The 56,211-nt window shown below is 62.4% G+C and carries 57 protein-coding genes and 3 pseudogenes (2 of these 60 running past the window's edge); 21 read left to right on the forward strand and 39 right to left on the reverse strand.

Annotated features, from left to right (window positions below; translation table 11 throughout):
• The 4 genes from NE850_RS00545 to NE850_RS00560 all read right to left on the reverse strand — a co-directional run.
• Positions 1-23 carry the start of a copper-binding protein gene (locus NE850_RS00545; protein WP_310698400.1) on the reverse strand. It extends 328 nt beyond the left edge of the window, so 23 of the gene's 351 nt are visible here — the first part of the coding sequence; it begins with the start codon at positions 21-23; its stop codon lies beyond the left edge, outside the window.
• Positions 24-86: 63 nt separating this feature from the next.
• Complete coding sequence (locus tag NE850_RS00550) at positions 87-1,382, reverse strand: copper oxidase (RefSeq protein ID WP_310698237.1); 1,296 nt, start codon at positions 1,380-1,382, stop codon at positions 87-89.
• A gap of 1 nt (position 1,383) precedes the next feature.
• Entirely contained in the window at positions 1,384-2,817 is a 1,434-nt protein-coding gene (locus NE850_RS00555; protein ID WP_310698238.1) for a TolC family protein, read from the reverse strand.
• Positions 2,814-3,113 (reverse strand): hypothetical protein, encoded by a 300-nt coding sequence (locus NE850_RS00560; RefSeq protein WP_310698239.1) that lies wholly within the window; start codon positions 3,111-3,113, stop codon positions 2,814-2,816. The genes NE850_RS00555 and NE850_RS00560 overlap by 4 nt, the downstream gene beginning before the upstream one ends.
• Positions 3,114-3,826: 713 nt before the next feature.
• Here NE850_RS00560 and NE850_RS00565 point away from each other — a divergent pair.
• From NE850_RS00565 to NE850_RS00575, 3 genes are all read left to right on the forward strand, one after another.
• Complete coding sequence (locus NE850_RS00565; RefSeq protein ID WP_310698240.1) at positions 3,827-4,084, forward strand: ATP-binding protein; 258 nt, start codon at positions 3,827-3,829, stop codon at positions 4,082-4,084.
• A gap of 309 nt (positions 4,085-4,393) precedes the next feature.
• Complete coding sequence (locus NE850_RS00570) at positions 4,394-4,810, forward strand: hypothetical protein (RefSeq protein WP_310698241.1); 417 nt, start codon at positions 4,394-4,396, stop codon at positions 4,808-4,810.
• 89 nt (positions 4,811-4,899) lie between these two features.
• Positions 4,900-6,480 carry a multicopper oxidase family protein gene (locus tag NE850_RS00575; RefSeq protein ID WP_310698243.1) on the forward strand — a complete coding sequence of 527 codons (1,581 nt, stop codon included), beginning with the start codon at positions 4,900-4,902 and terminating at the stop codon, positions 6,478-6,480.
• A 209-nt stretch (positions 6,481-6,689) separates the two neighbouring features.
• Here the strand turns inward: NE850_RS00575 and NE850_RS00580 are convergent, their stop codons facing one another.
• The 11 genes and pseudogenes from NE850_RS00580 to NE850_RS00630 form a co-directional block, all read right to left on the reverse strand.
• Complete coding sequence (locus NE850_RS00580) at positions 6,690-7,862, reverse strand: YncE family protein (RefSeq protein ID WP_310698244.1); 1,173 nt, start codon at positions 7,860-7,862, stop codon at positions 6,690-6,692.
• A 57-nt stretch (positions 7,863-7,919) separates the two neighbouring features.
• Positions 7,920-8,735, reverse strand: a complete 816-nt coding sequence (locus NE850_RS00585) for a creatininase family protein (RefSeq protein ID WP_310698245.1) — start codon at positions 8,733-8,735, stop codon at positions 7,920-7,922.
• Between the two features lie 400 nt (positions 8,736-9,135).
• Positions 9,136-11,553, reverse strand: coding sequence for a heavy metal translocating P-type ATPase (locus NE850_RS00590; protein WP_310698246.1), 2,418 nt, complete (start codon positions 11,551-11,553; stop codon positions 9,136-9,138).
• Positions 11,554-11,969: 416 nt separating this feature from the next.
• The gene (locus NE850_RS00595; RefSeq protein WP_310698247.1) at positions 11,970-12,158 is read right to left on the reverse strand and encodes a YHS domain-containing protein; all 189 of its coding nucleotides are present in this window, start codon (positions 12,156-12,158) and stop codon (positions 11,970-11,972) included.
• A 68-nt stretch (positions 12,159-12,226) separates the two neighbouring features.
• A complete protein-coding gene (locus tag NE850_RS00600; protein WP_310698248.1) occupies positions 12,227-13,552 on the reverse strand; it encodes an MFS transporter in 1,326 nt (441 codons plus the stop codon).
• 342 nt (positions 13,553-13,894) lie between these two features.
• A pseudogene (gene ftsH, locus NE850_RS00605) lies at positions 13,895-15,801 on the reverse strand (ATP-dependent zinc metalloprotease FtsH).
• Between the two features lie 12 nt (positions 15,802-15,813).
• Positions 15,814-16,488 carry an isoprenylcysteine carboxylmethyltransferase family protein gene (locus tag NE850_RS00610; protein ID WP_310698249.1) on the reverse strand — a complete coding sequence of 225 codons (675 nt, stop codon included), beginning with the start codon at positions 16,486-16,488 and terminating at the stop codon, positions 15,814-15,816.
• A 26-nt stretch (positions 16,489-16,514) separates the two neighbouring features.
• Complete coding sequence (locus tag NE850_RS39375) at positions 16,515-16,664, reverse strand: DUF2933 domain-containing protein (RefSeq protein ID WP_405044786.1); 150 nt, start codon at positions 16,662-16,664, stop codon at positions 16,515-16,517.
• Positions 16,665-17,126: 462 nt separating this feature from the next.
• A complete protein-coding gene (locus tag NE850_RS00620) occupies positions 17,127-17,624 on the reverse strand; it encodes a TPM domain-containing protein (protein WP_310698251.1) in 498 nt (165 codons plus the stop codon).
• A gap of 1 nt (position 17,625) precedes the next feature.
• The gene (locus NE850_RS00625; RefSeq protein WP_310698252.1) at positions 17,626-18,486 is read right to left on the reverse strand and encodes a YgcG family protein; all 861 of its coding nucleotides are present in this window, start codon (positions 18,484-18,486) and stop codon (positions 17,626-17,628) included.
• Positions 18,483-19,112, reverse strand: coding sequence for a LemA family protein (locus NE850_RS00630; protein WP_310698253.1), 630 nt, complete (start codon positions 19,110-19,112; stop codon positions 18,483-18,485). The genes NE850_RS00625 and NE850_RS00630 overlap by 4 nt, the downstream gene beginning before the upstream one ends.
• Positions 19,113-19,846: 734 nt before the next feature.
• Between NE850_RS00630 and tnpA the strand changes: the two genes are divergently transcribed.
• From tnpA to NE850_RS00655, 5 genes and pseudogenes are all read left to right on the forward strand, one after another.
• Complete coding sequence (gene tnpA, locus NE850_RS00635) at positions 19,847-20,254, forward strand: IS66-like element accessory protein TnpA (protein WP_310698254.1); 408 nt, start codon at positions 19,847-19,849, stop codon at positions 20,252-20,254.
• Complete coding sequence (gene tnpB / locus NE850_RS00640; protein WP_310698255.1) at positions 20,251-20,598, forward strand: IS66 family insertion sequence element accessory protein TnpB; 348 nt, start codon at positions 20,251-20,253, stop codon at positions 20,596-20,598. Before tnpA ends, tnpB begins: the two co-directional genes overlap by 4 nt.
• Positions 20,599-20,649: 51 nt before the next feature.
• Complete coding sequence (tnpC, locus tag NE850_RS00645; protein WP_310698256.1) at positions 20,650-22,239, forward strand: IS66 family transposase; 1,590 nt, start codon at positions 20,650-20,652, stop codon at positions 22,237-22,239.
• 89 nt (positions 22,240-22,328) lie between these two features.
• Entirely contained in the window at positions 22,329-22,640 is a 312-nt protein-coding gene (locus tag NE850_RS00650; RefSeq protein WP_310698257.1) for a YHS domain-containing protein, read from the forward strand.
• A 162-nt stretch (positions 22,641-22,802) separates the two neighbouring features.
• Positions 22,803-22,946, forward strand: a pseudogene (locus NE850_RS00655) (polyphosphate kinase 2); the annotation flags it as partial.
• A gap of 174 nt (positions 22,947-23,120) precedes the next feature.
• Here NE850_RS00655 and NE850_RS00660 read toward each other — a convergent pair.
• A complete protein-coding gene (locus NE850_RS00660) occupies positions 23,121-23,519 on the reverse strand; it encodes a DUF305 domain-containing protein (RefSeq protein WP_310698258.1) in 399 nt (132 codons plus the stop codon).
• A gap of 38 nt (positions 23,520-23,557) precedes the next feature.
• Here NE850_RS00660 and NE850_RS00665 point away from each other — a divergent pair, with 38 nt between their 5' ends.
• Complete coding sequence (locus NE850_RS00665) at positions 23,558-23,848, forward strand: hypothetical protein (RefSeq protein WP_310698259.1); 291 nt, start codon at positions 23,558-23,560, stop codon at positions 23,846-23,848.
• On the opposite strand, the gene NE850_RS00670 is transcribed toward NE850_RS00665, so the two are convergent.
• A complete protein-coding gene (locus NE850_RS00670; protein WP_310698260.1) occupies positions 23,808-24,005 on the reverse strand; it encodes a heavy-metal-associated domain-containing protein in 198 nt (65 codons plus the stop codon). The two genes, NE850_RS00665 and NE850_RS00670, sit on opposite strands and share 41 nt — an antisense overlap.
• Before the next feature lie 538 nt (positions 24,006-24,543).
• Here NE850_RS00670 and NE850_RS00675 point away from each other — a divergent pair.
• The 5 genes and pseudogenes from NE850_RS00675 (at position 24,544) to NE850_RS00695 (ending at position 28,636) form a co-directional block, all read left to right on the forward strand.
• A complete protein-coding gene (locus NE850_RS00675; protein WP_310698261.1) occupies positions 24,544-25,635 on the forward strand; it encodes an alpha/beta fold hydrolase in 1,092 nt (363 codons plus the stop codon).
• Positions 25,636-25,800: 165 nt separating this feature from the next.
• Positions 25,801-26,811, forward strand: a complete 1,011-nt coding sequence (locus NE850_RS00680; RefSeq protein ID WP_405044787.1) for an alpha/beta hydrolase — start codon at positions 25,801-25,803, stop codon at positions 26,809-26,811.
• Positions 26,812-26,863: 52 nt separating this feature from the next.
• Complete coding sequence (locus NE850_RS00685; protein ID WP_310698263.1) at positions 26,864-27,694, forward strand: SDR family oxidoreductase; 831 nt, start codon at positions 26,864-26,866, stop codon at positions 27,692-27,694.
• A gap of 195 nt (positions 27,695-27,889) precedes the next feature.
• Positions 27,890-28,147 (forward strand): annotated as a pseudogene (locus tag NE850_RS00690) (carboxymuconolactone decarboxylase family protein); the annotation flags it as partial.
• An 81-nt stretch (positions 28,148-28,228) separates the two neighbouring features.
• A complete protein-coding gene (locus NE850_RS00695; RefSeq protein ID WP_310698401.1) occupies positions 28,229-28,636 on the forward strand; it encodes a cupin domain-containing protein in 408 nt (135 codons plus the stop codon).
• Here the strand turns inward: NE850_RS00695 and NE850_RS00700 are convergent.
• Entirely contained in the window at positions 28,624-29,517 is an 894-nt protein-coding gene (locus NE850_RS00700) for a LysR family transcriptional regulator (protein ID WP_310698264.1), read from the reverse strand. The two genes, NE850_RS00695 and NE850_RS00700, sit on opposite strands and share 13 nt — an antisense overlap.
• Positions 29,518-29,606: 89 nt before the next feature.
• On the opposite strand from NE850_RS00700, the gene NE850_RS00705 reads away from it, so the two are divergent.
• From NE850_RS00705 to NE850_RS00725, 5 genes are all read left to right on the forward strand, one after another.
• Positions 29,607-30,596: an aldo/keto reductase gene (locus NE850_RS00705; protein ID WP_310698265.1), complete on the forward strand. Its 990-nt coding sequence runs from the start codon at positions 29,607-29,609 to the stop codon at positions 30,594-30,596.
• 16 nt (positions 30,597-30,612) lie between these two features.
• Positions 30,613-31,221, forward strand: coding sequence for a flavodoxin (locus NE850_RS00710; protein ID WP_310698266.1), 609 nt, complete (start codon positions 30,613-30,615; stop codon positions 31,219-31,221).
• 47 nt (positions 31,222-31,268) lie between these two features.
• Positions 31,269-32,120: an aldo/keto reductase gene (locus tag NE850_RS00715; protein ID WP_310698267.1), complete on the forward strand. Its 852-nt coding sequence runs from the start codon at positions 31,269-31,271 to the stop codon at positions 32,118-32,120.
• A gap of 504 nt (positions 32,121-32,624) precedes the next feature.
• Positions 32,625-32,960 carry a hypothetical protein gene (locus tag NE850_RS00720; RefSeq protein ID WP_310698268.1) on the forward strand — a complete coding sequence of 112 codons (336 nt, stop codon included), beginning with the start codon at positions 32,625-32,627 and terminating at the stop codon, positions 32,958-32,960.
• Between the two features lie 194 nt (positions 32,961-33,154).
• Positions 33,155-33,583: a hypothetical protein gene (locus tag NE850_RS00725; RefSeq protein WP_310698269.1), complete on the forward strand. Its 429-nt coding sequence runs from the start codon at positions 33,155-33,157 to the stop codon at positions 33,581-33,583.
• Between the two features lie 81 nt (positions 33,584-33,664).
• Here the strand turns inward: NE850_RS00725 and NE850_RS00730 are convergent, their stop codons facing one another.
• The 19 genes from NE850_RS00730 to NE850_RS00820 all read right to left on the reverse strand — a co-directional run bounded on the left by NE850_RS00730 (position 33,665) and on the right by NE850_RS00820 (position 52,497).
• On the reverse strand, positions 33,665-34,456 hold the full coding sequence (locus NE850_RS00730; protein WP_310698270.1) for a DNA adenine methylase: 792 nt from the start codon (positions 34,454-34,456) through the stop codon (positions 33,665-33,667).
• Between the two features lie 14 nt (positions 34,457-34,470).
• Positions 34,471-35,499, reverse strand: a complete 1,029-nt coding sequence (locus NE850_RS00735) for a relaxase/mobilization nuclease domain-containing protein (RefSeq protein WP_310698271.1) — start codon at positions 35,497-35,499, stop codon at positions 34,471-34,473.
• 1 nt (position 35,500) lies between these two features.
• Positions 35,501-35,761 carry a hypothetical protein gene (locus NE850_RS00740; protein ID WP_310698272.1) on the reverse strand — a complete coding sequence of 87 codons (261 nt, stop codon included), beginning with the start codon at positions 35,759-35,761 and terminating at the stop codon, positions 35,501-35,503.
• Positions 35,762-36,032: 271 nt separating this feature from the next.
• On the reverse strand, positions 36,033-37,610 hold the full coding sequence (locus tag NE850_RS00745) for an LPD7 domain-containing protein (protein ID WP_310698273.1): 1,578 nt from the start codon (positions 37,608-37,610) through the stop codon (positions 36,033-36,035).
• A gap of 48 nt (positions 37,611-37,658) precedes the next feature.
• Positions 37,659-39,554, reverse strand: coding sequence for a PriCT-2 domain-containing protein (locus tag NE850_RS00750; RefSeq protein WP_310698274.1), 1,896 nt, complete (start codon positions 39,552-39,554; stop codon positions 37,659-37,661).
• The gene (locus NE850_RS00755; RefSeq protein WP_310698275.1) at positions 39,551-41,332 is read right to left on the reverse strand and encodes a type IV secretory system conjugative DNA transfer family protein; all 1,782 of its coding nucleotides are present in this window, start codon (positions 41,330-41,332) and stop codon (positions 39,551-39,553) included. Before NE850_RS00755 ends, NE850_RS00750 begins: the two co-directional genes overlap by 4 nt.
• Positions 41,329-41,730 carry a hypothetical protein gene (locus NE850_RS00760; RefSeq protein WP_310698276.1) on the reverse strand — a complete coding sequence of 134 codons (402 nt, stop codon included), beginning with the start codon at positions 41,728-41,730 and terminating at the stop codon, positions 41,329-41,331. Before NE850_RS00760 ends, NE850_RS00755 begins: the two co-directional genes overlap by 4 nt.
• Positions 41,731-41,744: 14 nt before the next feature.
• Entirely contained in the window at positions 41,745-42,872 is a 1,128-nt protein-coding gene (virB11, locus tag NE850_RS00765) for a P-type DNA transfer ATPase VirB11 (protein ID WP_405044783.1), read from the reverse strand.
• Positions 42,869-44,068: a type IV secretion system protein VirB10 gene (virB10, locus tag NE850_RS00770; protein WP_310698277.1), complete on the reverse strand. Its 1,200-nt coding sequence runs from the start codon at positions 44,066-44,068 to the stop codon at positions 42,869-42,871. The genes virB11 and virB10 overlap by 4 nt, the downstream gene beginning before the upstream one ends.
• Positions 44,061-44,897, reverse strand: coding sequence for a TrbG/VirB9 family P-type conjugative transfer protein (locus tag NE850_RS00775; RefSeq protein WP_310698278.1), 837 nt, complete (start codon positions 44,895-44,897; stop codon positions 44,061-44,063). Before NE850_RS00775 ends, virB10 begins: the two co-directional genes overlap by 8 nt.
• Positions 44,894-45,628, reverse strand: coding sequence for a type IV secretion system protein (locus tag NE850_RS00780; RefSeq protein ID WP_310698279.1), 735 nt, complete (start codon positions 45,626-45,628; stop codon positions 44,894-44,896). Before NE850_RS00780 ends, NE850_RS00775 begins: the two co-directional genes overlap by 4 nt.
• A 178-nt stretch (positions 45,629-45,806) precedes the next feature.
• Positions 45,807-46,517 (reverse strand): P-type DNA transfer protein VirB5, encoded by a 711-nt coding sequence (virB5, locus tag NE850_RS00785; protein ID WP_310698280.1) that lies wholly within the window; start codon positions 46,515-46,517, stop codon positions 45,807-45,809.
• Entirely contained in the window at positions 46,514-47,698 is a 1,185-nt protein-coding gene (locus NE850_RS00790) for a type IV secretion system protein (RefSeq protein WP_310698281.1), read from the reverse strand. The genes virB5 and NE850_RS00790 overlap by 4 nt, the downstream gene beginning before the upstream one ends.
• Positions 47,695-50,166: a VirB4 family type IV secretion/conjugal transfer ATPase gene (locus NE850_RS00795; protein WP_310698282.1), complete on the reverse strand. Its 2,472-nt coding sequence runs from the start codon at positions 50,164-50,166 to the stop codon at positions 47,695-47,697. Before NE850_RS00795 ends, NE850_RS00790 begins: the two co-directional genes overlap by 4 nt.
• 1 nt (position 50,167) lies before the next feature.
• The gene (locus tag NE850_RS00800; protein WP_310698283.1) at positions 50,168-50,500 is read right to left on the reverse strand and encodes a VirB3 family type IV secretion system protein; all 333 of its coding nucleotides are present in this window, start codon (positions 50,498-50,500) and stop codon (positions 50,168-50,170) included.
• A 13-nt stretch (positions 50,501-50,513) separates the two neighbouring features.
• Complete coding sequence (locus tag NE850_RS00805; RefSeq protein WP_310698284.1) at positions 50,514-50,795, reverse strand: TrbC/VirB2 family protein; 282 nt, start codon at positions 50,793-50,795, stop codon at positions 50,514-50,516.
• A 97-nt stretch (positions 50,796-50,892) separates the two neighbouring features.
• The gene (locus NE850_RS00810) at positions 50,893-51,564 is read right to left on the reverse strand and encodes a lytic transglycosylase domain-containing protein (protein WP_310698285.1); all 672 of its coding nucleotides are present in this window, start codon (positions 51,562-51,564) and stop codon (positions 50,893-50,895) included.
• Positions 51,561-52,151 carry a hypothetical protein gene (locus tag NE850_RS00815; RefSeq protein WP_405044784.1) on the reverse strand — a complete coding sequence of 197 codons (591 nt, stop codon included), beginning with the start codon at positions 52,149-52,151 and terminating at the stop codon, positions 51,561-51,563. The genes NE850_RS00810 and NE850_RS00815 overlap by 4 nt, the downstream gene beginning before the upstream one ends.
• Positions 52,144-52,497, reverse strand: coding sequence for a hypothetical protein (locus NE850_RS00820; RefSeq protein ID WP_310698286.1), 354 nt, complete (start codon positions 52,495-52,497; stop codon positions 52,144-52,146). The genes NE850_RS00815 and NE850_RS00820 overlap by 8 nt, the downstream gene beginning before the upstream one ends.
• An 842-nt stretch (positions 52,498-53,339) precedes the next feature.
• On the opposite strand from NE850_RS00820, the gene NE850_RS00825 reads away from it, so the two are divergent.
• Both NE850_RS00825 and NE850_RS00830 read left to right on the forward strand, forming a co-directional pair.
• Positions 53,340-53,612 carry an antitoxin gene (locus tag NE850_RS00825; protein WP_310698287.1) on the forward strand — a complete coding sequence of 91 codons (273 nt, stop codon included), beginning with the start codon at positions 53,340-53,342 and terminating at the stop codon, positions 53,610-53,612.
• Positions 53,609-54,013 carry a type II toxin-antitoxin system VapC family toxin gene (locus tag NE850_RS00830; protein ID WP_105777509.1) on the forward strand — a complete coding sequence of 135 codons (405 nt, stop codon included), beginning with the start codon at positions 53,609-53,611 and terminating at the stop codon, positions 54,011-54,013. The genes NE850_RS00825 and NE850_RS00830 overlap by 4 nt, the downstream gene beginning before the upstream one ends.
• Positions 54,014-54,586: 573 nt before the next feature.
• Here NE850_RS00830 and NE850_RS00835 read toward each other — a convergent pair.
• Positions 54,587-54,829 carry an AlpA family phage regulatory protein gene (locus NE850_RS00835; RefSeq protein ID WP_310698288.1) on the reverse strand — a complete coding sequence of 81 codons (243 nt, stop codon included), beginning with the start codon at positions 54,827-54,829 and terminating at the stop codon, positions 54,587-54,589.
• A gap of 619 nt (positions 54,830-55,448) precedes the next feature.
• Positions 55,449-56,211: the 3' portion of a porin gene (locus tag NE850_RS00840; RefSeq protein WP_310698289.1), read on the reverse strand. Its footprint extends 233 nt past the window's final position; 763 of the gene's 996 nt are visible here — the last part of the coding sequence; its start codon lies off the right edge, out of view — the gene reads right to left on this strand; the stop codon is at positions 55,449-55,451.

The raw sequence follows: 56,211 nt of genomic DNA on the forward strand, positions 1-56,211 counted from the left end.
ATCGATGCAATTACATTCTTCATCATGCTTTCTCCAGTGTTTAAAGGATAAAAACGAGCCGGGCACCGTGTCCGGCGCAACCAAAACTAGCTGTCCGGCAACTCGCCGGTGTATTCGTAGGCAACCGTCCCTTTGGGGTGTTTGAACCAACCCGGGTCGCGGTAGTCCTTGCGTCCCAGTCCCTCGCGAACCTTCACAACGGTGAACATGCCGCCCATTTCCAGTGGACCGAATGGGCCGGCCCCAGTCATCATCGGTAGCGTGTTATCGGGCAGTGGCATTTCCATCTCGTCCATCGCACCGCCCGTGCTGCCCATTGCCATGTAGTCCGGCACCAGCCTGTTGATGCGTTTGGCAAGGTCCTTCTGCGGCACACCGATCAGATTTGGGACCTGGTGCCCCATCGCATTCATCGTGTGATGAGACTTGTGGCAGTGGAATGCCCAGTCGCCGGGCCGGTTCGCCGTGAATTCGATGGCGCGCATCTGACCCACCGCCACATCCGCCGTGACTTCTGGCCAGCGCGCGGCCGGAGGAATCCAGCCGCCGTCCGTGCCTGCGACCTCGAAGTGATAACCGTGCAGATGGATGGGGTGATTGGTCATCGTCAGATTGCCGAACCGGATACGCACGCGGTCCCCGGCACGTACCGGCAACGGGTCAATGCCCGGAAAGACACGCGAATTCCACGTCCACATGTTGAAGTCAGTCATCTCATTGACGCGTGGCGTGAAACTGCCCGGGTCGATGTCGTACGCGGACATGATGAACACGAAGTCACGGTCGACCTGCATGACACCGGGGTCTTTCGGATGGACGATGAATGTCCCCATCATCCCCATTGCCATCTGCACCATCTCGTCCGCGTGCGGGTGATACATGAAGGTACCGTGCTTCTCGAGCTCGAACTCGTAGACGAACGTCTTGCCCGGCGGAATGTGCGGCTGCGTGAGGCCACCCACACCGTCCATGCCTGACGGCAACAGCATTCCGTGCCAGTGAACGGTGGTGTGCTCCGGCAGCTTGTTGGTGACGAAGATGCGGACCTTGTCGCCTTCCACAGCCTCGATTGTTGGGCCTGGGGCCTGTCCGTTGTAGCCCCACAGGTTCGCGTTCATACCCGACGCCATTTCCCGCACGACAGGCTCGGCAATCAGATGGAATTCTTTCCAGCCGCTCTTCATGCGCCACGGCAGCGACCAGCCGTTCAGCGTGGCAACGGGCGCGTACGGACGGCCATTGGGAGGCGTGAGGGGCGGTTGCATGGTGGCTTTGGCCATCGTGGGCGCCTCAGGCAACGACGCGGCACCAGCCTTGCTCACCAATGCTGCTCCGAGCAGCGCGGCCCCCGAGCCGCCGAGAAATTTTCGACGTGACACCATTTCATTTACCTTCGGATTCTGTGGGCGACGCAGGTTGCGTCGCGGGTGCGGATGGCGTCGATGCCGTTGCGAGCGGCGGCAGACGGCCACCGACCGCCTGCTGAAGGTCGGTCTCCGCAAGCCAGTAGTCCTTCAGCGCGTCGATATAGCTGTTCACCGCGCCGACCTGCTCGCGTGAATCCGACAGCAGTTCGAACACGCTTGCGAGCATGCCGTTGTAGCGAAGCAGCAGTTCGTCGGAAATGGTTTTCCGGATTGGCACAACTTCATCGCGGTAGTGCTTCGCGACGTCATAGTCGGTTACATAGGCCGAGTAAGACTCCCGGACTTCAGAGCGTGCGTTAATCGCGGCTTCGGCGACACGGTTGACCGACTGCATGTAAATCGCTTCGGCGCGCGCAACCTTCGAGCCACCCCAGTCGAAGACAGGAATCTCGACGCTGATTTCGTAGCCCTGCTCATGGCCATCGGAGGTCGTGAAATTGTTCTGATATCCGACGTCAAGCGCGTTGATAAAGCGCGTCGCCTTGATGAGCCCCAACGAAGACGCAACACTCTGCGTCTGCAGCTTCGCCGCCTGGATGTCCAGCCGGTTCTGCATCGCGAAGCTCTCGAGATCGCTCAGCTCAGGCCGGGTCCTGGGAAGGTCAGGCAGGCGGTCAGAAAGCGTGTACTGCGTCCCGGCACCCCACAGGCCCATCGTCCGCGTAAGCTTTTCCCGCGCGGACACAGACTGCTGCCGCGTTTTCGCCAGTTGAGCGACTGCGTCTGCATAGAAAGCCTGCTCACGCGCGTAGTCGAGCTTGCTGAAGTTGCCGGCCTGTTGCATCCGCAACGCCAGTTCGGCACCGGCCTCCGCCGAATCCTTCACCTGCGCGGCATATGCCGCAGCCTGCCCGGCGGCCACCGCGTTGACATAGGCCCGTCGTGCGTCAGCGGCCACCCTGAGCATCGCATCCGCCGCCAGGAGCTTGGTCTGCTCGAAACGGCGGCTCTCGATGCGGGTCGCCAGCGGCAGTGTGAGCACGTTCAACAATCCGAGCGTGAATGTGCGGTCGATGCTCAGGTCGTTGCCCCCATGGGTACGACTAAAACTGAAGCCGGGATTCGGGAGCCGTCCGGCCTGAACCAGGTCCGCCTCGGAAATGCCGAGCTCGCCGTACGAGGCCTGCAGGCCCCGGTTGTTCAGCAGTGCAATCTGGACTGCGTCATCCATGCTCAAAGGCTTGGAAAGCAATTGCTGCGTTCGCTTTGCGACAGCGTCCCGGTCTTCGTCGGTCTTCACCAGTACGGCGTCTTTCCCGAGACGCCCGGAAGCGGTGGTCGAAACGGTATTGAAACCGCCGTCCTTCGAAAAGGTCGTGCAGCCGGCGAGAAACACCAGCGCGCTGGCAACAGCAACGATGCGGCCGCCCGAAAAGAAATGCGAAGTCATTTCGCCGGTCCCCCGTGTTTTGATCTGTGTTCGTTGTTTTTAGCGTCGGTGCTGTCAGCCGGCATCGCGCCGTGGCTCATCCCTTTCCTTCCCGATGAGCTCGTCACGGCCCGATTGAGCTCCTGCCAGGTGGGCGCCTTCTGGTCCCGGTATGGCTGGTAGTCCGCGAAGGCGGACGGCACGCTGATCGCCGGAACCGATGCGGCGGCGTCGGCCGGGTCAGGAAGTGTGGTGGCGTGCACGAGCGCCGGCAGCAATGCCGCCGCGCCCAGCAGCGCCGCGATAGACATTCGCATGGATTCTTCTCGTCGTCAGTCACCTGGATGGCCGACACGCGGCCATCCAGGCAAAATTGTGCATCGCAGCCGGAGGCCGCGACAAAGGGCTAGACGAGAGAAGTTTTAGGGGGGCGCTCGATGCCACCCGTCAGAAACGATGTGACATTGACCGGGGGTGGGAGCGGAATCGCAAAGTGAGCCATGCCGGCAGGCGTTGCCACCGTAGGGATTGCAGGCAATGCTACGCCGAAGCAACAGGACGCACACGTCGCGCAGGAGTGCGCATGATGCGCGTCTCCATGCTGATGGGTATGGTGAGAAACGTCAGCAGTCACCATACCGCGCATATCACGACCACTAATCGGTTCAGGCTCACGTACGTACTGCGTGGACGTCACTTCGCCCATGAAATGCGAGGACTCGCATTTCATGGAGACGGCCGCGAACGACTGAACCGGAAGGCTCAATATCAGCAGCACGATGACGAGAAGTTTGCGCCAGTACGACATGGTTACGAAGTCTAACACGCAGATTAAGCAGCCTGTAAGGTCCGGAATATATCACGGCATAATGCATGCTCTCCAGGGACGCAGCGGCTCGCCGAATACAAGCTCAAAGGTACAAAAGCGGATTCCGGTACTGCTGCTGACGGCCGGAGATTTGATATCGAATGCGCTTGAGCATGCAGTCCCTGGATTTTCCGTTGTACTTTCCCCGATTGAATCACCCGGATGCACGTTATCAACGTGACCAATCAGGGAACGACGATCGCCCCTGAACATATCGACAGAATTGTTGAGCGATTCAATCGGGTGGATACCTCGCGACACGGCTCTGCCAGGAATACCGGGCCCGGCCTTGCTATCGTGAAATCTATCATCGACCTACACCGGGTACGGTTGAGGTCGAGAGCTTCGGTGAGTCGACGACCTTCACCCTGTTGTTTTCCACGTCCGGCCGCTGTCCAGGCAATTTTGGCGTATCGATAGCAGGCTCGTGACCTCCCCCTGAGCTTCCAGCACTTTCCGTTCGCACAGACCGCCGGCGACCAGACTTGCAGGATCGCCCCACTCTGGGACAAAGTTCGTCGCGTCCAATCGTCGCAGCCGCTGCAACGGCATGCTGCGGTGTTAGCATCTTGACCAACTAGCCGCCATTGCGCGCGCAGCGCCCGGAGTCCGAAAACGCAACAGCAGACGCTGCCGATACACCGATGCTTCTTCTGGGATCGACCGGGAATTTGCATCGCACTGTCGTCGATAAAAAATTCGCCTTTAACCTTGCCCATCAAGATAGTCATGCCTCGCTGGCACGCGCTTTTTCTCGTCCTGCTGATGATTGTGAGTCTGCCGATTCAGTCGACAGCGGCAACGCAAATGCCTTGCGAATTCCAGTCGGGCATGAGTGCGTCGCTGTCCACGCGTGATATGCGCTTCGCAGATCTTCAGTACGGCGACGCCTCGCGCTATCTTCCAGACGTGATGGGCGAGCGTCAGCCACAGTATCACCACGACGGCTCAATGCATGGCGGCCACGGAGTCAGGCAGTGCGGCATGTCCGCTCCATGCTGCGTCAGTGCGGTTGCGTTGGCATCTTCCCCAACCATGCCCGGTCGTGAAATTGCCATCCTGCATGTCGGGTATCCAGCTTCCGACGCCGCCACCCGCTTCCTGACGGGCGGCATTGAGCGGCCGCCGCGACTTTTCCTCGCATAAGTGATCCGACCGTACCACCGGTACGGTCCAGACACATCCTGGCAGCCTCATTGGGGCCGCCTGGTCAAACCTATGTTGAGGAAATCAAGATGAAAAACTTCATTGATGCACCTTTTGCAGCGCTATCAAGCACCTGGACGACAAGTCGCCGCGGATTTCTCAAAAGCGCCCTTTCGGGTGCCGCCGCGATGGCGCTGCGGCCTGTGCTGGTCGAGCCCGCTCGGGCTGGGGAGTTATCTGCCGCGGGCCTCGCACCTGCGCAACTCGCCGTCGTACGACGGACCATCGAAGTGAATGGTCGTGCGGCCAGCGTATATGGTATTCAGCAGCAAGACGGTACACCGGGTCTCACGCTGCGCGCGGGCGACTCGTTCAACGTCGTCCTGCGTAATGAAACCGCAGAACCCACCAGTGTGCACTGGCATGGTTTGACACCCCCATGGCCGAGTGACGGTGTCCCCGATGCCCCGCTGCCGCCCATTGCCGCTGGCAGCCAACGCGCATTCAACTTTCCGGTCGATGATCCGGGTACCTACTGGATGCATGCGCACACGCTACAGGAACAGCAGCTCCTGGCTGCGCCGCTCATTGTGGCCGACGCGGACCAGGCGAAGCGCGACGAGCAGGAGATCGTTGTTCTTCTGCATGACTTCTCCTTCACCACCCCTCAGGAGCTACTGGCGCGGCTGACGCAGAACCGCTCCACCACGGCTTCGGCACACGCCATGAGTAGACCGGTTGCCCGCTCAGCCGGCCAGATGAGTCACGACGTTATGACCATGGACGACGCCAGTATGTCCGGCATGGAGATGCCGGAATCCGGAACCGGGCAGGGCTCGGCGGACGGAATGCAGATGCGAGGTTCTGCGATGCCGATGGATCTGAACGACATCGATTACGACGCTTACCTTGCCAATGATCGCACGCTCAACGATCCGGAGATCGTGCAGGTAGAGAGCAGCGGGCGGCTCCGCGTGCGCGTAATTAACGGCGCGACTGCTACGGCCTTCACCGTCGATTTCGGTGAACTCGAAGGTACGCTGATCGCGGTTGACGGTCAGCCTGTCCAGCCTGTAAAGGGCCGGCGATTCCCGTTGAGCATGGGCCAACGCATTGATGTCCGCCTGCAGTTGCCCCGCGAGCCACGTGCGTTTCCGATTCTGGCGCTACGCGAAGGTGGCAGGGAGCGCGCTGGCATCGTCCTTCAGGCCAAAGGCGCGCGGGTCGCCAGGCTCGCCACCACGGGGAGCACGCGCGGACCGGTTCTCGATCTTGCCATCGAAACACAGCTGCGGGCAGCCAGGCCGCTCGTATCGAGGCGCCCCAACAAGTCGTTCGACATGGCGCTCACCGGTGACATGACCGCCTACCGATGGGGCCTCGAAGCGAGTCCGCGCATCGCCGTCGATCGTGGAGACCGGGCCGAGGTGACACTGCGCAACACGAGCATGATGGCTCACCCGATGCATCTGCACGGGCATCATTTCCAGGTCGTCGCGATCGATGGCCGGCGTTTCCCAGGCGCAATCCGGGACACCGTGCTGGTGCCGCCAGGGCGCTCGGTCACCATCGCCGTTGATGCAAACAACCCCGGACAGTGGGCATTTCACTGTCATCACCTGTACCACATGGCGACGGGCATGATGGCAACCTTCGCGTATAACGCCTGAGCGCAGCGAAGCCGCCAGCCCCCGCTGGCGGCAACCCCTGATCTTGACGTGGCCTGCAATTGCGCTGACGACGCCAGATTGGTATCGCAATGCCACCTCGCATGATTGATTGTCCTGGGTAATTCGCGCTCGCGACCGAACGCTTTGAAAGCGCGCCTTTGCAGCGCGCCTGTCGGACAAACTACGACTGAGTGCAGTCCTGATGCAGGCTAACGCATATTGCCTGTGTGGCCCAGCGAATAACGCCCCGGCTGCGGCCAGACGGTGAGGCCGTGGGGTTCCGCGCCAACAGGAATGGACCTGACCGCGCCGGTGGTCGTGTCGATCGCGTAGACCATGTCATCGAACCGGCCGGACAGCCATAACGTCTTGCCATCCGCGCTGACATTGCCCATATCGGGACTGCCACCGCCTGGAATGGGCCAGTTTGCGACGACCTTGCGCGTAGCGAAGTCGATTACCGACACACTTCCCTTGCCGCGGCGCGGTCCGTGGATCAGATTGGAGCCGCGATTGGCCACATAGAGTTTCGTGCCGTCGCGGCTCGGATACAGGCCGTGCGTGCCGACCCCTGTGTTGATGAAGCCAGTCTTCGTGAAGCTGTCGCCGTCAACCACGTAGACGCCATTGGCCATCATGTCGGCAACGTAAAATACCTTGCCGTCCGGGGACACGCGAATGTCCTGTGGCATACCCTTCCTGTCGAGTTCGAGGTAGCCGACTACCTTGCGGTCAACAAGATCAATCTTGGCAAGCTTTCCGCCGAATTCACAGGTGAACAGGGCGTACTTGCCGTCAATCGAAAAATCCGCGTGATTGATTCCCTTGCACTGCGGCACCTCGAGGCTCGATTTCAGCGCCATGGTGTGCGGATCGCGAAAGTCCAGCCGCGCGTGCGCTTCTGCCACCACGATCGCTTCCTTGCCGTCCGGAGTGAAGTACATGTTGTAGGGATCATCGACCATCACTGCCTTTCCAGGCTTTCCGGTCTTCGGATCGATCGGCGTCAGGCTGCCATCGGGTCGACCTTCCGCATTGTTGGCCACCCACAACGTCTGCAGATCCCACGACGGGACGACGTGCTGCGGGCTGTAGCCGACACGAAACCTGTCGACCACCTTGAACGTTGCCGGATCGATCACATAGACGTCGTTCGAGCGTAGATTCGGCACATACACGCGAGGCAAGGCCCCAGCCACCGCCGGGCTGAGATGGGCAGCGCCCGCCTCGCTGTAGAGATTGCTGGCATTCACCACGGGCGGCATGCCAGCTACCGTGGCAACTGCCGGTGCGGCGCACACAGCACCGGCCAGACATAAGCCGGCCAAAGCGGCACTGATTGACGGGGCAAAGCGTGACAAACGACGGGAATACAGATGCATGTCGACTTCCGTTATCGAGACAGTGATCATTAAAAATGAATGAACGTCAGCCCCCCCTTAGCGACCAGCGGTCTCTTTCCTGACGGCGGCGATTGTCTGCGACACGATCGCATCGATGCCCAACTGGCCGATCTCTGCGCTTGAGCGACGCGGGTCGCCACCGTAGACGCCATCGGCAGGCCCAGGTTTCGGACCACTTCGCAGATGTTCGAGCCGCACCATCTGGGGCGCGACCGCCAGCAGCAGCGACGTATCCGCGAGTCCTGCGTGGGTACCGATCTCGCTGTCGCGATACCCGTGCTGCCGCAAAATCTGCGCGTAGCCGTCCGAACTCACGCCGTAGTACTCGGGCGGCACAAATGCCCGCGCATTAGACCCTGCCCATGCCTTGTTGAGCTGGACGACCACCCGCCTGACGTCGTTCTGATAGCCCCCATGATCGCCAAGAAAGACGATGTCCCTGAAACCGTGAACCTTGAAGCTGTTGGCGGCAGCTTCCAGTGTTTTTTCGAATACGTCGTCAGGCACGGTAATCGTGCCGGGAAAGCGCATATGCGAGGTAGGTGGTGCGTAGCCTCCCTCGGGTACATAGGCAATGACGGGCGCAACGAGCGCGTTGCCCAGGCCTTCGGCAATGCGCTGGGAGAGAATCTTCACCCGCACGTTGTGCTTGCCGAGCGCGACGTACGGCCCACTTTGTTCAGTGCCCCCGATCGGGATGATGATGGTCGTCTTGCCCGCGTGAATCTGATCGCGCAACTCGGTCCAGGTGAGATCCTCCAGCTGAACGGTTTTCGGTGTCTGAGCAGGAACGGCCTGGGTAACAACAAACAGAAAGACGGAAGCGAAAGCTCGCCGTAGGGTGAGGCGCATCCTGAATCCTCAAAGAAAGGGTAGCGGTACGACGGGCCAGTTTACGGGACTCCGGATGACAACGGAATGCCTCTTTCGTAATCAGGCGCTATTCGCCCGCTGATGACCGGATTGCCTGAATTGGTGTGCAAGGATGCGCGACAGGTGGTGCGTGCGCGAAAGACAATCGCACCCGATGGTCGAGCACTACCGAACTAAGCCTGACGACAGATGACGCGGTGACCGCAACCCGAGCGATCAGCCTGTTTCCGGCCGGCGGCGCAGGATCACGCGACTGGCTTCTACCCGGGGGGAACGGGCTCTGCCGTTCCGCAAGCAGTAAGCGGGTCCGTCGACCATGAAACTGCTGTTTCTATCGCGAGGCTCACATGGCAAACTGCATGCACTCGACTTGAGATACCTAGACTTTCGCCGCCCTCAACCGTAGCGCATTCCCGATCACCGAAACGGAACTCAATGCCATCGCTGCGCTCGCGATAATGGGGCTGAGAAGGATACCCAGCCACGGGTAAAGTACACCGGCCGCGATCGGGATGCCGATCACGTTGTAGGCGAACGCGAAGAACAGGTTCTGCCGGATATTTTTCATCGTACCCACACTCAGCGCACGCGCCTTCGCTATGCCGCGCAGGTCGCCCTTCACGAGCACCACGCGCGCGCTGCTCATTGCGACATCCGTCCCGGTTCCCATCGCAATCCCGACATTGGCTTGCGCAAGGGCAGGTGCATCGTTGACGCCATCGCCTGCCATTGCGACGATGCGCCCCTGACTCTGCAGTTCCTGAACGTGCCTGTATTTGTCCTGCGGCAACACGCCCGCTTCGACGCCGTCGAGAGCGAGTGCCTTTGCGACCGCATTGGCAGTTACCGGATTATCACCGGTGAGCATGATGATTTTCACGCCGGATTCGCGCAGCAGCCGGATCGCTTCGGGCGTTGTGCTCTTGACCGAATCGGCAACCCCGATGCAGCCTGCCAGCTTTCCGTCGATCGACAGGTACATTACGGTCTGCCCTTGCTCGCGCAGCTTTTCCGCCCGTTCGTTCAGCGCCGCCAGGTCGACGTGGTTATCCTCCATCAGACGGGCATTCCCAAGCAACACTGCATGACCGTCGAGGGTGCCCGCGACACCTTTGCCGGGTACTGCGCCGAAATCCTTCACTTCCTGGATCGCCGCATCGGTGGCCTTCGCCCGGGCGATAATCGCCTGTGCAAGCGGATGCTCGCTCAGCCCTTCGAGACTCGCCGAGTAAGACAGCACATCGGCCTCCGATATGCCGCCAAGCACTTCGACAGCCTGCACCTGCGGTTTGCCTTCGGTCAACGTGCCAGTCTTGTCGACCACCAGTGTGTCGATTTTTTCCATCATTTCGAGCGCCTCCGCATCCTTGATCAGCACGCCCTCCTTCGCGCCCCGGCCGACACCAACGATGATCGAAACGGGTGTCGCCAGCCCAAGCGCACAGGGACACGCGATAATCAGCACGCTGATCGCGACCACCAGTGCATGCGCAAGCGCCGGCGCCGGCCCAACAAGTCCCCATACCGCGAATGACAACGCAGCGATTCCCAGGACAGCGAGCACGAACCATCCGGATACCTTATCGGCCAGCTTCTGGATCGGGGCGCGCGAGCGGCCCGCATCGGCGACCATCTGGACGATCCGCGCGAGCAGCGTTTCGCTGCCAACCTTTTCCGCGCGCATCAGGAATGCTCCAGTCTGGTTCACGGTGGCACCAGTGACCTTGCTACCGGCCCCCTTCTCGGCAGGTATCGACTCACCGGTAATCATCGACTCGTCGATGATCGATTGCCCTTCGATGACCACGCCGTCAACCGGCACCTTCGATCCGGGTTTCACGCGCAGCACATCGCCGACCACCACGACATCAAGTCCCACTTCCTCTTCGGTGCCGTCCGCCTTGACCCGGAATGCCGTGTTCGGTGCAAGACTGATCAGATCGCGGATCGCGCTCGAAGTCCGTGACCGCGCGCGTAACTCGAGCACCTGACCAAGCAGAATCAGCGTGACGATCACCGACGCCGCTTCGAAATAGAGCGGAAGGTCGTTTCCCTGCCGGAAAGCCTGCGGCAATTGCGCAGGAAAGAATAAGGCGAAGAGACTGAAAACATAGGCAACCGCGACACCCAACCCGATCAGGCTGAACATGTTGAGTTGCCAGGTGACGAACGAGCGCCAGCCGCGTTCCAGAAACGGCCAGCCCGCCCATAGCACAACGGGCGTCGCCAGCAACGCCTGGGCACACTCCGACCACGTCACCGACATCAGATGCGGCCACGCCAGATTGGCACCAAGGCGATTGATAAGTGCGCCAAGGTCAAGCGAGGGCAGCATTGCCCCCGTAGTGATCCACAGAAGCGGGATCGACAGCACCAGCGCGACCCAGAACCGGTGGGTCATCGATTCCAGTTCGGGATTGCGCTCCTCCGTCGCCGCCGGCATGACGGGTTCGAGCGTCATCCCGCAGATCGGGCAGTTACCCGGTGCCGGTTGGCGCACCTGCGGGTGCATCGGACAGGTATAAACGACACCGGCTTTCCTTTCGATCGCCGACTGAACCACCGGTTGGCGATGATCCGACACATGGACATATTTCGCCGGCTCCGCCCTGAAGGCATCGCTGCACTTTGTACTGCAAAAATAGTAGGTCGTCCCGTCGAATTCGGTAGAACGCGCGGTGGCTGAATTAATGCGCATTCCGCAAACAGGGTCCCGGACATCGCCCTTCGCAGCATCTGCAGCGTCTCCGGCAAGTGTTTCCGGGTGGGAGTGATGGACAATGTGTTCGTCTTGCATGGGAACTCCACTCAAAGGTCACTGCGCGTGCATCACAGGCTACCTCAACCGGGCTGGCGGGCGGCCGGATGCAGCGTGCCCCTCTCTCCCAACCTGGCCATGCTTGCCCGAACTGTGCCCTGCCATGGCGGCAGGCGACACCCCCCAAGAGCAACGTTGGCATGCGCTGAATCCAGGTGCTGCGATCAATGTGCAAGACACGCTTATGCATTGTCGGCCCCAATTACCCCTTCAGCTTGACTCACATCAAGCCATATCCCGGTGCCCATGAAACCGGCAGCAACCCGCTCTTCGCGAGCCGGCCCTACAAGTTTTCAATAGCCTGAGGTGCCAACGTCCGGACAGGTCAATCGGGTGTTCATACCGGCGTTCGACGGGCCTCCCCCTTGTGCGGCACAGTGGATCAAGCGGATGGGTCAGCGTCGGCTCGACCCGGCCGGCGGCCCTCCGTCGCTGGTCTTGCCTGCGTATTGACCGGGCGCGGCCCGGAATTTGCCGTGGCAGGAAGCGGAGCAAAAATAATACGTGCGGCCCTGCCATGTCTCGTTCGCCGCAGCGTCGCCGCTTTCCAGCGGCATGCCGCAAACCGGGTCGGTGACTTGCATATCGATATCCTCCTGTTCAGTAGAAAACGATGTCCGCTGCCGCAGACACATGAGTTACGCCGCGATGCCTACTCCACCTGCTTCCTGTCCTTTACGCGTGGCGCGTGAGACAGTACACCTTTCGCAAACGGTGCGTTATCCGCTTTGCCCCGACTTCTGAACATTTCCGGCGCAAGAAGACGTGGCACGCGTGCGCTTGCGAAAAGGCCAGCGAGAACGACTACGGCGGTCAGCGTGAAAGACGCGTTGGGGATGAAGGCAACGCTGAACAGGATCCCTGCGATCGCCGAGCCAACCGACTGGCCGAGACTCGCAGCCGAAGTCTGCCAGCCCAGCGCGGTACCCTGCCTCTCGCCGGCGCTTAGTGAGATCCAGTACGTGGCGATAGGGGAAATGATCCCGGCGCTGCCTGCAACAAGCGCGACGACGACTGCCATGGCAACGCCGCTGGCTGCATAGGGGACGGCTGCCAGACTCGCGGCGAGGATGATCAGCGCCGGCGTGAGGAACCAGCGTGTGGCCTCAGGCTTGACGAGCGGGGAAAATACCAGCGATTGGGCAATCAACATGACGAGACTGCACTCGGTAAACATCAGGCCAATCGAGGCCGTTGTCATGCCGAGAATTTGCGTATCGCGCAATGACAGGCCGACTTCGAACGCTCCGACTGCCGCGGCTGTCACCAGAGAAATGGCGAGAAGCCGGATTAGGGGAGTGTAGCCCTTCGCGGGACCGTCCGTTACGTGCAGATCGCCCTCGCGCCGGTTCACGCCCGGCACAAACGCCCAGACGGCCAGCGCGACGGCGACGGCGAGGCCGGAGGTCACAAGAAACGGGGGCCAGTAAGCGTCGGTCGCGCCCACACGCGGCAAGAGGCGGCGCGCGGCATGCATCGTCAGGCTGCCCAGCATTGGACCGACCACGAACCCCGTCGCGCTGGCGATGTTGAGAAGCGCGAAGCGGTGAGCACGCCATTCTTTGGATGGAGCGTGGTCGCCCACAAGTGCGTAGGTGGCCGGCGCGACCGACGATGCAAACAGGCCGCCCAGCGCGCGTTCAGCGTAAAGCAGGGGAAGACTACGAACGACAGCAAACAGGGCAAGTGTGGCGGCAAACCCCACCAGCCCCAGCAAGATCGCTGGACGTCGCCCCCGTCGGTCTGCAAACTGCCCCCACAGCGGCGCAAACAGAAAGAGAGCCAGTGCGTAGGTTCCGGTCAGCAAGCCCGTGTGCCTGGAGAAAGCGGCCGGATCTGTCGTTGGGAGGATCGGCGCAAGCATGCGGGGCAGAATCGGCAACAGAAAGCCATACCCAACGGCGATCGCGAACATGGCCAGCAGTAACGGGCAAAACCGACGCCACGACAGCGGTTGGATGACAGCTTGCAGACTCACGATGCGCCCCTTGTCCGACGCCGGGTTGTAACACTCCGGATTCCACACGGGGGTGCACTTCCGATGAATCGCGAATGATTCACGGCTTGAGCGATAACTGCCACCACGACTAACTGTCCGGACGTCGCTGGGGCGGCGAACTGCGCGCTCAACAGGAGAGACAATGCGCCCACTCGCGGGCATGCCATTACGTCGTGTACCTTCCGTTTGGCTGCATCGACCAGCGACATGGTGTTGCCCCCTCCCGTCATGCGGTCAGTCAGATGAGCTGGGCTCCATTACCAGACATGCACTCGTGCTTCACAGCCGCAATACGGCTCGATTCCTGTCCCCGGCTCCCGCTCAGCGGCTTGCCGCGACAGGTGATGCTGCCGGCATGTCGCGAAGTCCGGTCGCAGTCACGCCATCGCTGGCGATTCGCCTTGCGACTGCCTGTAAATCCTCTCCGGACATCGTTTCCTTCACCAGCAAATTGCCCGCAGCCTGGATGAGCAACGTGCGGTTTGCCGTCAGAATTGAACAGGCCTTCTCTGGAACGCCGCGTCAATCAGTTCACGCACCGCCGCGTCGATGGCGGTCGCCGTCGCTTCGCCGTATTGCCGCGGGCGCCAATCGGCGCCGGCTGGCATGCCCAATGTGGAGACGCTTTCCGGCTCATAGGCGACCTGCCCGAGCCTTGAGTCCATGCCGAAGCGCACGACCATGCTGCGGGCAATGTCGCTGGCTTTGGCCAGATCATCGGCCGCGCCTGTGGACACTTCTTCGAAGATGAGGCGTTCGGCCGCACGACCGCCAAGCAGTACCGCCATCCGGTTCATCAACTCCCCCTGGTCCATCAGGAAGCGGTCTTCGATGGGGCGTTGAATCGTGTAGCCAAGGGCGGCGATACCCCGGGGAATGATCGATATTTTCTGCACGGGGTCGACGCCTGGTAGCGCCATCGCCACCAGCGCATGCCCCATCTCATGATGGGCCACGACCTCCCGCTCATGCGGATTGAGCAGACGGTTGCGCTTCTCGAGCCCGGCCACGATCCGCTCGATTGCCTGCGTGAAATCGTCCAGTGTGACGTCCTCTGCATTGCGGCGCGTTGCAAGCAGCGCGGCCTCGTTGACCAGGTTCGCCAGATCCGCGCCGGAAAAACCGGGGGTTAGCGCCGCGATGTCCGCAACCGGAACGCCAGAAGCCAGCCTGATTTTCTTCAGGTGGACCTCGAGGATTTCACAACGTCCTCTCTTGTCCGGCCGGTCCACCAGCACCTGCCGGTCGAAGCGTCCCGCCCGCAGCAGCGCCGGGTCGAGAATCTCGGGACGGTTGGTCGCGGCAAGGAGCACCACGCCGATCGAGGTATCAAAGCCGTCGAGCTCACTCAACAACTGGTTGAGCGTTTGTTCTTTCTCGTCATGACCGCCGCCACCGGGCAGAGCACTGCCCCGCGCCCGGCCGAGTGAGTCCAGCTCGTCGATGAACACGATGGCTGGTGCGTGCTGGCGTGCCTGCTCAAAGAGATCGCGCACGCGCGCGGCACCGACGCCGACGAACATCTCGACAAATTCCGAGCCCGAGATCGAAAAGAACGCCACACCCGCCTCGCCGGCGACGGCCCGGGCCAATAACGTCTTGCCTGTACCGGGCGGCCCGACCAGCAGAACCCCCTTCGGCACGTGCGCGCCGAGCCTGCCGTAACTGCGTGGATCCTTCAGGAAGGACACCACTTCCTTCAGCTCATCCTTGGCTTCATCAACCCCCGCCACGTCGGCAAACGTGACCTTGGTGTCCTTCTCGACATAGATCTTCGCCTTGCTCTTGCCGATCGCCATCATGCCGCCCGCCCCGCCTCCCATGGCCATCGGACGGATCAGGAACATCCAGACAAGAGCAAAACCGATAGCTGGCATCAGCCAGCCCAGGATCGTCGGAAGCAAGCCGGGCGAGGGTTCGCCTGAAAACGCCAGATTCGCCCTGGCGAGCTCCTGCGCAAGCCCCGGTTCGACCCGAAGCGTCGAAAAATGCTGCGGCTTGCCCGCCTCCACGTCCTTCGCCGTCACGTCCTTGTAGGTGCCGGTAATCTGAGTCGGCCCAATCACGAGATCCGTGACCTTGCCCTGGCTCACCAGCTGCTGGAATTCGCTGTAGGCAATCGTCTTGATGTGATCCGGTTTGGTGAAAAGGCTTTGAATCATCAATACCGTCAGGAACGCGGCGACGATATACAGGACGTTGATCTGATGCTCGCGCTTGATTTCCATGACCCGCCCTGATCAGTGCCGTCCCGCCGGGCCATGCGTCGAGCCGCCGCGAAGCGCGCCGAGGCGCGGCATAAACGCCGGCACATCGCCCATGTACTGGTGATACGCCGGCCCGAACTCCGCCATCGATTCCCGTTCCTCGATGCGTGCAAGTCGTGTGTACATGAAGACGAGCACGGGAAACATCGCCAGGGTCAGCAGCGTCGGCCATTGCAGCAGGAAACCAAACATGACCAGCACGAAGCCGTCATATTGCGGATGACGCACATATGCATAGACGCCGGTCGTTGCGAGCGCGTGGCGACGCTGCGCGGCGTAAAGGACCTGCCAGCCCGCAGAAATAAGCCAGAAGCCGCCACCGATGAAAACGAAGCTGAGCAGATGGAATGGACCGAAATGCGGGTTCGCCTTCCAGCCGAACAGTTCCTCCAGCAAATGGCCGCCATCGTGCGAAAACCAGTCCACCTGCGGGTAGTGGCTTTGAAGCCAGCCCGAGAGCAGATAGATCGTCAGCGGAAAACCATACATTTCCGTGAACAGCGCAATAAGGAAAGCGCTGAACGCGCTGAAGGAGCGCCAGTCCCGCTTCGTCTTCGGCTTGAAGAAGGTGAACGCAAAGAGGATAAAGATGGCCGAGTTGACCACGACCAGCAACCACAAACCGTAAGCGGGCGGATTGTCATGCATGACAGGCTCCTGGCAGATGCCGGCAATCAGTGCTGGTGCGGGGGGGTGTTCCCCGGGCGATCCGGGTCCCCGTCCCCGGAGTGTTCGCTTTCGTCATGTCCACCGTGACCGTGGTGCATGAAAAGATGCATCAGCGGACACGCGAGGATGAACAGGAAGGGCCACCAGCCGTACAGATGTGCCCGGTGCTCGGTCACCAGATAAAACCCGCCGATGACCAGAAAGCCAATCAGTACAAGGTTGGCACGCGAGACGGAGAAGCTGCCCGCCTTGCGATCATGATTTCCATGTTCCATCTCGACCTCCGCAGTCGCAGGGCAACGAATGTAGTGAGCCCAGACTATGCTCCGGTGAAAAAACACTCTTGATTCAGATCAACCGTCATGGTGCGCAGGACATTCTCAAGCGAAAGGGTGACCGCGATGGGTGGCCGGAAAACTCGCAGCGCTGACCTGCGCATTCGTCATCGACAGCACGTACCCAGTGCATCGAATGGCGTCGCCAAGGGTTATGTCAAGAGCAAACACGCGCTATGACCCATCCGGGGCGTTGCCCGGTTGCGCGACCATCATTGGCCGGTCTCTTCACTCGCTGCTCATGCTGTGAGCCGCGTCTCTGCGCGACCCGGGCGGCCTGGATCACAGTATTGCAGGGCTGTCCGGCAATTCGTTTGCGGAGTCCCGGCACGCGGGAAAGTGCCGCTTCAGGAGCTGGGCGACCGCCTGAACCCCGCTGATCGCACCCTCGCGGTACGTACCCTGTCGAAAAGCCTCTTCCATCGTATGGCATATCGTTTGCCATTCCTGCGCCCCGACCCTCGCGTGCACGCCCCGATCGGCGACGATCTCGACGTCTCTATCGGCAAGCAACACGTAAATCAGCACGCCGTTGTTGTGCTCGGTATCCCATACCCGCAATTGCGAGAAAACATCGACAGCGCGCTCTCGCGCCGACTGCCCGTTAAAGAGTGCCGTGCTGTGGAGCGCACCTTCGATTGCGAAACAGACCTCACCGACGTGCTCCGCATCGCAAATCCTGATTGCCTGCTCGATCGCGATCAGGGTGTCACGCGGAAACGCTCTGTTGACCTTTCCACGAGTGGTGAAGAGATGTCCAACAATACGCTTGATATTCATCTCACCACCTGCCTGACGCGCCACCGCCACCGAAGCCGCCACCGCCACCACCGAATCCGCCACCGCGCCCGCCGCGTCCAGATCCCCCGCCACGACGCCCGAGGCCGTAGGTTCCAATGTAGCCTCCCATCCCGCCGCCGATCAGTGTGAAGACGAAGGCGATCACACCTGCGACAATCGTTGCCGCGAGGCCAACGGCCAGCAGCCAGGCAACCACTGCCACCACACCGCCAGCGATGGCCGCTCCTGGCAATCGGCCGAACATGGAACGCAGGGCGCTGCCAAAGACGATCGCCAGCATGAAAATAACGGGCGCAAATCGCCAGATGTCTGGTGGACCTTCTCCTTTTTGAGACTGCGGAGGCGGCAATGCTTCCCCGTCAGCCACCCTGATCATCTGATCGATTCCTGTGGTAATCCCGCCAAAGAAGTCACCGTCCCGGAACCGCGGCACAATAATTTCGTTGATGATCCGGTTACTGGTTGCATCAGTGAGCGCACCCTCCAGGCCGTAACCGACCTCGATGCGCAGCGTACGGTCATTTTTCGCGACAATGAGCAATGCGCCGTCGTCGACCTGCTTGCGTCCCAGCTTCCATTGTTCAACCACGCGCATCGAATATTGCTCAATGGTCTCCGGCGCGGTGGTGGGAACGATCAGAACGGCGATCTGGGTACCCTTTCTGCTCTCGAACGCCTGCAGCGTCTGCTCGAGCTCACTTACCTGGTCACCTGTGAGCGTACCGGTCTGATCGGTGACACGGGCCGTCAGAGGCGGCACGGCAACCTGCGCCATGGCAACCTCGGAGCCGCACAGCGCCAAGCCGGCGACCAGCGCCAGAAACACTTTAAGCGCATTCAATTGGTGGCTCCCGCCGGTGGCTGCGCTTTATCCGGCGCTGCACTGAAATCGACGCGCGGTGGTTTGGCGATTTCCTGCTCGTTGACGACCGAAAAGTTGGGCTTTTCCTGATAGCCGAACGCCTTCGCCGTGAGATTGGATGGGAACGACCGGATTGTGACGTTGTACGCCTGAACCGCCTGGATATACCGGTTACGGGCAACGGTGATCCGGTTTTCCGTACCCTCAAGTTGCGCCTGCAGGTCCCGGAAGTTCGCATCCGACTTCAGTTGCGGATAGTTCTCCGAAACGACCAACAGTCGGGAGAGCGACGAGGTCAATTGTCCCTGGGCGGCCTGGAATTTAGCGAATTCTTCAGGATTATTGAGCACGTCAGAGGTCACCTGAATCGAACCAACGCGAGCCCGCGCTTCGGTCACCTGGGTGAACACGTCACGCTCCTGAGCGGCGTAGCCTTTGACGGTGTTCACCAGGTTAGGCACGAGGTCAGCACGACGCTGATACTGATTGACAACCTCGGACCAGCTCGCCTTAACCTGTTCATCCTGAGTTTGCAGGGTGTTGTAGCCGCAACCCGCGAGGCTTAGCACGAGGAGCGCTGCCAGGACAACCCATATTTTTCGCATTCCGTATCTCCAGCGTTATATCGGCAACCCGATGGTTGGCCGGCACCCGATCCGTCTTATGCAACGACTCCCAAAACCCCGAAGGATCCTGTGCCATCGAGCAAACACGCACGATCCGACACCTGTACCATCCATCGTGCGGTCGTCACCGCCCGTGCAATTTGACCTGCCTCAATGAAAATCCCCGTTCCGCCTCACATAAGTGCAAACCGGGCGCATGAAATGACTTCACGCCACGCACCGCCTCGCGCTCCGCTCGGGCGATGACCAGCCATTGGCGGCCAGAATGAAAGTACGGCCGGACGCTTGACCTGGATCAGTCCGTCAGTCCGGCACGTGACTAGGCTTGTTTGCATGTGTTGGCCGCTTGCGCCGGAGTTGACAGATTCCTCCATCGCAGGGGGAAATTTTTGTTCCGGATGTTCGCGTATCCCTTCGTGGTCGCTTGCGGCCTGGTGGCCGCGAGGTTGCTTTCCGGGCGCGATAACCTCCTCTATCCGGAATAAGGAAGGGCGCGCGGTGCGAACCACGTTGGGATACAGGTGAATTCTGATGTCGTCGCGTGCCACACCTTATTGATCGTTTACCGGGTCGCCGACGCACGTAAATCAGTCCATGGATCCGCACATCAAAGGTAAGCGTCTGATCTGTACCGTTCCCCCGCCTTGCGTAGATGATGCAATCATCGCCTGCGACGGGCACGAATGACCGACAGTGTCCACGAACAGCGGAGAATGGACACGGTGTCTCAGACAGTCGAGTTACCCGCCAAGCGCCAGAACCGACGGCATCCATTGGAGTGGAAACGATCGGTCGTTGAGCAGACGCTTGAGCCCGGCGCCGCGGTCGCCCGGGTTGCCCGCGAGAACAACATCAACGCCAACCAGGTGTGGGCCTGGCGCAAACTTTACGCTCAGGGTCTGCTAGTTGAGGACGCGCAGACGCAGACCATGTTGCCTGTCATAGTCGACGCACAGTCCGACCGATCGACAGTTCAGGCGCCGGATGCGCCAGATGCTCCCGCACCCGCCGTCTCTGCAAAGGGCAGCATTCAGCTTCAACATGGTAATACGTTGCTTCGGATAGAAGGCGTGCCTGACGCGACGATATTGCGCCTGGTCCTCGAGCGGATTCTTAGATGATCGGCCTGCCTGCAAACACCCGGATCTGGATCGCTGCGGGCGTCACTGACATGCGCGCCGGCTTCAATTCGCTCGCCGCGAAGGTGCAGACGGTGCTTGAGAGAGACCCGTATGGAGGCCATGTTTTTATCTTCAGAGGCCGCCGCGGTGACCTTCTGAAGGCGTTGTACTGGAGCGATGGCGGCCTATGTTTACTTGCGAAGCGTCTTGAGAAGGGGCGTTTCGCCTGGCCCCGCGCCGACGCCGGAGTTGTGGCTCTCACGACGGCGCAGCTAGCGTTACTGCTCGAAGGCTTTGACTGGCGAGAACCCGTCGACGCAGCACGCCCGCGCAGCGCTTTGTAAACGTCTGTTACCCGATGATCCGTGTGCACCAGATGGTCGTAAACTGTCGCAATGGATCTGGCCGATACCGACCTGCCCGACGACATTGACGCGCTGAAGGCGCTGGTACGCGCGCATGCGGCGTCGGCCCATGCAAACGCGCAGCGGGTCGCTGAACTGCAGGATCAGCTCAGCTCTCGCACGATCGAGATCGAACATCTGAAGCTGACGATCGCAAAGCTTCGCCGTATGCAATTCGGTCGTAAGTCCGAGAAGCTGGAGCGTCAGATCGAGCAGCTTGAGCTACGACTTGAGGACCTTCAGACCGACGAAGGTGCGGCCGCCCAGGCTGACGCGAAGAAGACGCAGCCACGTCGCGAGAGCACCGGTCGTAAATCACTACCCGATCACCTTGAGCGAGAAGAGCGCGTACATCTACCCATTGATGAGCACTGCCCAGGATGTGGTGGCGCGCTCAAGCCGCTGGGCGAAGATGTGTCCGATCAGCTCGAATACGTGCGTGCGCACTTCCGCGTCATCCATCATCGGCGCCCCAAGTTCGCCTGTTCGTGCTGCGACTGCATCGTACAGGCCGCGGCGGCGAGCCGCCCAATCGATCGTGGTCTTCCGGGGCCGGCACTGCTCGCACATATCGCCACATCAAAGTTCGCGTACCACATCCCGTTCTACCGGCAGTCCGTCATGTACGCGCGCGACGGCGTCGAGATCGAACCGGGCACCATGGGCCACTGGCTGGGTAGTGTGACGTGGCTGCTCAATCCATTGGTCGACGCGGTGCGCCGCCACGCACTTGGCGGCGCCAAGGTTCACGGTGACGACACGCCGCTGCCGGTGCTCGCGCCCGGCAATGGCAGGACGAAGACAGGCCGGCTCTGGGTGTATGTGCGCGACGATCGGCCCAGTGGTTCCCTGGAAGCTCCTGCGGTCTGGTTTGCCTATACACCGGATCGTCGCGGCGAACATCCCCAGCGACATCTTGCCAACTTCCAGGGCGTACTGCAGGCAGACGCATTCGCCGGTTACGCGGAGTTGTACGTCGGTGGTGCGATTCGAGAGGCAGCGTGTATGGCACATGCACGACGAAAGCTGCACGATTTGCACGCTGTGCGGCCATCGCCGATTACCAGCGAAGCATTGAAGCGCATCGGCGCACTCTATCGCATCGAAGAGCACATTCGTGGGAAGCCACCTGAAGAACGACGGCGCATCCGCCAGGCGCAAGCCGTTCCGCTGCTTGATGACATGAAGCGGTGGTTCGAGGCGACGCTTCTCACACTCTCCGCGAAGTCCGACACCACCAAAGCGATCCAGTACTCGTTGAATCGCTGGCCCGCGCTGGTCTATTACTGCAGCGATGGTCAGGCCGAAATCGACAATCTGATCGCGGAGCGTGCATTGAGGGGCGTGGCGATCGGGAGGCGGAATTTTTTATTTGCCGGCGCAGACTCAGGCGGGGAGCGCGCAGCCGCCATGTACAGCCTGATTGGTTCTGCCCGCCTGAATGGCATTGACCCCGAAGCCTACCTGCATTACGTCATCGAACGCATCGCCGATCACCCAGCGAACCGGATTGACGAACTACTACCCTGGAACGTCGCCCCCTTGCTGCCCGCCTCCGCACACATCGATCCAATCCGCTAGCAGTCAAGCCGGTCGTGCGTCAACATCAATCGTGACGGTGCCGATCGAATGCTTACCATCAAAGCGGCTTGCAACCTTTCTGGAGAAGCATGATGCAATGGTTATCGGGCAACTGGATCTGGGTGCTGCTGGCAGTTGGCATTTTCGTCATGATGCGACGCGGCGGAATGGCTTGCGGCATGGGAGGACATCGTCATACATCGCGTGAACAACCAGCGAATGACGATCGCTCACCTCACGATCCGGTCAACGGCCATTCTGTTGATGGATCGCATGCGCCGACCGCCGTATTTGATGGACAGACGTACTACTTCGAATCGGAGCAGTCACGGGACGAATTCAACAAGGACCCTCAGCGCTTTACGAACGCCCGCACCCACCGGCACCACGGTGGGTGTTGAGCCGCGGATTGCGATCTCCAGCGTCGCCCGCCTCGCGACAAACAGATAAGCGGATGTCTGCATGAGCAAAAAGCAGGCAGGCACATCGCACGCGGCCGAACCATCCGGTCCGGATTAACCGGACGAAGACAGTCCGCCAGCGGCCGGGACGTTGATACCATTCCGGGACGTGATGCAGCCGGAAAGGATGGCGCCATCAAGCGTATCGTCGATCACCTCAGCCCGCACACAACCCGGGTCGTCGCACTTGCGCGCCCATCCGACCGCAACACCAGCACATGGCACTTCCAGCGCCACGTTTCGCATCGCGATGGCATGGACGCCACCGGACCACCGTTGCGCCCCGGTCTTCGTGCCGCAACCTTGTCGCTCCATGTGCGTTTGACTCGGCTCTTCTGACTGAGCGCGACTGTCCATCGCCATTTCAGGCAATCATCTGCAGCGCAGTGTGCGACGAAAGTCCACCGGCAGCCTGTAACGTCATTTCCCGCCGTGTCTGGCCTGCCACTTCTTCATGTACGCGATTTCTTCCCTTTGAGCCCTGATAATGTTTTTGGCCAGTCGCTTCATGTCGGGATCCTTGCCGTATTTCACCTCTACCTCAGCCATGTCGATGGCGCCCTGATGGTGAGGCATCATGTGAGACACAAAATCCTTGTCAGTGTCCCCGGTATACGGAGGTGCACTCATCTCCCTCATCATCCTTTCATCGGCTTCCCTGAACGCGGGTGTCGACGGACTCGAACCGCTATCCGCCGAACTGGACATATTCATTCCGGGCATGGATGCGCTATCCTGGGCGCCTGCAGGCGACGCCATCATGATTAATCCGGCAGTTGCGCAGATAGATGCGACACGAAGGGCAGAAAGGCCTCTCATCTTCAATCTCCTTTTGGGAAGGTTCATGCTCTGTAGTAATGGCGTTGATACTGCCCGTGGTCGAGATGCACAGCGAGCCCGTGCTCATCATGGCCGTGCCGACCGCCGTTCATCCTCTGCATCATCACTGGTTCGCCTGTCCTGTAAAAAAGGCAAACGTCAAGACGACGAAGACTGTTGAAAATGTTATCGAGCGTGGTCGTGTCGTTGAAGATGAAGATATGCGTCATCTCAACAAGGCTTCCGCCGGCGCAAGCCCGTTCCAGCTCTGTCCCGGGAGCAGCGTGGTTACGCGCCGACCGTCGGGTGAAATCCCGCTTCCTCAATGACTGTGAGCAGACGGTCCGATGGCAAGACAGAATCGATTTTTACGATTTTGGTGGCGATATTGATGTCGATCCTCGCCGTCGGGTCGGCACCGGTGATTGCACGGCTAATGGAATTTGCGCATCCACCGCACGACATATCCCTGACTTCGAATTCCATGTTTAGCTCCACAAACAAATCGGAATGATCAGCCTAAACCTTGCCATGGTGGGAAGGTCAAGAGCCTGGAGCCGACGATGCATCGGGCAGCACCAGTCGCAGCCAGACCGACAGTATGCGCGGCTGGGATCGCCCGGCATCGGCGGATACTGGACTGGCTCGCGACCGCACTGGAAAACACGTCGCTTCGTGCGTGAGAGGAACCTGGCCTGTGGGCCGGATCCGTCCCGTCCCCAGGGAGAACTTTCCCCCCGCTCACGAATACCGCAACAACGTCGCAATATTCCGGTTAAAGCAACACGGTTGCATCAAATCCAGGCTTGCCGGAGGGCGCTTCACCATCCGTGGTGCTGCGCCCTCCCAAGAGCGATGGGCGGCGATTCGGCGCAGCTTCCTTTCCTTCCCCGGCGCTCTGGCTCCCCGCCCGGCACCATCACACTTATGTGAATTTGATATCAGTTCTATCCGACTGGTGACCTTTATCGATGAGTAGTTGAAAGGTAGATTGCCTGCTGCGATTTCAGGCCAAGGGCAATCCATGAACCAGCGCATCTACCGTCGATTCAGATCCGCAGTCAGGGCGGGCGTTGTCAGCTGTGCCCTGAGCACCTGCACGGCCGTAAGTGCCGCCGATCAGAGTCCTCTGGTCATCAGGGAACAGGGAAGCTTCGCTGCCGGCGGCACGGTGACGACAGCACCAGGAACCTTCGACCCGCGTAGGCCGATGGACCCGGCGGGCCAAAGCTACCACGGCGACCACGCCTATGCCTTCTACGAGATCCCCGGCAACGCCCGGAAGTATCCGATCGTCATGTTGCACGGCGCAGGTCAGTTCTCCAGGAGCTGGGAAACGACGGCCGATGGCCGTGAAGGGTTTCAGACCATCTTCCTGCGCCGCCGGTTTGGTGTGTACCTGGTCGACCAGCCGCGCCGCGGCGATGCCGGTCGCAGCATGGTCGGGACGACCATCAAGCCAACGCCTGACGAGCAGCTCTGGTTCAACCAGTTCCGCATCGGTCTATGGCCGAAGTGCTTTGCCCATGTGCAGTTTTCGTGCGATCCGGAGACGTTGAATCAGTTCTTTCGCGCGATGACGCCGAACACCGGCCCGTTCGACGAGAACGTCATCTCGGACGGTGTTGCGGCCATCTTCAGCAAGATCGGCCCCGGCATCCTGTTCACGCACTCCCAGGGCGGCGGTCCCGGCTGGCTCATCGCCATCAGGAACGCGAACGTCAAGGCCATCGTGGCTTTTGAGCCAGGCAGCAGCTTCGTCTTTCCGGAAGGCGAAGTGCCGCCCGCGATACCCAGTGCGTTCGATACCGTCAAGGGCGAGGCCGTTCCCATGAGCCAGTTCATGGCGCTGACGAGGATTCCTATTCTCGTCATCTACGGCGACAACATCCCCGATCACCCGGTAGACCTGCCTGCCCAGGATAGCTGGCGTGCGCGGTTAGAAATGGCGCGATTGTGGCGCGACACCGTGAACAGGCATGGTGGCGACGTGACCTTGATACATCTGCCGGACATCGGCATCCGGGGCAACACACATTTCGCCTTCTCTGATCTGAATAACGTCCAGATCGCCGATCTGGTGTCGAAGTTCCTTGCGCAGAAGCATCTGGATTAATGCACTTCGCCCGACCTTTCGCAAAGTCCTGCGAACCCATCAATCTCAAAGAACAGGATAGGAGTTCAGGTTCAAATGAGCGATGAAGTCGTCAACAAAAACCGGCGTGAGTTCCTCGGAAGGTCCGCGCTTGCTTTCTCATGTGCACTGACAGGAGTTCCAGCAATGGCCACCACCGCTGCCGCCGCCACCTTCGACTACAGAAAGAATCCGTTCACGCTGGTCTACGAAAACGCGAGCACGAAGAACGAACCGGGCAAGGTCAATATCCACCCGGTCAACTACGATCTCAACGGCCTGAACATCGTCGCCAACGTCTATACCCCGGCTAACTACGATCCGAAGAAGAAGTACGCCGCGATCGTGGTCGCCCACCCCAATGGCGGGGTGAAGGAGCAGACCGCCGGCCTGCACGCGCAGCGCCTGGCCGAACTGGGCTACATCACGATCGCCATGGATGCCGCATATCAGGGCGGCAGTGGTGGCGAGCCACGCAGCACGGACAAGCCGCAGTTTCGCACCGAGGACATCCACGGTGCGGCGGACTTCATCACCCTCTATCCGGGCGTCGATCCCGAACGCCTGGGGCTGCTTGGCATCTGCGGTGGCGGCGGGTATTCCCTGAATGCGGCCAAATCCGACAAGCGCTTCAAGGCCGTGGCAACGCTGAGCATGTTTAATTCCGGCCGTGTTCGCCGTAACGGCTTCGCGGACTCGCAACTGAACACGCTCCAGCAGCGCCTCAAACAGGCTTCAGACGCACGTGCGCAGGAAAAGGCCGGCGGAAAGATCCTCTACTCCGGCGACGCCGACATGACCGACGCGCAGATCGCCGCGCTGCCGTTCGAGATGTACCGGCAGGGCTACGAGTACTACTGGCGCACCCACGCACATCCCGGTTCGACCTTCAAATACACCACGAGCAGCCTGCTCGACCTGATGCGGTGGGATGCCACCGACCAGATCGAACTGATCGAGCAGCCCCTGCTGATGATTGCCGGCAGCAAGGCCGACAGTCTGTATATGACCGAGGAAGCCTTCGCCAAGGCAACGGGCACGAAGGACAAGGAACTGTTCGTGATCGAGGGCGCCACGCACATCGAAACCTACTGGGTGCCCAGATATGTGGACGCCACGATCGGCAAGCTGACACCGTTCTACGCGAGAACCCTGTGATCCCGCACGCGGTGCGACGATTCACCCTGCCTCTGCTGACTGGAGGAAGTTGATGACTAAGCGCCCTGATAACCCGGATCCTGTGGTGGTCGCTCCACCCGCCACCGTGCTGGCCGTCGGCGCCACCGGCAGCATCGGCCGCATGGTGGTAGCCGAGGCCCTTCGGCAGGGATACGCGGTTCGGGCATTGGTTCGCGACGAAGCCAAGGCGCGTCGCGTTCTGCCGCCAGAGACGCAACTGGTGGTCGGCGAGGTTACGTCCGGGGAAGGCCTGGCAAGGGCAGTCGAGGCCGTTGATGCCGTTGTCTTTACGCTGGGCGCAGGAAGCATGCGTGGCGAGCGTGCGGAAGCGGTCGACTACGGCGGCGTACGCAACGTGTTGATGGCCCTGGGCCATCACAAGCCCCGGATCGCGCTCATGACCGCCATTGGCGTGACCAAACGTGAAGATCCCCACCTGGGCGCACTCGGAGGTCACGACTGGAAACGGCGATCCGAGCGGCTGGTGCGTGCCAGCGGTTGCGTCTACACCATCGTCAGGCCCGGCTGGTTCGACTACAACGAACCCGATCAGCAACGGCTGGTGTTACTGCAGGGCGATACCCGCTGGGCCAGCGACGCCAGCGATGGGGTGGTCTCGCGCCAGCAGATCGCCGAAATGCTCGTGCGCAGCCTTTCAACACCCGCTGCTGCTTTCAGGACTGTCGAACTGGTGGCGGAGCGTGGGCCTGCGACCCAGGATCTTGATGCGCTGTTTGCGCCGCTGGTCGCCGATCCGCCTGGTTCGATGGACGGGGTACGCGACGTCAACAACATGCCGCTCGAAAAAGAACCCTCACGCGTTCGCGAGCAACTGGTCGCGCAGCATGCTGCCGGTCATTGAAATCTTGCGCACCGGCTGTTGCCAACGGCCTGCGAAATACGGAGGAACGTCATGAAACTGTTCGCGCGGGCGCTCATTCTATCGGCTGCAATCCTGAGCGTGAGCAATCCGGTCCCTGCTCAGGAAAAGGTATCTCCAGTGTCTGAAAAGCCCACGCTGACCAACAGTAAGCAACCGACCCGGGCCCAGCAGTTGATGGGTGACGTCGACCCCAAGCTCGCAGAGCTCACCGACAAGGTGCTCTTCGGCGACGTGTGGGAGCGCAGGCAGCTCTCAAAGCGTGACCGCAGCCTGGTCACGGTTGCGGCGCTCATCGCGCTCAATCGCCCCGACCAGCTTCGTTCGCATATGGCGTTGGCCCTGCAGAACGGTGTGACCAGAGAGGAACTGGTCGAGACGATCACGCAGCTCGCCTTTTATACGGGCTGGCCCAATGCCGTTTCCGCAGTGCCGGTCGCGCGCGAGGTATTCCGGACAGCGGATGCTTCGGCGAGCCAGCCCGCTCGGGGAGCGCAGGCTCGGGAGGATCGAACGATCACCGTCATACGCGCGGGGTCCCTGCCCTCCGCTCACGGATCTGCCGACCATTTCACCGGCCAGGTACAGGTGGATTCACGGTTCCAGACGCAGGCGCCTGCACGCACCGGTGGCGCGATCGTGACGTTCGAGCCGGGTGCGCGCACGGCCTGGCACGCCCATCCACTGGGACAGACGTTGATTGTCACGGCCGGTATGGGACTGGTGCAGCAGTGGGGTGGGCCGGTACAGGTCATCAAGCCAGGCGACGTCGTCTGGATTCCCCCCGGGGTCAAGCACTGGCATGGCGCCACCCGCACCTCGGGCATGACGCACGTTGCGATCGCGGAAGCGCTTGATGGCAAGTCGGTCGACTGGATGGAACGGGTGACGGATGCCCAGTATCTGGCAGGTCAGCCCAGGTAATGCAAGGCGTCGCGCAACACCGTGAAGGCGGGTGAACTCTGGCGCCGGCTCGGATAGTAGAGGTGGTATCCCGGGATGGGTGGGCACCAGTCAGCTAGTACGCGTATCAATAGACCGTCCTTGATATGCCTCTGCACCAGGTCCTCCGGCATGTACGCCAGTCCGAGCCCCTTGAGGGCCGCGTCCAGACGCATGCCGATGTTGTTGAAGACGAGCTGGCCTTCAACGCGCACTTTCAGCTCTTCCCCTTTCTTCCCGAACTCCCAGGGGAAGATGCCGCCATAGGTTGGCAGGCGAATCGTGATGCAGTTGTGGCGGATGAGGTCGCGCGGGGTCTTCGGTCGCGGATGCCGGGCGAAGTAGTCCGGAGAACCGATCACGGCCATTCGCACGTCGGGACCAATACGCACGGCGATCATGTCTCTCGCGACCTGTTCGCCGAGGCGGACGCCGGCGTCGTAGCCCTCGGCCACGATGTCGGTCAAGCCGTAGTCCACGGTGACCTCGATATGGATGTCCGGATGCTCCGGCAGGATTTTGGCGAGCACCGGCTGCAGGACCGTGATAGCCGGATGTTCACCGGCTGTGATGCGCAGCGTGCCTGCCGGCTTGTCCCGGAATTCGCTGAGCAGGGCCAGTTCGGTGTCGATCTCCTCGAATCGGGGGGCGATCACCCGTAACAGCCGATCGCCCGCCTCAGTGGGGGAAACGCTGCGGGTCGTGCGCGCGAGAAGCCGCACGCCTAGCCGATCTTCCAGCTGTCGCATGGCCCGGCTCAGTGCCGGCTGTGACATGCCGAGCCTGGCGGCCGCGCGGGTAAAGCTGCGCTCGCGCGCCACGACCGAAAAAATCGCGAGCTGGTCGTAGCCTTCGATCGACATTTATACGCTCCGGTTATAAACCCTTTCCGATTATGCCACCTAGTATCGCCAATCGTTCGGGTCTAGAGTTACCTTTACTGGAGGGCATCATGAACACACGCAAACTCGGCAGCAGCCAGCTCGAAGTGTCCGCCATCGGCCTCGGCTGCATGGGCCTGAGTCATGGCTACGGACCTGCCACGGACACCCGGCAGGCTGTGTCGCTAATCCGCGCGGCGGTGGACCGCGGTGTGACCTTCTTCGATACCGCCGAGGTCTACGGCCCATATCTCAACGAGGAAGTGGTCGGTGAGGCGCTCGCTCCAATGCGCGACAAGGTGGTGATCGCCACCAAGTTCGGCTTCACCTTCGGCGACGACAACCGGCAGCAGATCCTCAACAGCCGGCCGGAGCACATCCGCTGGGCTGTCGAAGGCTCGCTCAAACGCCTGCGTACCGACGTGATCGATCTGCTGTACCAGCACCGGGTTGACCCCGAGGTGCCGATCGAGGATGTGGCCGGTACGGTCCGGGATCTGATCGCCGAAGGCAAGGTAAAACACTTCGGCCTGTCCGAGGCGGGCGCGCAGACTGTCCGCCGCGCCCACGCCGTGCAACCCGTCACGGCCCTGCAGAGCGAATATTCGATGTGGTGGCGCGAGCCCGAGACGGAGATCCTGCCGACTCTGGAAGAGCTTGGAATTGGCTTTGTGCCATTCAGCCCGCTGGGCAAGGGGTTCCTGACGGGCGCCATCAAGGAGGGCACGACCTTCGGCAGTGACGACTTCCGCAGCATCGTGCCCCGGTTCTCGCAGGAAGCGCTACAGGCGAACCAGGCGCTGGTGGACGAACTCGGCCGGATAGCCGGGGACAAAGGGGTAACGCCCGCCCAGATCGCCCTGGCGTGGCTGCTGGCCCAGAAGCCCTGGATCGTGCCGATTCCCGGCACCACCAAATTGCACCGGCTCGAAGAGAACCTCGGCGCCGCATCGGTGGCGCTGTCCGACGACGACCTGCGTACGATCGCCGGCGTTCTGGAGCGGGTCCAGATTCAGGGCGAGCGCTACCCCGCCGCGCTGCAGGCCCGCGTGGGACGATAGGTCAGGAGAAGCCACGATGTCATTGTCTGCGGACCACTTTCGCCGGACGCTCGTGACAGCACTCGCAACGCTTCCCGTGTCCGGCATCGCGGCAGCGTCAGGCTCGGGTGGTGAGCAGCGACGCGCCGGATCGCGCACGCTCGTGGCCTACTTTTCCCGCACCGGCAACACGCTGGTAATCGCCGGCCTGATCCATCGGTCACTCAACACCGACCTGTTCGAGATCCGGCCCGCCGCCCCTTATCCCGAGGAGTATCTGGCGACCGTTGAGCAGGCGCAGCAGGAGCGTGATAGCGGCCGTGAGCGCGCGCTGCAGGCTCGGGTCTCCAACATGAAGGACTACGACACCGTGTTCCTGGGGTTTCCCATCTGGGGAGAAACAACGCCGCCGGTCATCCGCGCTTTCCTCTCTGCTCACGATCTGTCCGGCCGGACGCTGATCCCCTTCATCACCCACGGCGGTTACGGCCTTGGAAGCAGTCAGTCAGTGCTCGCCAGCCACGCGCCGCGGGCAAAGCTGCGCAGTCCATTCGTCATGGAAGCGGATCAGGAGCGCAGGACGATGAATTCCGTCAACGAGTGGCTCAACGTAACCGGCCTGACCAGGGTATTCGGCGCGGCCTGAACCCACCTCATTGCACCATCGACTCTCATCAACACAAGGGATTAACCATGCAAGACGTGACACTGAACAACGGAATGAAGATGCCGATCCTCGGGTACGGCGTCTTCCAGATCGCCGACGAGGCGGAATGCGAACGCTGCGTCGTGGACGCGGTGCAGGCGGGCTATCGCCTCATCGACACTGCGGCGTCCTACAGGAACGAGGAAGCAACGGGGCGTGGACTCAAGCGTTGCGGCGTACCCCGCGACCAGCTTTTCGTCACCAGCAAGTTGTGGGTTGAGGACGTCAGCTATGAGCGTGCCCGGGTGGCCATCGACAAGTCGCTCAAGCGTCTTGGCCTCGATTACCTCGACCTGTTCCTGATCCACCAGCCATTCTCGGACGTCCACGGCGCATGGCGGGCGATGGAGGAGGCCCACCGTGCGGGCAAGCTTCGCGCAATCGGTCTGAGCAACTTCCAGCCTGATCGTCTCATGGATATCGCGTGCTTCAACGAAGTGAAGCCGGCCGTCAACCAGATTGAAGTGAACCCCTTCCACCAGCAGGCGGAAAGCGTCGACTTCATGCGTGAGCTTGGCGTGCAGCCGGAGGCGTGGGCACCCTTCGCCGAAGGACGGAACAACCTGTTCCAGAACGAGCGGCTGGTGGCGATTGCGCAGCAGCACGGCAAGACCGTAGGACAGGTCGTGCTGCGCTGGCTGGTTCAGCGCGGCGTCGTTGCCCTCGCGAAGTCCGTGCGCAAGGAGCGGATGCTGGAAAACCTCGCCGTCTTCGACTTCGAGCTGTCCGGGGAAGACATGCAGGCCGTCGCAACGCTGGAGACTGGCACAAGCAGCTTCTTCTCCCACCGCGATCCGAAGATCGTTAAGTGGATGAGCGAACGAAAGCTCGACCTCTGACACGCAGTCCAGCTCAAGGTGAGTTGCTGAACCCGAGCGCCGCGTCTTGCATTGCCGACAACCTTATAGATCGAGAGACCCGATGCGCTTCGCGGCACCGGCGGATCGGCGGCGACGTTCGCGACATCGGATAGATCCTCGATGCGAGCGGCCGCGAGGAGCGGGTTTGGTGCACGCAGGCGTACGTCGCCCGTTCCCTCGAGCCGTTCGATTCCCGGGGACGAAGCACTTTCCTGGCTGTCCAGAGCTGAGCTGGAGCGTGCAAGACACTATCCGAACCCGGCGATGGCGCGGCGCTTTTTGGTGGGTCGTGCAACGCTACAAAGAATCCTTGGAAAAATGGTTGGCTGTGCGCCGCGTGCGCTCGTGCTGACCGACGACGCCGACGGACAACCCCGACTATTTCGGCCGGAACCGCGACGGGCTGTTCACGTTCAGGTGGCGTACGCCGGGGTATAGATCATTATCGGCCTCTGCAACACAGAGGTGGGTATCGGTGCAGTCATGCCAGCACCTCTGGCGCGCCGCACCGAAGCGATATTCGCCGACGTCGAACACCGGACCGAGACCGACTTCGTTACAGGTCTCCTCGCAGGCAGTCACGGTACCCCCGAACAACACTCGGCCCGGCACTCAGGCGTCGCCCGTCTTGCTGCCCTTGGCAAACTCGGTGCCGCCCCGACGATCACGGCAGAATATGCTGCCGCAACGATCATCCACTCCGCGCCGGATCGGCGATGCCACATTCTCGATCTGCCAATGCCCGGCAAGATTACGGCCGCCGTCGCCATGCCCCAAAAGATCAGCCGCGTAGACGCATTCGGCTGGGTCAAGGACTGATCTGTCCCGCCGGAGGAGCGCGCGTGCCTGCCATGCATCGCACATCCGGCGGCGACCGAGGCAGCTCACCGCTTTACCGCACTGGTTGCCTTCACCGCGTTGCATTATCCGGTCAAACGTCTATATTTGACTGATGAAAATCTGCCTCAGGCGGAGCATTGTTATGTTATTCCCCCTGCTCGAGGGAGCGCATCATGGGTTGGCTTAAACTTGCGCTGATCATCGTCGTGGTCGTCGGTATCGCCAAAGGCATCCAGCTGTTCAATCGTCATTGCCGACGCCGCTTTGGGCATTCGTTCTTCACGATGCGAAGCTTCTGGATTACGGCCATCACAATCAATCTGGTGTGGTGGGGACTTTATTTCTGGGCCCAGGCGACCCTGCACCACACCCCCCTGTCTGACGGGCTCATTCTGATGGCCCTCGGGCTTGTTGCTGCCGCGTGGCTTGTCTACGAGAACGTCCGAGATACCGACCTGCTATACGGCTTCGGGGGCTCAGCACTACAAATTGCGCTGTTCTTCCCGCTCGCTGTCTGCAGCTTTGCCGTTCTCGCAGTTGCAATGGTTGTGATGGTCGTCGCTTCGTACAAGGGGGCACCCGCTTGGCTTCTCGATTCGTGAGAATCATCGACCTCCTATCAACCATCCCGATCGTGTCCTCGATATCGTTCAGGGCGATTGTTTCGCACAGACCGCGAGAACTCAGAACAGGCCCACCGGGTCAGCCGACCTGTCCCAGCTATAGATAATGATTTCCTTGCGCGGAACGGTATTTCCCGCGCCGCCAACCGTGTACTGGATATCGACACATTCCATCTCAAACTGCGCAAACAATGCCCTGATTGCAGGATGGTCGTTGAGCGACAGAATGGCCCGCCCCTGCAGTCCTCCGATCATGTTTGCCATACGCTCGTACTGTTCGAACCCGAACGGCACACCGTAGCCCTCTGTTTCGAAATACGGAGGATCGAGATAAAAAAATGTATGCGGCCTGTCGTATCGCTCAATACAGGCGTGCCACTCAAGCTTCTCGATGTACGCACCTGATAGCCGGAGGTGTGCTGCGGACAGGGTCTCTTCCAGCCTGAGCAGGTTCAGCCCTGGCGGCGAGGTCGTCGCAGTGCCAAACGACCGACCTTCCACGCGACCGCCGAAGCAGTTTTGCTGAAGGTAGTAAAAGCGTGCCGCGCGCTGGATGTCGGTCAGTGTGTGAGGCGGTGTATCACTTAGCCACCTGAACACCTCCCGGCTGGTCAAGGCCCACTTGAACTGACGAACGAACTCTTCAAGGTGATGCTGCACGACGCGATAGAGGTTGATCAGATCGTCGTTCACGTCGTTGAGCACTTCGACGTCCGCAGGCGGGCGCATGAAGAACAGGGCCGCCGCGCCGGCGAATACCTCAACATAGCAGGTATGCGGAGGAAAGCGCGGAATCAGAACGTCCGCGAGCCGTCTTTTGCCGCCTATCCATGGAATGATGGGCATCGCCATGCTGTCTCCCGCGCTCAGCGCTCCGCCCCGACATCGCGATCATCCGGGAACAGTTCCGGCTGCACATTGCTGCGCTCGTGCGCCCGACGGGGACGACGCTGCCGGTCACACTGGTCCGCCCGATCCCGGCCGGCCCGATCCCGCTGAACAGGCATGGTTTGTACGAAGTCCGTCACCATTGCAGCCAAGCTGCGATCATCGGCGCTCTGCGAGCCGCCCATCGCGTGAATCACACCTTGCCATGCTTCGAATGAGGCGCCATGCGCGTCCCGCAATGCATGGCGCGCCTGACCGCCCAGCTCTGGTCGCCAGTAGCGCGCCGTCTCGCCGCGCGCCATCATGTGCACCACGGCCTGCTTCGGATAGCGCCGGGTTTCACCGCGCGCGAGCCGCCGCGTCGCGTTGGCCTCGACGCCGTGCTCGCGCAACTGGATAGCAAACCGCTCACGCCAGCGTTGCAGATCCTGTTTGCGCGGATTGAGGCGCTTTCCGTCTACTCCACGCACCTGCACGCTCAGATGCACATGGGGGTGAGCCTCGTCATCGTGCGCAGCGAAGACATACCGTCTGCCGTCACCGAACTCCTCCGCCGCGAATGCTCGCGCCGCGACACGCACCGCCTCGCGGTCCGTGCCCGGCGGCATCGACAGCAACACATTGAAAACCTCACGTCGGCGGCTTTCTTCCGGGATGCCCCAGCCGCCCAGTTGCCAGGCGTCGGTCAGATCGCGAAGCGCCTCGCGACCAAGCACGGTCTGGCCATCCTGGTCCTCAAGCTGGACCCGCCCGTTGCGCGAGATATAGCGCAGATGCCGCCGCACAGCACCCATACCCTGCGCACCAGACGCCTTGTTCGTGATCTTGACCATCACCTCGGGCGTGCGCCTGAGCGTGCGCACAAGCTGCTCGCGCATGCGTCGCACATCGCGACCGAGCTGAGCGCGTGACATGCGCGGCGCGCGAACATGCCGCAGCGGATCGTGGAACAGCCGGTCCCCCCAGTTCAGCAGCATCTGGTCGACATAGGTCTTCGGGAACGCCATCCTAGCGGCTCCATCGATCAAGATTGGCACGCAGCAGCTGCGTGACCGCCCGCAGGTGCGCATCGATTACGCTGCGGGCTGTCTCGACCACGTACCGCGCGTCGCCTGAATCACCGCGCGCCTGCAGCCGACCAAGCAACACGATGAGCGTCGCCAGCTGCTGGTTCGAATCTGCGAGCAGTCGCATCTCCCGCTCGCCGAGTTGGGGCTCATGCACGAGCTGCGCGCGGATCACCGCGACCAGCCAGCGATTGACATTCATTCCACCTACGCCCGCGTGCTGCCTGGCGACTTCGAGCTCTTCCCGCGTGAGACGGATCTCGACACGCTCGCGATGCCCGTGTAGCAGAAAGCGACCCGACACACGGTCAGCTATCGCCGCCCGAGATTCATCCTGAGCCAGGGCGCCATGCACCAGTTGCCGGACACCATCCGCAGCGGTGACGCAGCGGGCCGCACACCACGCTTCCCACCGCCCTTTCGCGGGCCCAAGATCCACACACAGTCGCTCTCGCGTGATCACTTGCGTGCTCCTACAGTGAGGGCGGTGCAGGCTCAGACGGGGCACGTTCGACTTCACGGCTCTGGGCGCGATCAGGAGCAGCGCGGATGCGACGGCTGCGGGCAGAAGGCGCCTCCGGATCGAACACGCGCGGCCGGGGGACCGTTACCCCTTCAGCTTCAAACGCCCCCATCAGCCGTTGCGCATGCTGCTGCACCAGTGCGATGGATCGTTCGCTCAGGCCGTGCTGCCGCATGGCCGCGGTCAATACCGCCATCTGCACAGCCCGCTCCTCCGGCGGCACGACCGAAGGCTTGCGCCGCCGCAGGGCCTGCGCCTGTTCCGGCGTCGACGCCCTATGCTCTTCGCTTCTTTCGCGTTCGCGCTCTCTTTCCGGCGCAGCCGCGCGAGGCTGCGTTCGCTCCTGGCCCGCGACGTCAACCTGCCAGGTATTGCGGTAGACGTCCTTTTCCTCCTCGCCGATGACGGTTCCCGTTGCGTCGACCACCGGCACGGTGACCGTCACCAGACGCCGGCCAAGATTTTCAAGGACGACCTGTTGCCCGGCGAGCGCGCCCGATTCGGCAACAGCCCTTTCCAGGTCCACGCCCCACACGACATGGTCCGCACCGCCCGCGTCGCGATACACAACGTAGTACGAGTCGCTGCGCGCGGGATTGTGCTGGTAGGGCGCACCACCGTGCTCCACGAGCTCACCGGCGTAGCGCTGCCGCTCGTGCCCCTCCGCATCGGCAACAGGCGGCTCAACGTCAGGGGCTGCCGCCTGTCGAAGTGGTGCTGCGGGTGCTGGGGCGGCGGGTGAAGCGACCGGCACCCCGGGGCCCGGTTCCGGCTGCCGCACGTCGACTGACGTGGCCGGTTTCCCACCTGACGCCTGCATTGGGCCGGGCGCCGTTGGGGGGGCCTTCGTCGAAGCGGCAGACGCTTGCGCAGCGGCGGCCGGTCCGGTTACCTCGATGCGGTTCGTCAGCCGGTCGCGGCGGCCCTCGGCCAGCCGCGCGAAGTCGACCGGCTTCGGTTCATATCCGCTGACCTCGATGCCCAGCAGCGTTGCCTGCACCCACACCTCCTGGCGGAACTGTGGATGTCCCGACACGCGGATGCGTCCCCAGTCCTTGGCGCGGACCATGTCCACCATCGACTCGACGACATCGGAGCGGTTGTGTTCCGTCACGAGGTACGGGCCGATATCCTCGAATGCGAGTTGATGCGGTGTGTCCTTCAGAAAATACTGGTTGCCCGCACGCAGATAGCGCTTGCGCACCTTTTCGGGCGGACTGCCAAGCGGCGCCCAGTGCTGGGCAGGCACATCCTCGCTGCCGCGTGCCGGGTTCTGCGGCTTCGCCGGCTGCTGCTCTCCCGCCCGCGATGGCTCGTCGGCCCGAATCGCCTGATCGCGCAGTCGGGCGCGCGCCGCGTCGAATTCGCGCCGCCGGCGTGCAGCCAGTGCATCGGTGGCCGTCTGGTCAAAACGGCCAGAGCTTGCGGTACCGCCCTGCGGGTCAGGCAAGGGCGGCGGATCCGGTTCAATCACGTTGATGACGGGTTCCTCCGCCGGGGACCCCGAGGAGGTGACGGTTTCATCCATGATGAATCTCCCTCTGATCACTGCGCTCGTACCGAACGCCTAACGCGTTCAGCGTTCCTGCCCTTCGCCCGGTTCGCGACCGGCGCGCTCCTTCGACTTCGCCAGTGCCGCTGCGCGCGCCTCGCGCACCCGCGTCCACGTCACGCCCTGAAGCTGGTCCAGCGTCGCATCGAGATCGCCGCCAAAGCCCACCTCCCGGGCGGACTTTTTCAGCGATGCGACCGTCCGCTCGAGCAGGTCGCGCGAGCGGTCCCACGGATATACCTTGCCGTGGTTGCCGTCGTATCCAACCTGAACCTCCGCGCCATTGAGGCGCTGGTTCTCGTCCATCCACCGCAGCCGGTCCGAAACGAACTCCATGTTCGACTTCGCGTGGAACACGACGCTGCGCGCGGATACCTCCTGGATCAGATAGTGTTCGGTGTTGAATACCTCGCCACGATAGGGGCCACCGTTCTCGCGTGGCACGGCCATGCGGATCTGTGCGCCGAACCGGTGTTGTGCGAGCGCCTTGATTTCACCGGGCACGTCGTCGAGGCCGTACAGCGGCTCGCCGGCCTGGCGTCGGGCGGGTGCCCCCGCTGCACGCGCGGCAGGTGGGTCCTGCTTCGGCGGATCGGCTTCGCGGCGATCCGGCTCCTCCGGCTGCGACTGTCCCTGCGCGGCGCCTGCCGGCGCCGTCGTCGGCCCGGCCGTCTGGCTTTCCTGCGGCGCTGGCGCCGGCACCTCCTGACCGCTGCCCCGCCGCCGTGCCGCGCGGCGCCGACCCGCTACCTCGCCCTCACCGACAAGCTTCTCTTTCACGTTACTCATGGTCTGGTCCTCCTTCGATCCATCCGACCCGTCTGCCGCAACGGCCTGTCCCTCCGCCTCGACACCGGTCACGTGACGCGCGACGACGCCATAGAGCGACTCGCGCAACACCTCACCCACCGCATGACTCCCGGACAGGACTGCCATGTCGTCAAAGTCCGTCGGCACTTCGCCGCCGATCGTGGCCTGCGACGCGAAGCGTGGCTCGGCCAGCACCGAAGACGTGCCGAGCGCCGCCTGCCTCGCGTGCTCGTACCCGGGACCGAGGTCGGCGAGCACGAGCATTTCTGCTTCCGGGTAGCGTCCGCGCCACATCGCGGCCACTGACCGCAGGTTCCCGCTCGACAGCGCCGCGATGCTGAACCAGCCCGTTGCCTCCCACACCGCCAGTGCCGTCGCGACACCCTCAGCGACCAGAATCGGCGTCGCGGCTCCTTCCCGGAACCCATCGGGCTCAACTGCCCAGTAACCCCCGGACTTCGCCCCCCCGGCGAGCGCGGACTTGCGTCCCTGCGCATCGATCAGTTCCAGCGTGGACAGCGCATCGCCAATGCGCACCGGCACGACCAGAACCCGGCCCGTCAGCACCTCTTCCGCGCTACGCGGCGCATAGCCGAGCAATGCGTGCAGTTCCTCGGCTTCCAGCTCCCGCAGCGTCGGCACCGCCCTGACCCGCTTGCGCCCGAGATACGGATGCCCCGGCGCCACCGGGCGCGCCCACTGCCAGATCGACAGCGCCTCGCGGGCCACCGCCGCCTGCCGCGCCCGGGCGCGGGCTTCGAGATCGGCCCGGTCCGCAGCCGGGCGCACCGGCGCCATCCGTGCCCGCTCTGCCGGATCCATCGCGGCGCGCGAACCCCGGACGTCGAAGCCATGCTGCTGTGCGAGCCAGAAAAGCGAGGCAAGTTTCTTGCCGCCCGATTCGCCTGCCGAGCGCCAGGTGACGCGCGCCGCGCGCTCGTTATAGTTGTGGGCGCTGCGGCTCCACTCGTCCCAGATACCGAAGCCGGCCTCGCCAAAACCCTGCTTGAGCGCAAACGCCATATCGACCCAGGTCGTATAGTCTTCTGCGGGAATCGCGGCGAGCGCGGCGCGGGCGCGCTCCTCCTCGCTCAGGTACCGTGCGTTCATCGGCGTTCTCCGTGGAGCGGCACAACGTTCGAGCCTTCGGCTGTGCGTGACACAGAACGGGGCGCACGCGAGCGCGGCACACTACCCGCCCGTGCAGCCTTGCGGCCCGCTCTGGCATCTGCCGGTCGCAACTCGCCGACGTCGAGATCGAACGTCGAAAGCCGGCGCGCCGCGACAGCCACGCGCGCCGCCGGCACTCCCAGCAGCATGAAATGCCGCTCGACATACGCAGCCGCTTCGTCATCGCCGATATCGTTGAGATGGCGTGGCAGATCGCGCGGATCCCAGGCCTGCAGCACTTCGAGATACTCCGGCGCAATGTGCATCACGCCTGTCTCGTCCACATCGTCGGGTTCAACGTCCCGGAGCCTTCGCTCCACCTGGGCCATGAAACGTACGAGGTCCATGGCGGGAACAGCCGGCGCCACACGCAGGCGCGAGGTGAAGACCGGGTCACGCCAGTAGCAGATGCGCTCGGCCAGTATCGGCTTGGTGTTTTCGAGCAGGATGATCTCCCGGTCGCGCCCCAGCTCCTTCAGTTCCTGCGGTAACAGCAGCGGGCGACGCTGCTCGGAGAAGCTCTCGCTGGACCCGCCGCGGCCGCCGAAGATCGCATTGGACCGGCTCACACTGCGCGATCGATCAGTGAAGGTGCCGAGCATCTCCGAGTATTCGTTCGCATCCTTCTGCTCGCGCGGCGCGTAGATGATCTGCATCGCGTGATTCGTCACGAAGGTCCTCGCGTCCGCACGGCCATAGACCGACTCGAGCTGCGATACCGACTGCACAATCGAAAGCAGTCGCAGGTTGTAGCCGGCCATGTAGGCCACAGCACGGGCGATGATCTGGATCTTGCCCACCGACGTGAATTCGTCCATCAGCAGCAGGCATTGATATTTGAGAGCCGGGTTGTCCTGCGGCAACTCCTTCGTGTTCAGGTTGACCACCTGGGCGAAGACGAGGTTGACCAGCAGCGCGGCCTCCGTGAGATGGTCCGGGGTGACGCCGATGTATACCGACATGCGGCGTCTGCGCACGTCACGTGGATCGAAGTCGCTCGCGCTAGTCGCCGCATCAACAATTGGATTGGCGAAGATGGTGAGCGGTGCGTTGAAGGTGGCGAGGATGCTCGCCAGCACCTTGTCGTCGTTCGCCAGGAAGCGGTTCAACGCATCGACGCATGCGCCGCTGAGCAGGCGTCGGCTCTGCAACAGCGCCTGCTGCAGGTACGCCTTGACCGGCATGCCATTGCCCGAGGACTGCCGCAGCACCTCGCCCATCGTCACCGGATAGTCGGGCACATCGAGATTGCCCCTGCGTCGTGCATCACGCCATTCGCACAGCAGCAGCACCAGGCCGAGAAAGAGGTTGCGCGCCTGGTCCTTCCAGAAATCATCGTGGCCACCAACCGGGTACAGCGCGTAGCCGATTGCGAGAATGTCACCTACGCGGAACACGCCGCCAGAAATTGCCGACAGAGGGTTGTACCGGTGTGTACGGCCGTCTTCGGCAAACGGATTGAAGAGGTACACGTCCTGTCCGTGCGCGCGACGGTAACCCGCAGTAAGGTTAAAGTTTTCCTGCTTGATATCGAGGACCACCACCGAATCGGGGTAACTTAACAGGTTGGGCACCACAATCCCCACGCCCTTGCCAGAGCGGGCCGGAGCCGCGAGCAGGACGAACTGCTGGCCCGTGAACCGCAGATAGCGGCCGCGCCACACGCCCACGACCAGGGGCGGGCCACTGTCTATGCCAGCGTGCGAACGCGTGCTCATAGCAGGCCAGCCCGGCGGATGTCCGCCTCGTTTGCGAACCGTGCGCTGCCGTAGAGACGGCGACGCGCGGATCGATCCAGCATCGCGCCAACGCCGGCCGCCGGCACGCCGAACGCGAGCAGCACACCGAACAATGCGGCACCGGCAAGCCGCCGCCCCTGCCCAGGAGTACGTCCGTCATACCAGGCCAGCGCCGCATCCGGCCACGCATGAATCCCGGCGTGAAGTGGATTGATGTGCTGGCTCGCGAGGAAAAAAAACGACGCGAGCCAGACGGCGAGTGTCAATCCCACCGCCGCCGCGGCCACGACAGCAAGCGTGATCAGTGCAGGCAGAGCGTGATAACGCATCCGGCCGATGACTGGCCGCTCCGCTTCGCTTACGTTTCGGATGTCCATGGTCTGCACTCCCTTCACCCGAAAGCCGTCTGATGCCGACGCAGCGGATCGAACCACACTTCCGTCATCGACCAGTGCCGGCCCGTCTGCACGCCGGCTTCATCGAAAAGCGGGTTGGCCTCCATGTGCGCGACCACGTCGATCGTCATGGAGAGCAGCCGCCGCAGCGCGACGTCATCCCAGGTCGACGCTTCCGGATGCTCCTTGGCCATCAATGCGAACCGTTCGATCGCCACCGCCGCGCTCGACGCGTGATAGCTCGTGATGGAGCCCGAATGGCCGGTGGTCAGCAGCTTCAGAAAGTCATAGGCTTCGCTGCCACGCAGCTCGGCGAGCAGCACGCGGTCAGGACGCATACGCATCGTGCTGGCGATCAGATCCGCCGGCGTCACCCTCGCCTGACCGTGGTCGCCCTTGCTGTAGAGAAGGTGCACCGAGTTTTCGATATGGCGGATGAAAAGCTCGCGCACATCCTCGATCGTGATGATCCGCTCGGACGGCGGAATCGAGCGGCACAGGGTCCGCATGAAGCTGGTCTTGCCAGAGCCGGTATTGCCGACCACCACAATGTTGAGACGGCTCTTGACGGCCAGATCAAAGAAGGTCGCCCAGTCCCGTGCCTCCAGGCACTGGAGCAGCCTGCCGACCGCCGGGCGGTGCACAGGCCGCAACGCGTCAGCACCATCCTGGCGGCCCCAAACTGCGTCCTCAAACAGTCCTTCACCGCGGTAGGCGTCGAGGGTTTTCTCACGCGCAGACGGGCGCCGGACCGTGATCGAGACCGTGCGCGGCGGCACGACGGGCGGCACCACAATCTGGATGCGTGAATCGCCCGGCAGCAGTGCCGACAGGATCGGATGCTGGGCGGACACCTCCTGGTTCGTAAGCGTGGCGACCGCGACGGCAAACGACATCAGACGCTCGAAATCGAGGTCGACGCAGTCGTGCGCGTGCCATCCGAGATGGGTTTCCGTCAGCACGCGCTGCGGGCGGTTGATCACCAGTTCGGTCACCGCCGGGTCATCGAGCAACCCCGCAAACGGCCGCATCAGTTCGCGTACGGAAGCGTCCTCCGCCAGCTTCGGCAAGGGCATGTCAATGCCGGCAGCGGCTTCGCCCTGGGTGCCCGGGGTGGCGTTCATGGCGCGCCCTCCGGCTCGAGCGTGTAGACCGAACTGAAGTCCAGGTCCCTCGCGACGATAATCGTGAACTCCGCGCCCTGGTTCTGCGTGAGCGTCGGCGGAATATTGATCGTACTGTCGAGCACGCGCGAGGCCATGTCGTTGCCCTGCTGCTGCGTGTTTTCGAATACGACCGACCCGTTGCTGTTGCCGCCGCGCGTTGCGAGATAACCGATCGCATCCTGCGTCATGCCGAGCAGCATCGCTGCACCGATACGCTCACCCCAGTGGTTGTTCACGTACCCGCCCACACCGATACGTCCAAGCGCATCGGCCGCCGGCGAATCGATCTCGACCGTTACACCTTCGGGGGTCTTGATCCGGGCAGACAGGATGAACACCCGTTTCTGCCCGGGCGCGAGATTCGAGCGGTACTCGCTGTTGATCTGCGAACCACGCTCGATCAGCACGACATGACCATCATCCGAATAGACGTTCTTCGTGACCGTGCAGGTCGAAATGCCTGCCTGGGTCGAGTCAAATGCCGTATCACCCACACAGTCGATCTTCGCGCCTTCGGCAAGCGTGAGACTGCGGTTTCCCAGAAAGCCCGCGCGCACCCTGGGCGTCACCGTAGGTGTCAACGCCTGGGCAAGTGGCGAGCTGCCCTGAGACACGCCGCCCGACGTCACCGTCACACCAGACGGCGGCCGGGTCGACGTGCCCGACGTCCCGTCCGGCACATTCGCCTCGCCACCGGTGGGACCGGAACTTCCGGTCGCGAGCAGCGGTGCGTCGTAGTAGCTGCGAACCGGTGTGGTATGGCGTGGCGCGGGAACGGATGCCGCCGCCACAGGCGCTGAAACCGGTGTGCTGGCCGCCGTTGCATCACTCGCCACGGCAGCCGACGCAGGACCGCTACCCTCACCGAACACGCGCCCCTGGGCAGGCTGATCCTGAACCGCGTCCCGTCGGGCCTTCTCGGCCGCATCGTGCCGCACAAGGAATCCGTGGATGGTCCAGACCGCGCCGCCAATCACGAGCGCCACGATGATGAGCGGCACCAGCCACCAGGTACGCGCGCGGCCGCCCTGCTGCCCGAGGTCCGGCATACCCCGGTCATTCGGCGGACTAGCAAGGTCACCGTTTATGGTATCGATGACCTTTGCCTCATGAGCGTCGGGCGCAATCACGTTGCGTGGCGTTTCATCATTCATGACCGTCGCTCCGCAGGACGCGCTTTACACCACCCACCGTCGTGCCGTCCGCCGGTGGCACGCCATCGACATCAAAGGCGTCGTTCCACAGCCCCACCACCTCGTTACCCAGGCGCAGTACGAAACGCCGGGCCACCTCGTGCACGACGATCACGTCGTCATCCATGTGCCGGTCAACGACGCTCTCACTGTCGTCATCGGCGACCCGGAAAATCGCCGGGATCCGGCGGTTATTCGGAACGCGGATGTAGGTGAAACGCCCGTCGTCCCATGCCGCCGTTGGCGCAATGTCCTCCGAGTGCGGCATCACCTGCATCGAATACGCCGTATTGCGCACTGCTGGCGAGCGGTCGAGACGTTCACGTACCAGTGCGGCATCGTCGCCCGCCTTTACCTTCGCGGCCTGCGCCTCGGGATAGACAAAGGTGATGCGATACATCTCCTCGTCGTTTCCGAAATGCGCCCTGAGCGGAAGCACCACCAGATCGAAGCTGTAGCTGTGCTGGTCCGTACGGATTTCGAGATTGGTGTCGTGCGCAGCTAGCTGCGGCTTGAGATAGACATCGTGGTCGCCCCGGTTTGCGACCACCTGCCAGCCGTCCCGATCGCCCGGCGCCACAACGAGAATGTGCTCAGATGAATCGAGGGCAATATGCGTGGCAAATCCGCGCTGCGCGATGACCCGCACCACTTCGTCCTGCCGGTACACGACCTGCCGCACGCGCGAGTCACCCGACCAGCCCGGCACGTCGTAAGCGTGAGCGACGACACATACCGCTCCGAGTCCTGCGGACAGTACGCTGGTCCTTGCCTGCTTCAGCAGTTTCATGGCGTACCTCCAGACACAGGCGCTGAATCAGGGGCCGACGCCGCAGGCGTGTATTCGGGATCGCGGCTATACGCGGTCACCCGGAAGCCGAACGGGTTCTCAATCGCCGTACGTTCACGCGTAAAGATGACCGGCCGGTAGGTGAATGCCAGCGTGATGACGAAGCGCTGCGGCGGCTCCGCGTTTTCGATGCCGTTTTTCCACGTGGTTCGCTCGATGTGCACCACAGCCCGACCCGGCTCGTCCGGCACGAGGGTCGTCGACAGAATCCGGATGCGACGCTGCGTGTTGGCGCCGAGCTGCCGGTCGAGGGCATCCGGCCCGCTGTAGATCGAGCGGTAATCGCGCGCCGCCCGGTCGTCGCTCATGTCGAGCACGCGGTCATAATCCATCTGGAGCAAGCCCCAGTCGTAGCGCTCGCGCGAGCGCACATACACCTCCACCCAGTGCTTGTCCTCGATGTCACGCATATGGATGTGCTTCGCATCGAGCACATCGATCACCTGTGCCTCGCCCGTCAGGCGGTCCACCTCGATCGGAAGCGGCACCACCCGGTAGAACGGCACCATCACCGCCAGTGCGACGGCACAGAGGATCGCCACCACGACTGCAGCCGCAGCGACATGCCATGCACGACGCTCAGACCTCTCCTGGAGGTGCGTAACCGACACCTCGAAGTCCAGCGCCCGGCGGTAGCCCCGTGATTTGCCCATTTCACGCTCACTGCTCATGGCTGTCTCCGCGGGACGGAGGAACCGGCGCGACATGATTCACCGGGACGCGATGCAGCCCATCTGGCAACACCTGTTTAGGCGGGTTACCCGAGCACCCATTAATAAGTATGACTAACTGAAATACGAGGATCACCACAATCGATCGGAACATTCTCGGTCTCCTGACTGGGCGGGATCAGTTCCCGAAACTCGAGGGCACCATCTGGTCCTGCAGCCGGGCGGTATTGCCCGCGCGCTTGAGCACGAGCTCCTGCTGCTGCTCGGCAATCAGCCGGTCTTCGGAGTCGGCCAGCATCCGGAAGAGCTGTAGCTTCGTCATCTCGTTGCCGACTGCAGTGCTCTCGATCTGAATGCGCGCCTGCAGCTCTCCGATGCCCTTCTGGTCCTGCGTCACGTCGATCTGCTGCATCAGCCCCTGGATCTGGTCGAGCTCCTGAAGTTCGGTCTGGTAGGCCTGGGTACCGAACGCCTTGTCCTGAAACGGCTTGTTCAGCGCGCGCTGGCAGACCTGCTGGTCGAGGCCTCTCTGGTCCTCGCAGTTGTAAATCTGGCTCGCCGAGCGCAACGTCTGGGCATTGCCGGTCAGGCCGACATAGCCACCGTTCTGGATCGCCGTATACACTGACTGCCAGTTGGACGGCAACGAGTTGGGGAGTACCGGGTTGTTCATCAGCTCGCCAAAGCCGCGGGTGCCGCTAAGGGACTGGTACAGCTGCATCTCCTGCTGCACTTCGTCCTTCAGTTGCCCCACCGTTGCGATCGCCTGCACAACGTTCTGGGCGTCGTACACAGGGATACCCTGTGCACGCGCCCAAGACGACATCAGCAGCACAGCCGTTGCTGCTACGACAGAGCCGATACGGGAATGAATAAGCGACCTGATCATGACGATGAACCTCCTGTGCTGTCCTGGTCGCCCAGATGTTCGCGAGCCGCGCGCTGGTAGGCCGGAACCTGTTCGGTGCTGCCGGCTGCCTTCGCGCCGTCGGACTCTCCGCTTCGACTGCTGATCCGGCCACCGGGCCCACGCAGGCCATGCCCCAGTCGCACGACGGCACCTAGCCCCCTCACCGCACCACGCGATGCGAATCCGGCAACGAATGCACCGAATCCCGAAACCGTCGCGCCACCCGCGAGCCCGGAAGCAACCGCAGGTAACTGCCATCCGATGGCAGCGAGAAACAGTGACGTGATGAACAGGCCGAACGCCGCACCCCACGGGGCAATCGCAGTGAGCACGGCCTGCCCCGCCGCCGAAAGCGCCGTCGCGTTGGCATCGGGCGATGAGGTCGTGACATTGAACGGTGCCAGGTCTGCCGAAAACGCTGTCAACGCCATTCCGAGAAAGGCTGCGATGAGAACCTGCAAGAGCGCGTAGTTCGTCACCTTCGCCGTCCACGCCTCAAAGAAGCGCGCGGTCGGGCCGAATGCTCCGCACGCGATGAAAAGTGGACCGAGTCCCAACACCAGGTCCAGCAGCATTCTGGCCATCGTTACCTCGAAGGCCAGCACCATGAGAAAAATTGCGCCGCCCAGCCCGACGATGAATCCACCGGCCATATCGCCCATGCCTGCGACAAACCCGCTGACACTCATTCCCTCGTGTGTCGCCCTGTCGAAATACGCATCCATCACGATGTCGATCTGCCGGTCGTAGCAGTCGAGTGTCTGGTAAATGGACGTAGCGCTTGAACCTGTCACGCTGCTGCCACTCACCGACCCGCACCCGGCGTTGCCCGCCCCCGCATTGGCAGCCGCAGTCTGGATCGTCTGGGCCAGCCCCGACGTCGCCCCTTCGACTGCCGAGACGACCTGGGACTGATAGACGCCTGCGCTGAGCGCAAAGACCAGCATGATGGCGACCCTCAGGCCACGCCATGCGAATGCCGGCACCGACTCATGTGCCTCGCCACGTACCACGGCGAATCCGTACGCAACAATCCAGATCGTCAGGCCCGTCGTGACCACGGGCACCAGCGCGCTGGAAAGGGCCGACGAGACACTCGTGACATACGTCGACATGCCGTTCTCGAGCGTGCCGCCGACTGAAGTGAACAGGCCACTCATCGCTCACCTCTTCTGGATACGCGCCGCGCAGGCACGTCCGGTGTCGCCCCAGCGGTGCGGCGCCTCGCAAGCCGCTCATGGAACACCGGAAGCCATGCGGCGGGGTCATCGCCGACCTCGGCACGGATGCCGTCGAGCAGTTCGACGTTGTCGGTCGTGCCCGAGAGCACGTCGAGCACGTCGCCCAGTCCGCCCAGGTCCAGCCGGCCGACAGCCGAGCCATGGCCCTGCTTCACAAGGAAAAGACGACTGTTCTCGCCAAGGCTCCGCACGATATTGAATTCCGCCTCGGTCAGCTTGAACCCGTGCACGTAGTCGTCGTAATCGGCACGCGGGTTCGGCAGGAAGAAGAACGTCGCCGTCTGCTCGACCAGTGCACGCGCGATGTCACTGCGCAGGACATCGGCCGGTGACTGCGTATCAAAGATGCCTAGGCCCCCCTGCTTGCGGATGGTCTTCTGTTTGTTATTCGCGAAGTCTGTGAAAACCGGATCGGCCAGGCGCTTCCAGAATTCCGTAAGGACGTATACGAACCGCCGCCCGTCAATCAGACTTTCTGTCAGATGCAGCAGGTACATCGTGACCGGCGTCGACACCTCCTGGTCGTCGAGCAGTTCGGTATCGTCAAAACCAAACAGCCGGTTGTGGCTGAAATCCAGCAGGTCCGACGGGTTGTCGAGAACCCATCCCAGGCGCCCGCCCGCGCACCACTTCGTGAGCCGCGCGTGCAGGCTGTTCTCGCCCACAGCCGGCAGCAACTGCCGGACCATCGACAGGCGCCGGATGCGCCGCTCCATCCGCGCGACTTCGCGTACCGCCCGTGAGATGTCGAGTTCATCCTTCGCGGAAAGTGGAACACCCGTATCGACGAGGCGGCGCACGAGCCGCTCCCAGAAGTCGAGCACCGCCGCGTCTGGCTCAAGCTGGAACGGATTGAGTCCCGTCGGGACACCCCGCCGGAACACCGTATAGCGCCCACCCATCGCGCGGACTGCGATCTCCGTACCACGATCCTTGTCGTAGACGACGCTGGTCAGGCCATACTTCATCGCCATGGCCACCAGGAACAGTTCCAGCACCGTCTTGCCTGCGCCCGCCTGTCCGATAATCTGGGTATTGGCCAATGCCTTTTCGTCACCGGAGTCCTTCTTCTCCGGTGTGGCATGGAAATTCAGATACAGCGGCTGACCGCTCGGCGTCTTGACGATCGTGATCGCCTCGCCCCACGGATTGCCGTCGCGTTTGCCCGTCGCAAAGTTATGCAGGCTCGCGAGCCCGCAAAAATTGCGCGAGGTCAGCTTCGCCTCGCGCGGGCGATAGCGCCAGTTACCGGGGAGCTGGGCAAACCATGCTGCGTCCGCAACCAGGTCGACCAGCGCGGTCTGGAACCCGGCGTCGGCCAGCTGCGTGCGCGCTTTCGCGACATGACGGGCCACCTCGTCCGGACGATCGCCGAGGACCGCCAGCGAGTAGTGATATTCACCCAGCACGAAATCGCCGTTGACCAGATCGTCCAGTGCCTGATCCATCGCCTGCACCTGGGACACCGCCACGTCCTCGCCCGCGATCAGCTGGTTGCGCTGACGCTCGAGCGCTTCCTTCGCCGACGGCCGGTCGAGGATAGTGAAGCTCTGGGTCTCGATGTACTCGAAGTCGCCATAAAGCAGCCCGTCGAGTATCCCCGGCTCGGTTTGCTCGGGGTAGTCCTTGAGGTCCAGCAGCGCCGCATAGCGCGTCGCGCCCGGCATGCGGATCTCGACCTTCTCCGTATGAAAGAACAGCCGCGACGTCGGCAGCGCGTCGGCAATCCGGCCCGACGGGACAGGGACCGGCTCCCATGCAGCGTTGACCAGGTAGCCGAGAAACTCGAGCGCTGCCGAGAACCGTACAGGACGCTGCGTATAGCGGATTGACCTCGTATAGGTTCCCAACGGCTCGGGGTCCCACGCTTTCAGTCCCGACTCGACCTGTGCCGCGAGTTCTGCCAAAACCTTCATTGCCTCGCGCAGGTCGCGACGGATATCGTCCGGCGTGCGGCGGCCTGCCTGGCCGAACAGGCGCCCGAGACGCGTGCGATGCGGCCGGTACACGAGTGTCAGGTACAGCTCATTGGCCATCATGCGATAACCGGCGAAACTCGCGTAATAGCGCGTGGCGAGCTCCTGGCAGAACGGCTCGGCGTAGGGTGTCGCGAAGTGGTCTGTTACGCGCCGGCGGATCCGGTGTGACCACAGGCCCACGTGACCACCCGGCAGGCTGCGCACGAGCTGGTTGAATCCTTCATGACGCACGAGAATGTCGCCAGGGTCGGCAGCCTCGAAGGCGATTCCCGCGACCTTCCAGACCCGGAGATAGTCTCCCTCACGCGTGCGGATCACGTGATCGGTGACGTGCGACGAAAACGGCACGAAATCAGCGAGCACCACCTCGCGTTCGGCCACACCGATGAGTTGCGGCTGCGCGGCCATGTCAGCCCCTCCTCTTCACGCGGAGCGGCACGTACGCGTGGGCGCCCCAGAAGCGGCGATTGCGCTGACGGATTGCCATGCGCACCCACAGCGCACACTGACCGAGCCGCTGATCGTCATGGCGCGTCATCGAGCGCATGGTGACGAAGACGGGAATGAGGAGCAGCACTATCCCGACGCCCACCGGCGGGCTCGCGAGCAACGCCCAGATTGACGGAATCAGGATGCCGCCGCCCACCATCAGCAACGGCACCAGCGGCACGCCCCACAGCATCGCCGGACGCGTACAGCCCTTGAAGACGGGATCCCTGAGTGGACTCGAGTGCGGATTCATGTTCGCCTCCGCCTCAGCTCGTCGGGATCAGCATCGCCGCGATCACCGTGGCACACCCGACGAACAGCCCACCGATGAACACATTGGCAATGTCCCCAAACCGCGCGTGCTGGAACATCATCTTGAAGCCGGCCCAGATGATCGAGATCGAGCACACCACCGCACCGACACTGAGGAGCGTGGTCTGGATCGTTGTGAGCAGCGTGTTGACCTGCGAGAGCTGCGCGTATGCCGGCGTGACGGTCAGCGCAAGAGCGGGAATGATTGCGAGACCGCGCGAGGCACACCTCCTCATTCGCGAAAACCGGAATTTCTCCAGTAACCGCCTTTCATTGATATGTAATCCTGATTTCATGGATTGCTCCTGTCGCACGCGTTGACTCACGTTCTGCTCAGAACACGACAGCGCTTTGCTCGGTCGTGTCGCCGGATGGGTCGGACAGTGGCTCGGTCCAGCCATCGGTGGATTGCGCAGTCCCCTTTGGAACAGGTGGTCTGGCTGGACGCGCGCCCTCGGGCGCGGAGGGAATCACCGAAATGGGCGCTGCGCCGGCGCCAATAGCCGGGACCATCAGGTCAGTGCGCGTAGCCTGGGCAACAACGCGTTGGACATAGCCCGTGCGGAATCCGGTGAGAAAATCGCCGCTCGCGTAGCACGAGAGTCCCGCGCGTAGCGCGGTCTGGCTCGGCCTGGGCGCCGGCCCATGGCCAGGCTTGCCTCCGTCATTCGCGCGCTCGAAACACCCCTCCAGGATGGCTGCACCGGCGGCCAGATTCCGGCACGGATCGAAGACCGTCTCCGGCGTCAGGCCGAACCGGGCCCAGTTCGACCTGTTCACCTGGGCGAGGCCCACGCTGTAATTCCATCCGGCAGCCTCAAGGGCATGCACGGTTGCAACGGCTTCGTCGAGGTTCGCAGGCTGCCGCTGCAGGTGGCCGTGCACGACCCCGATCGCATAGGGATTGAATCCCGATTCGACCTGCACGACGGCGGCCATGGTGGAAGGCGCCACAGCGGGTGCACACTGCTGTGCGAGGGTAAGGAATGCGGCCAGCGGAATCATTCGCCACCTCCCTGTCCACCGGCGCTGTCGTACTCGCGCTCGAGAAAGAGACGGGCAGACTGCGTCGGCTGGTACGGTACTGCTGTACTCCCGGCCCCATAGAATTCCGTAATCGTGCGGTCTGTACCTCTCGCGTCCCACCATACCCGCGTGTACAGCGCCCCATCGATCTCCACGTTGATCGCACCGCGCGCATTGCACAGCAGCTCACTCTGCTCGGGACCGCCCCAGTACAGCAGATCCTCACGGCAGTAACCGGCGCTCGCGAAGATGTTCGCGGCCGACGTGCCCTGCGAGCCGCCCGCGCCGAAGTCGCAGGTCGGAAATGGATCGCCGTGGCGCAACGCCGCCCATAACTTCCCGATCGGGGGAACACACTCTCCGTACTGCTCGGGTCCACCAGGATTGGAGAGGCACAGAATCACCTGGCAGCCCCAGTCGTCGGCCCGGGCGGTGCCTGGTGCAAGAATCGATGTGCCGAGACACGCGGCGACAACCGCCACCCAGCAGCGCAATGCACGCAGCAGCGCCGGACGGGCGGTGGTCATCCCCGCGGGACAGGTCGTGATCAGGGCGGCGTCACGCATGGCGGGTCTCCGCTTGACGGAGGACTGGGGCCGCCTCGCCCGGGATGGCATCGAGCCGCCGCGTGATCACTTTCAGGCAGGCCGTCACGGTCCGCGTCGCTTCGCCCATCGCAGCATCACCTGATCCGGCATCCCCGACGCATTCAACGCGAGCCGCACCTAGCAGCCAGGCATATCCGTGCGGCAATGCTTCATCGTCGATCAACCGTGCGCACCACGGCGGGTCAGCAAGGTCGAGTACCAGCACCCTGCGGTGACCGACGGAGTGCAGATACCGGGCGAGCAGACACGTGAGCGTGGTGCTGCCCGAACGGTGCCTCGCCGAAATGATCAATAGCGATTTCATGGTTCATCGTCCTCAGCTGCGCCCGCGGTCGATGAACCTGCGAAGAAAAAGGAACCCGCGGCGCCGGAGAGGCTGACCGCGGGCTCAACGGGGGATCATTGCATCGGCGCCAGAAAACAGAAAAGCCTGCAAATGCAGGCTTTTTTTGCGAATGCGTCAGGGCACACCACGTCGTCGCACAGACATCGAACTGCGGGGCCGCTAACGCGTACTCGGTCGTGCTGGGCACGTTGACCGGATCAGATTGTTGGCTTCAATCTAGGCGAGTCCGCTGCGCGATGCAAGGGCTTCAGGAAGCGCGGCTAACCCGAGCTTTACCCAGGTGTTCCCACGTGTTCCCAGCAGTTCCCAAAAAAATTTCGCTGCGGTTGCGGCCACTTTCGTCCAGCACGCGTGTTGCGTCGCCCGCGCATGCGATGCCAGACGCAGGTCAAGATGACCGGACGGTCTACACGCTCACAGGTAACGGCTCGTTTCAACTCGCAGTTCACGCCGGTGATATTTTTTTGCACCACGCGCCTCACCGTCGAGCTGGGACGACAGATTCTGCACAAGTCCCACTCACTGGCGAGAAGCCACGACCTGCCGCGGTCTTGCATGAACCGATGGCGATCGGCCATTGCCGCCCCTCCGGCGTCCGTGCAGTGGCTACCGGATCGGCATCCGGTATCGGATATCGGATGCCGATCCGCCGCAATCCTTCGTGAACCCAAATCTTTGTTTATCCGGCGCACGCCGTTGCGGCGGCGCGTTTGCACAACGGCGGCAATCCTCTCCAAACCAGGGGACACTTGACTAATCCAGCATGGCATATACAATTTGCATATACAAAGGAGATAACTGTGCCAATACGAGCGCCATCCAACCGGCCCAAGGAGGCCAAGCTGTTTCGCAACAACCGGAGCCAGGCGGTGCGTATCCCCGTCGAATTCGAGCTACCGGGCGATCGTGTATTCATCCATCGCGAGGGCGACAGGCTCATCCTCGAACCCGTGAAAACGCCTGCGAACATCATCGAATTGCTGGCCGCCTGGAGACAGGAGCCGCCCCCCGGGCCTGATGACCAGTTCCCGGATATTGAAGATCCGCCTGTGCGGCCGGAGAACATATTTTGAGCGGCTATCTGCTGGACACGAACATCATCAGCGACATGATCCGGAATCCGTCCGGACAGGTAGCCGCCCGGGTCGAACAGATTGATCCAAAGTCGATCTGCACGAGTATCGTCGTTGCAGCGGAACTGCGCTACGGTTGCGCCAAAAAGGGCTCGGCCAGGTTACTCGCCAAAGTGGAAAGCCTCCTCGCAACCATTCCCGTGCTGCCACTGGAAGTCCCTGCCGACGCGGAATACGGCGGCATCCGCGCAGAGCTGGAGGTTGCCGGCCAACCGATAGGCGCAAACGACCTTCTGATCGCCGCTCATGCCTACGCATTGGGGCTGACACTCGTGACGGACAACACGAAAGAATTCAGCCGCATACGCGGTCTGGCGATCGAAAACTGGCTTGACCGTTAACCGACACTCCACCGGGTACCGGTCACACGACAAGTGCGCCGCCCCCCACCAGACAGCCTCGCCAAACCTCCAACAGAGTCGTTCGTCCGACCCGTGCCCCATTTCCGTATCTGCGAACACATGCGGACCGATATGCCCCGGAGCGCGGCCGGTACGTTGATAACGGGTACAGCCAGCATGTACCACACCCCACTGCTGCACCATGCCGCGCGGCATGAAAAGAACGCTCGACGCCAGACGCGTGAGCACCTTAATGTCCGCAGTCGGGCAGCGGTGGGTGAGTGTCGCGATCGAGGTTTTCGGTCTCCAATGCCCGTGCGAGGGCCGCATGTGCGGCCGCCAGTTCCAGTGCAAATCGTTGCGCGGGGCGACGGGGTATGCGCAGCCGTCGGCATATGACCTCACGATTGGCGTGCCAGAGATACACCATACGCAGCATGTCGCGATGCCGTGGATGTAATGTCTCCCAGGCCTTTGTGATCCTCGCGGCATCGACCCGATCGTACACACCACGCGCTGCGTTACCCCAGTTCGCCAGACGCAGTCCGAGCGGTGCCGTAGCCATATTCCGGCTCATGACCGGCCTCCCGCGCCCTGCGGGCGCAGGTGTGCAGGCACGCGATAGCGCGCAGGATTCGCGAGGAACGCTTCGATGTCTGCTGCCCGCCATCCCACCAGGCGGCCACCGAGCTGGACAGCCAGCGGAAACGTGCCCGACTGCATACGTCGGTAGATGGTCGAGCGCGACAGACCCGTGCGCATTTCGACCTGCCGGCGGCGCAGAATATCGCCCGCGCCCGCATTATCGGTTTTCATGACTAGCCCCCAGAAACATTCCTGCCCGTAACGGGCGGGACACGAGGGCATTCAAGCAGCGCGCGCCGCTCACGGCCAAACCCGTCTTATCGGCGGGGGCTCCCGTCGGGAGGCGGACACCGGGCGCGCAATCGCATCATGGTTACTGAATTGCCTCTAATGGGTGCGTTTCAGGGAGAACCTTATGACCAGCGCTGACCGCGATCAGCAGCCAGAAAGCTTTGCGCGCAGTTCATCGCTTCGAGCCGGCCCGTCCCCGAAAGCGAACGTCTGTGCGACGGCACGCGCATGATCCACGGCCGGCGCTCCGGCCCGTAGCACTGCATCCCTGCATCGCGCGCAGCATTGCAGATGAGGAAAGCAGCCGGATATGCCGGCCACTGAAGAATTCAATCGCCTGGAAACGGAATACGGGTAGCGCGCGGAGCGGTCGAAGCGATCGTTGCCATGACAGCGCGGGCCGAACGCTATCTTGATGAACTGGCCGCCTGTATGGCCCGGGAGAAGCCACCGTGTCAGGGACGAAAGACAGCGTGTCAAAGCGCTGCACGTCATTCGCAACGCACATGGCCTTGCAGCGATCATCTTCCCATGAGCGTTCGGCCCCGCGCCGGGTCACCTAGAACTTCATCCGGATGCCTGCACCGAGGCTGTTGCCCGACGACACGCTGCTCATCGTATCGTAGCGCCACGCAGCATAGACATCGGTCCGTTTCGAAAGCGGATAGTCGTATCCGAGTGCCACCGTCGACCAGCGGAGGTCGCTGCCCTGCTGCGGCCGTCGCCGTGTTCCCGCCCAGGACGCCAGCACACTGCCCGTCCCGACCTGCGCGCTTGCCCCAACCTGCACGGTATCGTCGGTCAGGTCGTTGTTGTTCGTTACCCGTTCGTACTGAAAGTACAGCTTCACGGCCCGCAGCCGGTAGGCGCCGCCCACGAGCCATGCGGTCTGCTCCGTCGCGCCGTTCAGGAACAGCGACGCGGTGTGCAGGCTCTGCACCGCGGCCGTCGCCGAGAACGGCCCTGCAAAGTACAGCAGGTTCGCGCTGTAGTTTGCCTGCCCGGCGTGGCCCGCGACCCCCGCATTGCTGTACAGCAGACTGCCCGACAGGCCAGCCACTTCCGGCGTCTGCCAGGCGATCGAGTCGTCGATCGCGGTATCACTCTGCACCGACGCCGCGCCCATTGCCGACCCGAGGAAGGTGTGGACCACCATCGGCGAAAAAACGAACGAGTTGCCGAACGGATTGAACAGCAGCGTGGACACGAACAGCGGCGCGTCGTTGCGGCCGAGCGTCAACTGGCCGAATTTCCCGCTCAGCCCCACGAATGCCCGCCGCCCGAAGAACGACTGTCCGTCGAACGAGCCCACCTGCCCGCCG

The sequence above is a fragment of the Paraburkholderia sp. USG1 genome (assembly GCF_031570135.1).
Lineage (GTDB): Bacteria > Pseudomonadota > Gammaproteobacteria > Burkholderiales > Burkholderiaceae > Paraburkholderia > Paraburkholderia dioscoreae.

Excerpts from the sequence above, each read along its gene's own strand:
- NE850_RS00630 (WP_310698253.1), bottom strand. The coding sequence starts at position 19,112 with ATGCGAAAAATATGGGTTGTCCTGGCAGCGCTCCTCGTGCTAAGCCTC.
- tnpB (WP_310698255.1), top strand. The coding sequence starts at position 20,251 with ATGATCGGCCTGCCTGCAAACACCCGGATCTGGATCGCTGCGGGCGTC.
- NE850_RS00555 (WP_310698238.1), bottom strand. The coding sequence starts at position 2,817 with ATGACTTCGCATTTCTTTTCGGGCGGCCGCATCGTTGCTGTTGCCAGC.
- NE850_RS00715 (WP_310698267.1), top strand. The coding sequence starts at position 31,269 with ATGCAAGACGTGACACTGAACAACGGAATGAAGATGCCGATCCTCGGG.
- NE850_RS00740 (WP_310698272.1), bottom strand. The coding sequence starts at position 35,761 with ATGAATGTCAATCGCTGGCTGGTCGCGGTGATCCGCGCGCAGCTCGTG.
- NE850_RS00610 (WP_310698249.1), bottom strand. The coding sequence starts at position 16,488 with ATGCATGACAATCCGCCCGCTTACGGTTTGTGGTTGCTGGTCGTGGTC.
- NE850_RS00685 (WP_310698263.1), top strand. The coding sequence starts at position 26,864 with ATGACTAAGCGCCCTGATAACCCGGATCCTGTGGTGGTCGCTCCACCC.
- NE850_RS00580 (WP_310698244.1), bottom strand. The coding sequence starts at position 7,862 with ATGCATCTGTATTCCCGTCGTTTGTCACGCTTTGCCCCGTCAATCAGT.
- NE850_RS00750 (WP_310698274.1), bottom strand. The coding sequence starts at position 39,554 with ATGAACGCACGGTACCTGAGCGAGGAGGAGCGCGCCCGCGCCGCGCTC.
- NE850_RS00795 (WP_310698282.1), bottom strand. The coding sequence starts at position 50,166 with ATGGCCGCGCAGCCGCAACTCATCGGTGTGGCCGAACGCGAGGTGGTG.
- NE850_RS00790 (WP_310698281.1), bottom strand. The coding sequence starts at position 47,698 with ATGAGTGGCCTGTTCACTTCAGTCGGCGGCACGCTCGAGAACGGCATG.
- virB5 (WP_310698280.1), bottom strand. The coding sequence starts at position 46,517 with ATGATCAGGTCGCTTATTCATTCCCGTATCGGCTCTGTCGTAGCAGCA.
- NE850_RS00745 (WP_310698273.1), bottom strand. The coding sequence starts at position 37,610 with ATGGATGAAACCGTCACCTCCTCGGGGTCCCCGGCGGAGGAACCCGTC.
- NE850_RS00735 (WP_310698271.1), bottom strand. The coding sequence starts at position 35,499 with ATGGCGTTCCCGAAGACCTATGTCGACCAGATGCTGCTGAACTGGGGG.
- NE850_RS00570 (WP_310698241.1), top strand. The coding sequence starts at position 4,394 with ATGCCTCGCTGGCACGCGCTTTTTCTCGTCCTGCTGATGATTGTGAGT.
- virB10 (WP_310698277.1), bottom strand. The coding sequence starts at position 44,068 with ATGAATGATGAAACGCCACGCAACGTGATTGCGCCCGACGCTCATGAG.
- NE850_RS00780 (WP_310698279.1), bottom strand. The coding sequence starts at position 45,628 with ATGAGCAGTGAGCGTGAAATGGGCAAATCACGGGGCTACCGCCGGGCG.
- NE850_RS00755 (WP_310698275.1), bottom strand. The coding sequence starts at position 41,332 with ATGAGCACGCGTTCGCACGCTGGCATAGACAGTGGCCCGCCCCTGGTC.
- NE850_RS00725 (WP_310698269.1), top strand. The coding sequence starts at position 33,155 with ATGGGTTGGCTTAAACTTGCGCTGATCATCGTCGTGGTCGTCGGTATC.
- NE850_RS00675 (WP_310698261.1), top strand. The coding sequence starts at position 24,544 with ATGAACCAGCGCATCTACCGTCGATTCAGATCCGCAGTCAGGGCGGGC.
- NE850_RS00800 (WP_310698283.1), bottom strand. The coding sequence starts at position 50,500 with ATGAATCCGCACTCGAGTCCACTCAGGGATCCCGTCTTCAAGGGCTGT.
- NE850_RS00550 (WP_310698237.1), bottom strand. The coding sequence starts at position 1,382 with ATGGTGTCACGTCGAAAATTTCTCGGCGGCTCGGGGGCCGCGCTGCTC.
- NE850_RS00710 (WP_310698266.1), top strand. The coding sequence starts at position 30,613 with ATGTCATTGTCTGCGGACCACTTTCGCCGGACGCTCGTGACAGCACTC.
- NE850_RS00810 (WP_310698285.1), bottom strand. The coding sequence starts at position 51,564 with ATGATTCCGCTGGCCGCATTCCTTACCCTCGCACAGCAGTGTGCACCC.
- NE850_RS00820 (WP_310698286.1), bottom strand. The coding sequence starts at position 52,497 with ATGAAATCGCTATTGATCATTTCGGCGAGGCACCGTTCGGGCAGCACC.
- tnpA (WP_310698254.1), top strand. The coding sequence starts at position 19,847 with ATGGACACGGTGTCTCAGACAGTCGAGTTACCCGCCAAGCGCCAGAAC.
- tnpC (WP_310698256.1), top strand. The coding sequence starts at position 20,650 with ATGGATCTGGCCGATACCGACCTGCCCGACGACATTGACGCGCTGAAG.
- NE850_RS00560 (WP_310698239.1), bottom strand. The coding sequence starts at position 3,113 with ATGCGAATGTCTATCGCGGCGCTGCTGGGCGCGGCGGCATTGCTGCCG.
- NE850_RS00835 (WP_310698288.1), bottom strand. The coding sequence starts at position 54,829 with ATGAAAACCGATAATGCGGGCGCGGGCGATATTCTGCGCCGCCGGCAG.
- NE850_RS00760 (WP_310698276.1), bottom strand. The coding sequence starts at position 41,730 with ATGGACATCCGAAACGTAAGCGAAGCGGAGCGGCCAGTCATCGGCCGG.
- NE850_RS00705 (WP_310698265.1), top strand. The coding sequence starts at position 29,607 with ATGAACACACGCAAACTCGGCAGCAGCCAGCTCGAAGTGTCCGCCATC.
- NE850_RS00720 (WP_310698268.1), top strand. The coding sequence starts at position 32,625 with ATGCCAGCACCTCTGGCGCGCCGCACCGAAGCGATATTCGCCGACGTC.
- NE850_RS00650 (WP_310698257.1), top strand. The coding sequence starts at position 22,329 with ATGATGCAATGGTTATCGGGCAACTGGATCTGGGTGCTGCTGGCAGTT.
- NE850_RS00670 (WP_310698260.1), bottom strand. The coding sequence starts at position 24,005 with ATGGAATTCGAAGTCAGGGATATGTCGTGCGGTGGATGCGCAAATTCC.
- NE850_RS00620 (WP_310698251.1), bottom strand. The coding sequence starts at position 17,624 with ATGAATATCAAGCGTATTGTTGGACATCTCTTCACCACTCGTGGAAAG.
- NE850_RS00660 (WP_310698258.1), bottom strand. The coding sequence starts at position 23,519 with ATGAGAGGCCTTTCTGCCCTTCGTGTCGCATCTATCTGCGCAACTGCC.
- NE850_RS00815 (WP_405044784.1), bottom strand. The coding sequence starts at position 52,151 with ATGCGTGACGCCGCCCTGATCACGACCTGTCCCGCGGGGATGACCACC.
- NE850_RS00805 (WP_310698284.1), bottom strand. The coding sequence starts at position 50,795 with ATGAGGAGGTGTGCCTCGCGCGGTCTCGCAATCATTCCCGCTCTTGCG.
- NE850_RS00590 (WP_310698246.1), bottom strand. The coding sequence starts at position 11,553 with ATGCAAGACGAACACATTGTCCATCACTCCCACCCGGAAACACTTGCC.
- NE850_RS00565 (WP_310698240.1), top strand. The coding sequence starts at position 3,827 with ATGCACGTTATCAACGTGACCAATCAGGGAACGACGATCGCCCCTGAA.
- NE850_RS00730 (WP_310698270.1), bottom strand. The coding sequence starts at position 34,456 with ATGGCGATGCCCATCATTCCATGGATAGGCGGCAAAAGACGGCTCGCG.
- virB11 (WP_405044783.1), bottom strand. The coding sequence starts at position 42,872 with ATGAACGCCACCCCGGGCACCCAGGGCGAAGCCGCTGCCGGCATTGAC.
- NE850_RS00665 (WP_310698259.1), top strand. The coding sequence starts at position 23,558 with ATGGCGTTGATACTGCCCGTGGTCGAGATGCACAGCGAGCCCGTGCTC.
- NE850_RS00585 (WP_310698245.1), bottom strand. The coding sequence starts at position 8,735 with ATGCGCCTCACCCTACGGCGAGCTTTCGCTTCCGTCTTTCTGTTTGTT.
- NE850_RS00680 (WP_405044787.1), top strand. The coding sequence starts at position 25,801 with ATGGCCACCACCGCTGCCGCCGCCACCTTCGACTACAGAAAGAATCCG.
- NE850_RS00595 (WP_310698247.1), bottom strand. The coding sequence starts at position 12,158 with ATGCAAGTCACCGACCCGGTTTGCGGCATGCCGCTGGAAAGCGGCGAC.
- NE850_RS00575 (WP_310698243.1), top strand. The coding sequence starts at position 4,900 with ATGAAAAACTTCATTGATGCACCTTTTGCAGCGCTATCAAGCACCTGG.
- NE850_RS00775 (WP_310698278.1), bottom strand. The coding sequence starts at position 44,897 with ATGAAACTGCTGAAGCAGGCAAGGACCAGCGTACTGTCCGCAGGACTC.
- NE850_RS00700 (WP_310698264.1), bottom strand. The coding sequence starts at position 29,517 with ATGTCGATCGAAGGCTACGACCAGCTCGCGATTTTTTCGGTCGTGGCG.